Here is a 54,174-nt window from a genome sequence, read left to right on the forward strand (position 1 = left end):
TCACCGGCCACACCGGCGCCGTGAACTCGGTGGCGTTCAGTCCGGATGGGCGCACCCTCGCCACCGGCAGCATCGACGGCACCGCGCGGCTGTGGAACACCACCACCCACAAGACCATCGCGACCCTCACCGGTGCCGTGTTCTCGGTGGCGTTCAGCCCGGACGGTACCCTCGCCACCGGCAGCGACGACGACACCGCGCGACTGTGGAACACCACCACCCACAAGACCATCGCGACCCTCACCGGCCACACCAGAGGCGTGTACTCGGTGGCGTTCAGTCCGGATGGGCGCACCCTCGCCGCCGGCAACAACGACGGCACCGCGCTGCTCACGTCTTACACCGCACCGGACACCGCAATCAGCGAGATCTGCAGGACCGTCGCGAGTGGTTTCTCCCCCAACGAGATCCGAAAATACCACCTACCCAAGTCCATTAACGAGGTCTGCGCCTGGTAAGCACTCGGCCCATCGCCTGACCAACGCCGTCTGCAAGGCCGTTTCACGCGACCTGACCAAGGACGAGAAGGCCCGGATCCCCGACCAGGGAATCGGGCCCGTCTGCCCCACATGGCCCCGGCACCCACCACCCGCCCTACCCCCTTGTGTGACAGCACCGCAGAACCGAGCCCAGCGGGGACAGGAGCCGAAAGGAGCGGGCGGTACCGGGCCGTGCGGTCCTGACGGGAGCACCCTCGCCACCGCCGGGGGTGAGAACACTGTCCGCCTGTGGGACGTGGCCACGGGCAAGCCCCTTGCCACCCCTCACCACTACCATTACCGGAGGTACGTGGTCGCTGGCGTTCAGTCCCGACGGGCACACCCTCGCCATTGCCGGTGACGACAACGCCGTCCGCCTGTGGACCTACGTTCAGCTGGACGCGGCGGCCAACGCCATCTGCAAGGCTGTTTCACGCGACCTCACTGATGCAGAGAGAACGCACTACTTCCCCAACCAGAAGGTTAGGTCTGCCTGCCCCACATGACCCCGGCACCCACCACCCGCATTGTGGGACAGCACCGCAGAACCGAGCGGCCCAACTGTCGCCGACACTGCGAGCCCGCAGGCCACGGGGAAGGGCCTCGCGGGCCGGGTGCGGTCGGCGGGTCAGGTGTCGTCGGTGGGAACGTTGAGGAGGAGCAGCTGGCCCGCGCGAGCGGTGGGGCAGCAGTCGAAGACGTTGGCGAACGGGCCGGTGATGAGCAGCGCCGCCCCGGCGTCCTCGGCGGGCGGGCGGACCGGGTGGAGGCTCTCGCCGGGATCGACCCGGACTGGAACCCGGCGTGGCCGCTGGACTGGCAACGCCACTGGGCCGCCGTCGCCGAGTGCCTCCAGGGCGGGGCGCAGCCGGCGGGTCTGCTGCCCGGGGTGACGCTGCACGGGCTGGACGTGGGGCGGTGGTTGGAACGCCAGCGTCAGCACATCGTCTGGCAGGGTCTGAGCAAGGCGCAGCGGGAATCGAACCCTTGGCTGCCCCGGCGGGGCAGGGGAAGGGCGCGGCGGCGAGGAACGTTGGTCGAGGGAAGCCGAGCGCGTTCGACCGCGGTCTGGCCTCACTCGCCCAGTACCAGGCACGCACCGGCTCGGTGACCATGCCCCGAAGCCATGTCGAGGAGATCCCGGACGGCGACGGCGGCACGGTGGAGGTGAAGCTCGGGGTGTGGATCTCCAACACCAAGACCCGCCGGGCGAAGCTGACCGGCGAGCAGTTGGAGCAGCTCGCCGCGCTCGGCCTCGACTGGCGCTGACCCCGCCCGGCGCTCTTGCCCGCTGGAGGCTCTCCAGGGCGCCTGTGCCCGCTCTGCCCGCCGTGTCCGAGGAACCCGGCGGCCAGAGCCGTCTCCGCCTCGTCAGCGGTCTTCCAGGGCCCGCCCGCGCCCCGCGCCGCCCCACCACGCGCGGCCGGCACCAGCCGGACGCCGAAGAAGAAAGGGCCCGCCGCAGGCGCCGAACCCTACCGACCAACGACAACTGCCACTACAACAACAACTACAAAGACCAAAGAAGAAGGAAGGAAGGGTTGTCGGGGTGGTGAGTTCAACCTTTCCAGCTACTCACCACCTGCCCTGACCTGCCGTTTTCCCTAAATTCTGGGCGCAGCGGGCGGGCGGGGCGGCAGCCGGTTGGCGCACCCGTTCTCACCACCCCTTACCGGGCCGGTTAGTGCACCCGTTGTCGGATCGTGACCGCAGGGGCGTTCGCTGGTGAGAAAACCGGTGAGAACCGCGGGCTTCCATTCGGTGCCCGCTGCCACCAGGGCGGCGGGTACCGACCCGAGGAGTCCGTGATGGCTGTTCCGCCCGAGATCGACCACGACGTGATCGCCGCGCTGTTCCAGTTCCGGATGGCCACCGCCGAGCAGCTGCGCGTCCTGCACACCCCGCACGTTGGCCCGGAGCAGATGCGCAAGCGGCTGCGACGGCTCAAGGACGAGGGCCTGGTCGAGGCCGTCGTGCTGCCGCAGGCCGGGAAACTGCAGGCGTGGTTCCTGACCGAGCACGCGGTGCGGATCGCCGCGACCTTCCCCGAGTTGGAGGGCGTCGCCTCCCCGCCGCTGCCCGAGGACAAGACCGCGGCCCGACTTCGGGTCGGCCACGTCCTGGCCGTCGTACGCACCCACGTCGCCTTCGTGGCCGGCGCCCGGGCGGCGGGGGACGAGTGCGGGCCGCTGGACTTCCTGCCCGAGGTCTACCACCGCTTCGGCGAAGGCCGGGACGGAGCGGTGATCCCCGACGGCCTGCTGCACTACGTGCAAGCCGGGCAGCACCGTCGTCTGCACCGGGCGTTCGTGGAGGTCGACCGCGGCACGATGGCCAGTGAGAAGCTCGCTGCCAAGCTGATCGGCTACGCCCGCTTCCACGAGCACCACCCCGTCCCGGCCCACCTGCGGCGCACCTCCTACTCGCAGAGCGTTCTCCCGGCCTGGCAGCAGCGGTACCCGGCCTTCCCTCGGCTGCTGTTCGTCCTGGCCGACACCGGCGAGCAGGCCGCCCGCCGACATATGCGTGACCTCCAGGCGATCGCCGACGGCCACCCGATGGTCGCCCGGATGCTGACGGGCGTGAAGGCCGGCGTCGCCCGCCTGGCCGACCTCGAGGAGCACGGCCCGGGCGCCGCGGTCTGGGAGACCCTCGCCAACCACACGCGGGGCCGGTGCAGCGCCTGGGAGTTGTAGGGCCGCCTGGCGGCCGGTGCCGTGCCGGGCATCAAGGTGCCCGGCCCCCGGCATCAAGACATCCGTCAAGGTGCCGGGGCCGTCTCCAAGGTTGGAGGCCGGCCATCAAGGAGTTCTCCAAGGTTCGGGGCCCGGCATCAAGGAGTCCACCAAAGTTGGAGAACACCTTGATGGCCGCCTCGGCCTGGGCTGTTACGTGATCGTTGCCGCTGGAGGTTGGATCGCCAAGGGATCCGCCAAGGTGTGCGGGATTCCCTTCGGCGACCGCGCGGGGCACCCGGCCCCGCGCCCGCCGAAGGGCACCGTGATGACGACGGAGACGACGAGCACGACCAGGGCGACGAGGGGCAGGGCGCGGACCGGGGCGGAGCCGGACAGCGAGGCGCGGGAGGTGGAGATCTCCTGGGCCGTGCTCGCCTCGCTGTTCCAGTTCCGGATCGCCACCGCCGAGCAGCTGCGGCAGTTGCACGCTCCGGACGGCAGTATCGAGAAGATGCGCGGCCGGCTGCGGCGGCTGCGGGACGAGGGACTGGTGGTCGAGCTGGTGCTGCCGCGGTCCGGGCGGGCGAAGGGCTGGTTCCTGAGCGAGCACGGGGCCCGGATCGCGGCCGCGTTCCCGGAGCTGGCCGAGGTGCCGGCGCCGCGGCTGCCGGGGGATGCGACGGCGTTCAAGTACACGCTGTGGCACCAGCTGGCCGTGGTGCGCACGCACCTGGCGTTCCTGGCCGACGCCCGGGCGCGCGGGGACGGGTACGGGCCGTTCGACTTCATCCCGGAGGTCACCCACCGCTTCGCCGAGGGCCGGGACGGCTCGGTGCGCCCGGACGGCCTGCTGTACTACGGGGTGCGCGAGCCGGACGGCACGATCGCACGGCTGCGGGCGTTCGTGGAGGTCGACCGCGGCACGATGGGTGCCGAGCGGCTGGCGTCGAAGCTGCACACCTATGCCCGCTACTGGTCGACGAAGACGCTCCCGGCCGGGATGCGCGCGGGCACCATCGAGGCCGAGCAGGGCGGCCGGGTACCGCTGTGGCAGCGCCGGTATGTGCGCTTCCCGCGGCTGCTGTTCGTTCTCACCGGCACCGGCCAGGTCGGTTTCGACAACCGGGTCGACGAGCTCCAGGTGCACGCCGAGGACCGGCACGTCGCCAAGATGCTCACGGCCGTCCCGGCCGCCGCTGCCAGCCTGGAGGCCCTCCAGCAGTACGGACCGACCGGAGCGGCCTGGTACCCGCTGGCGGACCGCCAGGCCGAGCCGCTCGGCTTCCACGAACTCACCGCCGCCGGCCGGCACAACTGACCGGCCCGCTCTCACCTTGATGGCCGCCCCAGCGCGCCCGGTGGTGGCCATCAAGGTGTTCAGCTCAACTCACCAACCATCCGACCTGCCGCGTTACCTTTCCGTGATCTATCTTCCAAGGTTCCGTCGATACCTTGGAAGACCATCAAGGTGAGCGGCCCGGGCCCGGGGGCGGTCACCAAGGTGAGCGCCCCCGAAGCCGAGGAACACGATCGGGTGGGTTGGCCGTAGCGGCCCGCAGCAGTGCTCCGGGCCGCTACGGTGCCGGTGGACCGGCCGGTCCGCAGGCGCACGAGGAGGACTGCGTGGGGCGCGAGAAGTCCGGCAAGCCGCGGCGGCCCCGCTCTGGGGCGGATCACGACCACTGTGGCTGGGGCCTGGAGGCCATCCCGCAACCGGGCGGCCGGCAAGCGGACAGCCGGCTGTTCGCGGAGGTGACCGGCGCGGCCTTCGAGGGCTGCGTCTCCTGCCAGGACATGGCGCTGACGCTGCTGGTCGAGGACGCGGTGACCACCGCCCGGCTGGTGGAACTGGCGTGCGGCGCGATCATCGAGCTCGTGGGCAACATCCCCGCTGCGCTGACCGACCTCGAAGCGCCCGGCGTCGCCAGCCCGGAGTTTCGGCGCCTGACCCGCGCCGGCCTGGGCGCGACGACGGACGGCATGTACCGGGAGTGCGAGCTGATGACGACCGCCGAACGGCGCTCGGCCGCGAACACCGCCCTCGACACCCTCGTCGGCTACGCCGCAGCGCGCTGAGCAAGTCCAAGATCTCGCCGACGGGATCACTCCTCGCGGCGCAACGCGGCTGCGCGCCGGTCTCGGCGACGCCGCCACCGGCGGTGCTGTGCACATGGGGCGGGTGGCCGCCCCGGCACGCCCGGGCGGCCATCAAGGTATCCACACCCGACCCCACCAACGCCTTGACCTGCGAGTTTTACCCGGCCTCCAAGGTTCGCGGGCCCCCGGCGGGACGGCCTCCAAGGTGTCGGGGAAGCCTTCCAAGACGGTCATCAAGGTGACCGGCCGGACGACGGGGCGACCATCAAGGAATCCCGCCGGACCCTGGGACGGGCATCAAGGTACCCGGGACAACCGTCAGGAATCCGCCCGCCCATTCCGGGACGGCCGTCAAGGTGTGCCGACGGGGCGCAGCCGGACACGGATCCGCTCGCACGTACGATTCCCTGCCGTGGGCAAGCAGCAGAAGACCTTCGAGTACCCCGACCGACTGATCGAGGCGCAGCGCGCACTGGTGGCCGTGCAGGCCGAGCGCCGGGCGCACCTGGCCGCGCTGCCGACCTTCAACGGTGACCTGGAGGCGGCCCGGGAGGGTCTCGCTGAGGAGCTGCTGGCGGAGTCGGCGCGCTTGGAGGAGGCCGAGCGCCAAGCCGCCCAGTCGGTGTGGGCCGACGAGTTCTGGGCCGGGCTGTCGGGCGAGGACCGGGTGGCCGCCCGCAGCCGGCTCAAGCACACCGGAGAGCCGGCAGAGGGCGAAGCCGCGTAGCCGCCGCCGAGGTAGGGGCGGCGGAACCGTGCTCAGCGCGCACCCGCCGGCCTGCTCGGCCGAGCCGAGCCCGACGGTCAGCGCCACCGGTAGGAGCCGCCGGTCATCGGCGGGAGCGACAACGGACCACCTGTGGTGGCGGCCAGGGTGGCCTGGTCGAGGACCGGGCCGATGGCCGGGTAGAGGTGGAGGCCGGCCGCGTCGGCCACCGGCAGCCAGACCACCGGCGCCCGATCCGGGTCGTCCTGCTCGGCGACGGCGACTGTGTGGTGGAGCCGGCCGGGCAGGTAGGCGGTGAAGACCAGGTGCCGGCGGCGGAAGACCACGCTCTCGCCGGGCCGCTCGGTCTCCTGCTCCTGAACGAAGCGCAGCGCCGGCGGCTCGGGCAAGCCGGCGAAGTCCAGGCCGAGCTCCTCCAGCAGCTCGCGGCGCAGCGCGGTGGCCGGGTCTTCGCCTTCTTCGACCAGGCCGCCGGGCAGGGTGTGCTGCACGCCGTCGGGGCGCTCGCGCCGGATCAGCGCCAGGCGACCATCGTGGAGGAGCACCGCGCACACCCGTACCCGGGCTGGCGCGGTCACCGGCCAGTGGCCGGGTCGTCGGCGTCGTCGGGCAGGACGGGCAGCGGCCAGGACGGATCCGGTGCCCAGGTCGGCCAGCCGGCGGCGAACGGGCCGCTCTCGTTGTCGAGCATGGTGAGCGCCCGCCCTTGGGCCCGCTCGACCTGGCGGTGGAGGTAGTCGTCGATCACCCCGAGGCCGCGCAGTTGCGCATACTCCTCGCGGTCCTTCCAGTGGTGGCCGGACAGGTCGGGGGTGACGACCAGGTCCAGGCAGAGGTCGAGGGTGTCGATGCCGCCGGGGTGGCGCTGGTAGGGCTTCTCGAAGTTCACGTACCACCGGATCGGTTCCTTCGTCACCGCGTCCTGGAAGCAGTGCACGGAGAACCACTCCCCGGCCAGGAAGTAGGAGAGCAGTTCGGTGCCGGTCCACTGGTAGCGGCCGAGGGTCCAGGTGCCGGCCGCCAGGTCCTCCAGGCCCTGCTTGCGGGTCGCGTCGTCGCCGGTGCGGGTGGCGGTGATCCAGGTCGTCGGGGCCAGGCTCTCGATCCCGGGCCAGTAGGCCAGGGTGAGCACGTGGCCGGTGTCGGCGACCACCCGCTGCGGCATGGCGGTCCACACGCGGTCGGCGTGGACGTCGCGGCGCACCACCGTGGTGCCTGGCTGGAACAAGTTGGTATCGGTCACGGCAGCAAGCCTTCACCGCAGCAAACCTCCCCGACAGCACGGCCGGAAAGTCCACTCGAAAGAGTGACGCACCGGTATTCCGGCGGCCGCCGCCCGGAGCCGGGTACGGCATCGGCCGGGCTCGGCTCGGGTCGGCCCTCAGGACGGGAATCGGGGGTGCAACAACGCGTTGCACCCCGGGGTTTCCCCGTAGTTCGTGCAGGTCAGGGGTGCAACGCGGGGATCTGTCAAGGCCTTCGTGTTGCGCGTGTTGCAGCCCGTGTTGCACCGTCAGTAGGCCAGGTGCGGACCGTCGTGGAGCAGGACCTCACACACCCGCGTCCGGACCGCACCGCTCGGTGTCCGTGTTGGTGGTCACCGTCGGGGCCAGGTCGGGCAGGCGGGTTCGTGCCAGGTCGTCCGGACGACGGCCCCGCCGTGGGTGAGGTGCTCGCTCGACCAGGTCCGGCAGCACCCGCCCGCCGGACGTGAGCGGGCCGGCACCGACGGCCTCGCGGCCCGGACCGGCGTAACAGGGGCGGGCTCGGCGAGCTGGGCCGGACGGCGTCGGCGCCTGGTCGAAGGTGTCGTCATGCCGAAGGCTCTGCCCACCCGGCCTGGCCGTGCAACCCGGCGGCCACCCGGACGGTCCAGCCCCGGGCCGGTGAGAACGGGGACGGTCCCGTTCTCACCGGCCTCTGACCTGGATAGATACCCGAAACTCACCGGCCGGTGGCTGCCCGGGCCGGGCAATCTCACTGGGCCCGGGAGGGAAACTCACCGGCCGGTGAGCGAAACTCCCCACTGCAGGTCAGCGGGGGTGCCCAAACTCACCGCCGCAGGTCAGCAGCCCTGCGGCGGGGAGCAGCGGGTCAGGAGCGCCGCCACCAGGAGCGGGCTCGTTTCTCCTCGGCGGCCGCGGCTTCGAGCGCGGCCTGTTCGTGCTCGGCCTCCTGCCGGGCCCGCTGGTCGACGTCGGCCTGACGGCAGCCGGAGCACAGCCCGTCGTCGTCCCAGGTGTCGGCCTGCTCCTGCTCGGCCCATCGCTCGTCCGAGAACTTGGCCGAGCAGCGGGTGCAGGCCGGACGGCGGCGCTCCCGCTCGGCCCGCCGGCGCTCGGCCTCCTCCTCCTGCCGTATCCGGCGGGCGTCCTCCTGCTGCTGCTCCAGCAGCTGGTCGCCGTCCTCGTTGTTGAGCGCCTCGGTGAGGGTGGCCCAGCGCCGGCCGCCGAAGCGCCACCAGATCGGCCCGTCGGCGCCGAAGCGGCGCAGCAGGGGCATGGTGGTGGCCACCACGGGGAGGGCGCGGTGGTAGTCGCGGGCGGTGGTTTCCTCGCCTCGGTAGGTGGGGGCGTGCCAGGTGTGCTCGGAGGCGGTCTCGACCTCGCGTATGCGGCGCAGCAGGCGCTCGTGGTCGGCTTTCGCCTTGGCCTTCTTCTGCTCCTCGGTGAGGGGTGGGGTGCCGGGTCGGCGGTTGCGTTTGCGGCCGGCTGCGAGGACCAGGGCGACGGGTGGGAGGCCTTCGCGGCCGGTGGGCGGGTAGGTGGCGGTCCACTGGCGCAGGTCGTGGGTGCGGGCACCTGCGCGGTGGAGCGAGGCCTCGAAGGCGCGCTTGGTGGCGCCCTTGGCCGGGAGCCGGCACCAGGCGCGGTAGGTGGCGAGTTTGGCGACGAGGGCGCCGGTGCCCTCGTTGTCGCGGTCGACTTCGACCAGGAGGAGCGGGACGTCCGTGCCGGGGTCGGTGAGGACCAGGTCGGCGAACAGGCTACGGCGGCCGGGCAGCTTGTGCTCGACCTCGGTGGAGAACGCGGCGAGGTGGCCGAAGCCGGCCTTGGCGAGCAAGCCGGCGGTGGCGGCGACGTCCAGGGCGTGCTCGGAGTAGGCGGCGGACGGTTTCTCGCGCAGCGGGCGGGCTGCGGCGAGCTTCGTCCCGGCCGGGAGGAGGGCGGCGGCGTCGCGGCGGCCGGCCGGGGTCAGGCACCAGAGTTTGCGGCCGTCGGGCAGGCGCAGCTCCTCGCGGACCTTCCCGGCGTCGTCCAGGTCGCCGAGCGCGTCGCGCACGGAGCGGTCGACGCGCTGGTTCGGTACCACCAGCGGCCACAGCTCCCGGGCGGTGGCCCGCTGAAACAGCGCGAGTGTCATCAGCACGCGGCCGCGTACCGGGGCGGTCGATCCTCTCCTCCAGGGCGTGCTCTTGCTGTCTTCGACAGCAAGAGCCAAGGGGTTGTCGCCACGGCCCGACCCCCTTGTCCTGGGGACCTGACCTGCGCGAACGCGGCGGGAGGCCGGGTGGGGCGTGGAGGTGGCGGCGGAGGTGCCCATGGGGGTGGCGAAGGTGCCGTCGCCCGGCTCGGACGGGGCCTCGCCCGGAGGCTCCTGGCGGTGGTGGTCGCCGGGCCGGCCGACGTCGTCGGGGTCGGGATCGGGCTCGGGCTCGGGCTGGGCGAGCGCGGTGGCGGTCATCAAGGTGGCCTTCCGTCAAGGCGAGGCCGGGACCGGTGCGGTCGTCGGCCCGGCACCCGGGCGAACGCCCGGACGCGGCCGACCCTGCACACCACCCCCTTGTCCGCGGTCTGACCGCACCCCTTGACCAGAGGGTTGTCCCGCCCGGTTTGCCCTGGTCAAGGGCCTTGTCCTCCGGGTTTGTCCGTGACCGGGATCACCCGTGGAGGGGCGGCTGGCCGGGTTCTCAGACGGCGGGCCAGTAGGCGGCGAGCCGGGCCGCGAGGTCGGCGGTGACGTCGCCGGCCTCCAGCGCGTCGGCAACCGGGCCCGGCAGCGGGCCGCCGGTGGGCGCGGTGTCGTCGGCGGTCGGCTTGGGCCACCCAGTGCCGCCGTTGAACCAGTCCCGGACGATGGCGGCGACCGCGGCCGGGGTCGGCAGCACGGAGCCGTCGGCGAAGACCTTCTGGATGTGCTCGTATCGGCCGCGCCCGTCGTAGTCGCCGACGAGCCAGCCGGTGGTCTGCTTCCAGGCGAGTCCGGTCCGCACCGGCTCCTCCTCGTCCTGGTCGTCCTCGCCGGGGCCGAGGTCGATGAACGCCTCCAGCCACATCAGCTCGCCGTCCGAGCTGTCGTACTCGGTGAAGGAGTCCGGACCGGCCGGGTACCCGGCCTCGCCGATCGCCCGGGTCACGGCGTCGATGTACGGCTCGTGCGGCAGGCGGTCCATCGGCAGCTCTCCCTCGGTCTCACGGCGATGGCCTTCATCACCATCAACCGCCCCGGTGACGGTCAGGTAACTGCCTCGGCCTGCCCGCCCGCCTCATCCTCACCCGCTCGCCGCACCGTCAGAGGTCTTCCAGGTAGGCCTGATGGACGGTGCGGGCGGCGTCCTGCGCGGTGGCGCGCAGGGCGGCCTGCTGGGTGGCGGCGTCACCGAGGAAGAAGCCCGCGTACACCGCGACCCAGCCGTCGCCGCCGTCCAGGCCTCGCTCGACCCAGCCGACCTGGTGGCCCTCGCCGAGGACCAGCAGGACGTCGGGCTTCACCGTCCAGCCGGCCAGCGCCCAGTTGTAGCCGAAGACCTGCGGGTCGAGCGGGATGTGGACGTCCATGCTGCGGGGCAGGCCGCGCAGCAGCGGGTCACGCGGCACCGTCACCGTCCGGTCCGCGGGCCTGTGCCCGGCGGGCCCGGGGGCGGGGATGGTCTGCTGGGCCAGACTCCGGTCGACCAGGTCCCGCAGCCGACCGCCATTCTCGGCCGGCTGCGGGACCTGGCCGCGTGCTCCCGCGCCGCCGACCGGTGCCGCGGTTTCTCCCCGGGGTGCAGTGGGCGCGGATTCGGGGGTGGCGGCGGCGGACGGCCTTTCTCCCCGGGGGGCAACGGCCGCCGGCGGGGCCGCCGGCGGGGCCGCCGGCGGGGCCGCCGGCGGGGCCGCCGGCGCGGTGCGGACAGCACCGTGACCCGTCGTCGTTTCTCCCCGGGGGGATCGGTCTGCGGGCCGTGCCGCCGGATCCGGGACGGCGGCCGCGGCAGGGGAGGCGGGCGCGGCCGCCGGTACGGCGGCGGCTTCCCCCGGGGTGCTCCCGGGGCCGGTGCGGGTTTCGCCCCGGGGCGTTCCAGTGGCGTCCGGAGCCGGTTGTCCCGCCGCCGGGGCCTGGGTGGGGTGCTCGACGAGCAGCCTCTCGGCCAGCTCGCGGTGGCGCTGCATCAGCACGTAGGCGGCATGGAGCACATCGCTGACCGCTTGGCGCGCAAGGGCCGGGTCGTTGTCCCGGGATGCCCGATCCAGCTGAAGCAGCAGCAGCCGGTCGTGCTGGAGCAGCTCCTCGCCGAGGGTGAGGAGCTCGGCCGCGGCCGGGTCGTCGGCCAGGCCGTCGGGCAGCCCTGTTTCGCCCCGGGGCGTTTCGGCGGCCGCGGCAAGGGCCTTGGCCTGCTTCTCCTTCTCCCTGGCCCGGTCGGCTTTCGACGAGCACTTCTTCGAGCAGTACTTCCTCGGGCGGCCCGTGCTGCTCGGCTCCATCTCTTTGCGGCACATCTTGCAGGTCGGCGCGCCGAACAGCATCAGCTCGGACAGCGCATTAACCCCCGGGGAGAAACTCATCCCCGGATGCTAAACCCCACCCCCGGCGCCCTTTCCCCCGGGGTGAAACAGCCGGCAGCAGAGCGCCGTGCAGCGCCCGCTGCGCGGCGACCCCGGCCGTGCGCAGCACCGTTGTCCCCGCTGCGCAGCAGGTTGTCCCGCACCGCGTATGCGCAGCGGGCGGCGCGCAGCACGGACCGGCGCGCTGCGCAGCGCTGCCCCGCCGTGCAGCGGGGGCGTCTTTGCTGCACGGCGGGGCAGCAGCGCGCCTCGGTGCAGCAAGGGTGCCTTTGCTGCACCCGCTGCTGCCCGTGACCGACCGGGGCTCGCGGCGGTTTCACCGGCATGACGACCTCTGCGCTGACCGCGCCGCAGCAGCACTCCGAGACCCGCGATGAGGCCAAGGCTCCCGACGGCGAGGACCAGGCGCAGCGCGCTGCAGCGTCGGCGGCGCTGCACCGGGCCGCCGGTGCGGGCGAGGCGGCGGCCGGGTGGGTGCGCGAGCTGGCCGGCCGTCAGGGCGAGGAAGACCACGCCCGGCTGCTGGAGCGAGCGGCCGACGCCATCGTCCGGGCGAGCAGCCGCGAGATCATCCCCGGCAGCGACGGCCTGCTGACCGAGGAGCTGCGCTACACCCTGGCTGCGGACGTGGTGCTCGGCGCCTCGCACACCACCGGCACGCTGCCCGAGCTCCACGGCGGAGAGCGGCTCGCCCTGGTGGCCGTGTGCGCGCTCGCCGCGGCGCTCCCGTCCTGCGTGCTCGGCGACCTGGAGCGCGAGCTCACCGTGCTCACCGGCGAGCTGGCCGCCGCCACCGAGTCCGGCCGGGGTGCCACCGCCGCCGGTGACGCCCGCGTCCTGCCGGTCCGCAAGCCCCGTACTCTCGGCCACGAGCACGGCGATCCGCTCGACCGCCTCGCCTACCGGCGGGTGTTCGACAGCGCGGCCGAGTCCTTCGAGATCGCCCTGCACTACCAGGGCGGCCGCGGCGAACAGGCGCGTGCGGAGGCTCTGCACAACGCGCTCGCCGCCGCCGGAGGCGGCATCGCGGCCGCCGCCCTGCTGCGCGTGGCCGACGATCCCGCGCTCGGCCTCGACCCCGACCAGTGGGAGCACCTGCACCTCATCGCCGCCGAACTCGACCTGCGCGTCGTCGAGGACCTGGGCGGCGCGAACGGCGACGGCACCACCAACCTCGCGCGGCCACGACCGGCATGACACCGCCCCCCACCCGCCGCGCCCGACGGGCACTCGGCCCCGGCGCCGCCCAGGCGCTGAACGACGCCGTCCGCGCGCCCCGCACCCCGCCACCCTGGTCACCACAGACCGTCGACACCGCGCTGCGCACCGTGCTGGACCGGTTCGAAGCGGCAACCGAGACGGCGGGGTGGCGGGACGCCTTCGACGGCCTGGACGAGGACGTCCTCGGCGAGGCCGCGAGCGAGGCCCGGGCGTTCGGCGCCGATCCGGCGGCGGCCGTCGACCACCTCGTGGGTGAGCTCCGCCGCCAGCTCGCCGCCTGGCACCACGCGATCGGCGAACTCGGCCGGGAGCTCACCGCGGCCGCGCAGGACCGGCCGCCGCCCGACTGGGCCGCCGACGCCGGCCGCACCGAGGACGACCGCCGACGCCAGGCCCGCCAGGCACTGCTGGAGGCCATCGCCCGCCACCACCACGGCCCCCTGCCCGACGAGGAACCCGACGACCGGCCGTGGTGACCACCCGGGCCCCGGGGCACGGAAGAATGAGGCGGGTGACCAGCACCCAGTCTCCCTTGCCCCGGGGCCTCAACTCCCTGATCCCCAACACCCGCGCCCAGGCCACCCCCGGCGAACTCGCCGCCGCCCAGCTCCTCCACCTGCGCGAGGCGACCGTCCCGGTGCCGGTCCTCGCCGCGGCCGCCGAACTCATCGCACCCCAGCTGAAGAGCGAGGACCCGGCCACCCGGGAAGCGGCCACCGCCGTCCACGCCCGGCTGCTCGCCGCGATCGACGGCGCCGCCCCGGGCCGGTAGCCGCCCGCCGGACCGGGCGTCCCAGCTCCTGTCCCAGCCCAAGCGCGGAGCGCCACTACCAGGGAAAACGGCTGGGACTGTCCTAGCGAAACGGGTGGAATCGGACACCTGAGACACGGGGTGGGACAGGGCTTGGACAGCCCCCGTCCCACCCCGGTCGGCCTGCCTTCCGACGCTCCGCCTACAGGTGCGGGCCCACCCGCAGCACGGTGACCGCGCCGCCGTCGCGGCCCCAGGCCCAGTGGATCCGCCAGGCGCCCGGCCCCTGGTCGATGTAGGACGTCCACGCCGCCGTGCCGCGGTGGCCGGGCAGGACCGCGTAGCGGTGGCTGCGCAGGCCCGGGTGATGCGGGTCGGCGGCCAGGTGCTCCAGCGCCCGGCGGACCCGGCGCAGCCGGCGCGGGTCGGCGCGGCGTCCTTTCTCCAGGCGGGCGAGGGTCCGGGCGGCGGCGGGGGTGTAGTGCAGCGTCGGTATCGGTCTCCTTCGTCGGGGGCATGCGGAAGGGCCCGTCGCCCCCTGGTCGGTGGGGGTGACGGGCCCTTGGCGGGTCGTGCGGACGTGCTGGTCGTCGAACCGTCGGGTGGTCGGGTGGTCGGGCGCCGATCGCGGTGGCCGTCGGACCGACGGCCACCGCCCCCGGACTGGATATGTGAGCCGATGCGGAATCAGCGCACCGATGCTCCAGATGTGGGCCAGACCTGCACGCAGGTCCCACAACGCTTTCGGGTGAGCAGATTCGAATACCGCCCACACCAGTGAGGTCTGCGGGCTACGGTCCGCCCATGACCACCACCACAGGGCCCGTCATCGCCACAGCCCGGGTCGGACAGCGCGGCAGACTCGTCCTGCCCACCCAGATCCAGCGCGCCGCACGCATCACCGAGGGCGCCCTGGTCGCCATCCGGACCGCCGACGACGGCACCATCACCATCGAGCCGCTCTGGGCCGTACGGGACCGGCTCCGCGCCACCCTCGAACCGCTCCTCGCCGACCACCTGCCGACCGGCCCCGCCCACCTGCTCACCGGCGGCCACCCCCTCCCCGAGGACGAGAACCCCGGCCCGCTGCCGGCCGCGCTGCGCCCCCTGCCGGACAACGCCCCGATCCTGCCCCTCGGCGATCAGCGGGTGGTGTTCACCGCCCGCGCCGTCCTCGCGTGGATCAGCGCAGGGCCCGGCTCCCGGGCGGCCACCTGGCTCGGCCAGGCCGTGCTGCCCGAGCCCGCCGTCACCGAACTGTTCACCGTCCTCGCCCGCGCCGGTGTACACGAGCAGGCCGACGCCGTGCTGGCGGAGCTCGCCGTCGTCGGGGTCCGCCAGCCGGGCCCCGCCAAGCACCGCGCCACCCTCGCCGCCGACACCGCCCTCGCCCTGGAGCTCACCGCCCAGGCCTCCGCCGCCGGCGTCGACCTGCCGATGCCGGACGCGCTGTGCGCGGCCGCCGCCCACCGGCTCGGCCTCCCCCTCCTCACCGCCGACCTGCTACCCGCCGAAGAAGGCGTCGCGGAGGTGCCCACCGAGCAGGAGCGCCGGGAACCGGAGCCGAACCAGGAACCCGACGGCGACGACCAGGACGTGGCCCAGGCTGCTGCCGCCGACCCGATGCCCGCCGAAGAAGGCACTGCGACAGCAGCCGAAGAGACGGAGCAGGGCCGGGAGCCGGCAGCCGAACAGCCGTAAGCACCGGCGGCCCCGCTCGACGCCGCGCTGGTGGCCGAGGCCCCTCGCGATCGGAGCGCGAGGGGCACCCCGGCCGGAACCGCGCTAGACCGCGCGCCCGCTCTGGGTACCGCCGACCACGCGGCGCGCCTCTACCCGGTCACTCCTCACTCTGCGCGTCGTCGGCGTCCGGCGGCAGTCCCGCGATCCGGGCGAGGCGGCGGGTGGCCTGGGCGGCCATCGCGAACGCCAGCGTCAGAGACTCGTCGACCGATGGAACGCCCGAGCCGTCGTCGAACGACGGGGCGTAGTGATAGGTCACCATCGCCGCCGCGGCGCTGGCCAGATCGCGCGCGGCGGCCAGGGCTTCGATGTCCGGGGCCTGCTCGTCCGGCCCGGCCGCCCGGCTCAGGTCCCCGACGAGCAGACCGATCCGCAGCACCACCAGCAGCCGCTCGGCGTCGGCCGCGGTGGGCATCGCGGCGGCCACGACCTCGCCCCGGACCGGCCCGTACGCGGTGCGCAGCGCGTCGATGTCGGCACCGGCCTGCTCGGCGTCCATCTCGGCGCCGACCAGGTGCGCCTCGGCCGCGCCCAGCAGGGCGGTGGCCAGCATGACGGCGCGGGTGGCGTCGTCGGTGACCTGGTCGGGCTGCCAGTCGGCGCCGAGCACGGCGAGGGCGGCGCTCAGCTGCTCGATGTGTTCCACCTCGCGGTCGGCCACCCGCAGCCCCTTCGTCGCTGAGTCCGTGTGCCCTCCAGGGTGGTCCGCGGGCAGACCGGGGCGGGCGGCGGCCGCGCCGGATTCACCTGATCGGGCGGCAGGCCACAGTGGCGGCGCCCGGCAGCACCGCTGCCCTCGCCGCCGCGGGGACGGGTCAGCTCGCCAGCGATTCCTCCAGGCCTGCGAACCCGGCGTACCAGGCGACGTCCTGGACCGGGACGGGGCTGACCCCGAGTGCCGGGGCTACTTCGGCGAACGTCACCATGTCGCAGCCCTGCGCGGCGAACCGGTACTCCATCAGGATGTTGTACGCCGCTCCCCGCAGGTACGGCCGGGAGCGCGCGAGGAGCTCCAGTTCCTTGAGCACGGTGGTCACGGCTCTGACCACGCTCCGGCCCCGGCCGGTACCCGCGATCAGCACATCGGCCAGCGCGTCCCAGCGGTCCGCGTACGGCCCGTCCGGGGCTGGCCATCCGGCCTCTCCGGGCTGCGGGAACTCGTGCCCGACCTGGGCCCAAAGCAGCAGCTCGTCGGCGAGGAGGTCCACGCGGATGTCGCCGATCTCGCCGGTGCGCATCCGCAGCCGCAACGACTCGGCCACGCCGGCGACAACCAGGGCCCAGTCGTCCTCCCCGAGGACAACCTCCGCGCGGGAGGTCAGCCGCTCCGGCCGCTGGCGGTACCAGGCGACGACCGCCTCCGCCCATGGCCAGGCGTCGGTGAACGGGTGCCGGCCGTGGCTGGCGGCGTACCGCTCGGCGTGCTCCTGGAGCTCGGTGTCGGGATCCATGGTTCCGGCCTCCCCGGTCGATGACGGACAGCCAGTAGTCTGCCCGCTCCCGGCCGCCCGTACGAGACGCTCCAGGCCGAACCGCTGGAGGAGCAGACCGGCCGGCCCCGGGGAAGCAAGGGGGGTGTGTTCCGCAGGACCGGCCGGTGGGAGGCAAGCAGCGCCGGGAGGACGTGGCGCGGCTGCTCTGCCCGGCGGCCCGGTGGTGCTGTGGTGGGGCCGCCGTGATCGGGAATGCTAGACCTCGAAAGCCGACGTTGAAAGGTCCCTGACCTGGGATTTTTCGGCCGCGAACATGCCACAGGCCAGCGGAGGGGTCGGTCGGGCCGGTCAGATCTGCCGGTCCGGGTCGGAGAAGGTCAGTCCGCCAGCCGCGAGTGGACGCCGGGCCGGTGCGGGCGCGGCCGCGGTCTCGCTGGGCGGCTGGCGGAAGTCGGCGCCCTGCTCGGCCGGCAGCAGTCGGCGCCCGCCGGGATGAGCGGACACGGGCGCTTCGGCGGTTTCGGAGGAGAAGGCGGGCATCGCAAGAGGACGGCGGTCAGTCATGATCACCATCCTCGCAGTCCGGCCGCGTCCGGGTAGGCCAAAGCGCTATCACCGGTGGTAGCGGTCTAACTGCAACGGTGCTTAGCGTGACGAGGCTTCGGCTTTCGGGCTGTGGCCTCGTCGTTTGCCCTGGCGGCGGCTACCGGCTGGACGGCGGGAGGGTGTTGGCGAGGTCCACGACCAAGGCCTGGGCGTCCTGGTGAGCCCGCTCCCACCAGGCCCCGGCCGGGTGTCCGGCGGGAGCGACCGCGGACTTCATCACGGCGACCAGCTCGGTGAAGGCCTTCTGCAGCTGGGCGGCGAGCTCGTTGTGGTCGGGAGTGCCGTCGGCGCGCACGGCCTGGTGCAACGCGTGCGCAGCCCGTGCGAGGTCCTCGGCTGCCATCCCTGCGGTCGGCGGGGTGTCGGCGAGCAGGCGGACCAGTTCGGCGCGCTGGTCTGCGGCCAGGGTGGCGCGCAGCTGGCGGGCGAGTTCGGCGAGCTCGGACTGGCCCGGAACGGCCGGGGTGTCGGCGACCCGGGTACGCCCGCCGGCGGGGCCGGTGAGGAGCTTCTCATTTTTCAGCAGGCCGATCGCGCCGGAGACCACAGCAGCGCTGACTCCGTAGGTGGTGGCGAGGTCGCTGCCGGTGGGCAGTGCTTCGCCGCTCTGCCACCGGCCGCTGGTGATTTCGGTGCGCAGCGCGGCCGCCAGGCGCTGGGTGCGGCCCTTGCGCGGGCCGGGGAGGTCGTGGGTGGCGGGGGTGGCCATGGTCAGCGGTGCTCCTTGGCGTAGTGGCGGGCGTCGGCGCGCAGGGGCGCGGCGGGGCCGGCGGCCACGTCCGGTGGGCCGTCGATCGCTCCGAGCCGGCTGTCTCGGCGGGCGCTGGCAGCACCGGGGTGACGGTGAAGCAGGGGTGGGCCCGGTTCCCCGGGCCCACCCCTGCTTCACGCCGCCTGGTCGGTGTGGTCGGCGTCGGGGTCGCGCGTGCAGAGGTGAGCGGTCGGGCAGGCCGGGCAGCCGCGGACGTCGACCAGGTCCGCGACGGCGTCGAACAGCTCCTGGGCGCGCTCCACGGATCCGACGCCCTCGAACGTGGCGTACTCCTCCGCGGTGCCGACGGTGCCCTCCGATAGGTGGGAGCGGAGGTAGCCGAGTGCGGCGAACTCCTCGTCGCCCAGGGTCTGCGGGTCTCCCGGAATGCAGGTCTTGGGCACCAGGTCGCTGGCAATGTCCCCGCCGAACAGCCACGGATCGCCGGGCTTCACGGGCTTGCCGACGACGACGCGCAGCACGGCGTCCTCGCTGTCCGGCTCGACCAGGAGCATGCCGGCCGCGTGGAGGTCGTGCACTGCGTTCCGCACGTCCGCCACCTCGGCCCTGCCGCCGAGCATGCCCGCGAGTTCGCCGGCGGGCAGGTCGCCGATGCTGCCGTCCGGACGGCGCAGCCGCAGGACGCCACGGTCCAGGGCCAGGTCCAGCCACGCGGCCTGCAGCGGGATCTTCGGACCGTAGGCGGGGCGCAGTCGGCCCAGTCGCCTCATGAGGTCGACGGCCTGGGGGCTGAGCCTGGGGTCGGCTCCGGCCCGTGCGGGGTCGAAGCCGGGGGCGGGGGACAGCCACTCGTCGTAGCCGGGCGGCTGGAGCTGCTGCAGGGTGTACTCGACCGGTCCGCGTTCGCGGCGTGGCTTGCCCGGCTTTCTGCGTCCCACGTGCTGGGTGTCCTTCCCGTCTTGGGTGATGGCGGTGCCATTGAACACTGGCTGCAGTCGGTCGATTCCCGGGGGTGCTGTTGAGGGGCCGTGGCGGCTTGCGGGTGGCGGCCGCGGTTTCGGCGACGGAATACACTGGACACCACATCTGTTGTTCTCTGGTGTTCAGAGATAAAAGATTGATCTTGAGGGGGAATCGTGGCGCAGCCCAGCCGCACGATCCAGATCGACGACGAGGTCTTCGCCTACCTTCAGCGGCACAGCGAGCCCCTGGTGGACACGCCGAACGATGTCCTTCGGCGGTTGCTGCTCGACGGCGAGCGGCCGGCATCCGATCCCGCGGGTGCGCGCCCTACCGGTGCGCTGATGCCGCTGATCGAGGCCGGGCTCGTGCGGCCCGGCGACCAGCTGCGGCACACCCAGAGCCGGCTGAAGTTCACCTACACCGCTTCGGTGGCGGGCGACGGGTGGATCGACATCCCCGACGGGCGGACGTTCCGGCTGCCCTCCCCCGCGCTCAAGGCCCAGGTCGGCTACGACGTGTCCGGCTGGGCGCAGTACGTCCACGTTCCCAGCGGCGCCACGCTCGCCGAGCTCCGCGATCGGCTCGCCGGCCAGTCCTGAGCACGGGCGGCAGGGACGAGCGGGCAAGGCCATCAGGGTGGGGAGAGCGATGAAGGGGGAGGACGTGGGGCTTTCGGAGGCGGAGAGCCGCGCGGTGCTGGAGGGGGTGGTCCTTCCGGCGGCCACCGCCGGGGCGGTGGCCCAGGAGCGGCCCGTGGTGGTGCTCGTGGCGGGGCAGCCCGGCAGCGGCAAAACCACCCTCGGGGACCTGCTGCACGCCGTCCTCGACGCGCGGGGCGGAGCGGTACGGATCGGCGCCGACCTCTACAAGGCCGCGCACCGGCACTACCCGGTGCTGCTGGAGGAGGACGTGCGCACCGCCGGGGCCGGCGTGCGGGCGGACACCCGCCGGTGGCAGGCCGCGGTGGAGGAGCGGGTGCGCGAGGGCCGCTTCGACGCGCTGGTGGAGACCGCGCTCGCCGACGCCGGCGAGGTGCGCGCGCAGGCGGCGGCCTACCGGGCGGCCGGGTACCGGATCGAGGTGGTGGCGCTGGCCTGCGCCGAGGCGTGGAGCCAGCTCGGTGTCCTCGCCCGCTACACCGAGCAGGCGCTGGCGACGGGTGCGGGCCGGTACGTGTCCTGGGAGAACCACGACGCGTGCGCGGCCGCGCTGGTGGCGACTTTGCGGGTGGTCGAGGAGGAGATGCTGGCCGACCGCGTCACCGTGGTGCGGCGGGGCCTGGTGCCGTTGTACGGCAACGACCTGGTCGGTGGCGCCTGGGCGAAGGCGCCGGGCGCGGCGCGGGCGGTGGCCTCGGAGCGGGCCCGGTGGTGGGACGCCGTGGAGAGCGCGGGGTTCCAGCGGGAGCTGGCCCGTACCGAGCGGGCGCTGGTGCGGGCCGAGGACCGGGTTGCGGCCGACCGCGTGCTGGCGGTGGCCCGCGACGCGCGTCGGGCCGCCGCGCTGTCCGAGCCGGTGCGCCGGATCGCGCAGGCCCTGCGTCGGCCGCCCGGCGTCGACTTCCACCGGCTCTCCGCGGCCGAGCACCGCGAGATCTTCGACCTCGACATCGCACCGATGCTCCTGGACGGCACCGTTGCCCGGGAGCGGCCGGTGGCGGTGTTCGTGGTGGGCCAGCCCGGCGCGGGCAAGACCACCACCACACTCATGGTCAGGCGCGCGATGCGCCCCGGCACGGTCCACCTCGCCGGCGACGACCTCAAGATGATGCACCCCGACTACTACGACCTGCTGCGCTGCGAGGCGCGCGAGGCGGGGGCCGCGATCCGCGCGGACTACAAGGCCTGGTTCGCCATGGCGCAGGCGTACGTGCGCGAGCGGCGCGGCGACATCGTGATCGAGACCGCCCCCGGCAGCGCCCGCAACGTCCTGGCCGACGCCGAAGCGTTCCACCGCGCCGGCTACCGCGTCCAGATCCTGGCGCTGGCGGTGCGCGCCGCCGACAGCCGCCAGGGCACCGCCGCCCGCTACGCGGACGCGCAGCGCCACGGAACTCCGGCGCGGTTCACCACCGCGGCCGGGCACGACCGGTGCTTCGAGGCGGCGGCCGCCGCCGTCGATCAGGCCGCCTCCTCCGACGCGGTCGACGACCTGGTGGTGATGGGCCGCGACGGGCGCGCACTGTGGCGCCGGGGACACTCCGGCGGCACGCCGGGCTGGGCGCTGCACGTCGAGCGGAACCGCCCCTACATGGAGGCGGAGGCGCGGCGCTTCCTCACGGTGCAGGCGTCGGTGCGCCGGGCGCTGCCCCAGCACCGCCGGGAGGTGGAGGAGATCGCGGCGCTCGCGCGCCCGCTCCTGCCGGAGCGTCTGCGGCCCCTGCCGCTGGATGTGCCGCCCGCCGGGCCGCTGCCCGCCGTGCCAGCCGCCTGAGCACCGGTCAGCTCCCGCCGGTCAGCTCCCCCAGGACCGCCGTGTAGTGGTCGGCCAGGCGGGCGGCCTCCCCGGCGTCCACGCCGTCCTTCAGCCGCTGGAGGTCGGTCATGGCCTGCTGCCGGGCCTCCAGCAGAACGTCCAGGTCCGCCGGGTCGGCGCCTTCCCGCACCGCTCGGCGCAGGTCGCGGATGCCCGAGCTGTACCAGGCCGCCACCGCGGTGATGACCCGCGCCGCCCGGTCCCACTCGTCGGGGGGCCACTGCGGGCCGGAGCCGGCCGGCAGGCCGGGGTTCTCAGCGGGGCCGTCCTCGGGACGGGGGTCGGGCACGGTGGCACCACCTCGGATCGGATCGTCACGGTCGCCGCCAGTCTCACACGCCAGGCCCGCCGCCGATGCCGCGCCCGGTCGTCCCGGCGGCCCGATGGCAGAGCGCTTCGGCGGCCGGACGATCGGTACCGCCGCCGGTGGGCGAGGGCGTAGGTTGATGGCCGGTCAGACACAGGGGGAGAGGGCACACGTGGCGCGAGACCTGCGGGCGCTGTTCGGCTCGAACGAGCGGGTAGGCGCCGACGAGGCGTTCACCAACCGGGAGGGCCAGTGGCGCACGGTGACGGACGCGCTCGCCGAGCACCTGGCCCGGATCGGCGCCCCGGACTTCGACGTCCAGGACCTGGAGGCACCACGGCACAACGTGCTGGTCTTCCACGGGGTGGGCGGCATCGGCAAGACCACCCTGTCACGGAAGCTCGAGGCCGCGCTCGCCGCCTCCGAGGACCGGCCCGCGCAGTGGGGCGAGCCGACCTGGCCCACCTCGCCCCGGCTGCTGCCGGTCCGTGTCGACCTCGCCCGTTCCGCCGGCACCGACTTCGAGCACCTGGTCCTCGCCCTGCGCGCCGCGCTGGCCGGCCTGGACCGCCCGCTGTCCGCGGTCGACCTCGCGCTCGGCCGCTACTGGGAGCACAATCACCCCGGCGAGCCGCTGGAGGACTACCTGCGCCGCGCAGGCCTGGCCGGCCGCGCCGGACGGGCCCTGCCCGGCCAGCTGCAGGCCGCCCTCGGAGAGGCCGCCCAGCAGCTGGGCCTGCCCGGCGCGATCGGCTCCGCCGTCGGCCAGGTCACCACCGCCGCCGTCCGGGCGGTGCGCGAGCGCCGCGCCGCCGCCCGCGCCCTGGCCGGCTGCCCACGGCTCGCTGACCTCCTGGAGGCCGAGCCGGACCTGGAGGCGCTCTCCTACTACCCGCACCTGCTCGCCTACGAGATCGACCGGCTTCCCGCGAAGAAGGCCGTCGTGCCCATCGTGCTGCTCGACACCTTCGAGGACACCGGCGACCGCACCAACCGCGACCTGGAACGCCTGATCCAGCGCGTGGTGTGGCTGATGCCGAACGCGCTGTTCGTCGTCACCGGCCGCTCCCGCCTCCAGTGGGCCGATCCCGCGCTGCAGGGCCAGCTCGACTTCACCGGGCCCGCCGCCTGGCCGCAGCTCGCCGCCCACATCCCCACCGCCCGTGCCGACCGCGCCGGGACGGCCGACCCGGCGGGCACCGGTACAGCCGAATCCGTCGGCCCGGGCAACCAGGCCGGGACGGCCGTCAGCCGGCAGATCCTGATCGGCGACTTCAGTCCCGAGGACTGCGAGGACTACCTCACCCGCCGCCTCACCAGCGACGGCCGGCCCCTCATCGACGACCAGCTGCGCCGGATCATCACCGCCCGCTCCCATGGCCTGCCCCTCTACCTGGACCTCGCCGTGCTGCGCTTCCTGGAGATCCGCCGCACCCGCACCGCCGAGCCCGCCGACTTCGAGCACGACTTCCCCGCCCTGCTCGCTCGCACCCTCCAGGACCTCACCGCCGACGAGCGGCATGTCCTGCGGGCCGCGAGTCTCCTGGACGCCTTCGACGTTCCCCTCGCCACGGCCGCCGCCGGCCTGGAGCGCCAGGCCGCCGCGCTGCGCCTGATCGAGCGGCCCTTTGTCCGCGAGCACGAGGCCGCGTTGTGGCCCTACCACCTGCACGCCGTCGTGCGCTCGACGATCCGCCGTGCCGACGACCACACCGACGACCGCTGGTCCCCGGATGACTGGCAGCACGCCGCCGCCCGGGCCCTCGACGCGCTCGGCGCCCGGTGGACTGCCGGGCGGGACGCCGGCGGCCGGGCGCTGCTGACCGGTTGCCTGCGCCAGGGCCTCGTCCTCGCCCGCGACCACCGCCTCGGCCTCGGCTGGCTCGCCGACGCCGCGTGGGCCTACGTCTCCGACTCGGTGTGGGAACCGATCGCCCCGCCCGCACCCGCCGCCGACCCCGGGCAGAGCGCCGGGCACGGGCCGGCCGGCACCGCGGTCCTGCAGACGCCGGCCGACGCCCTGGTCGAGGCCCTGCGCACGCTCGCCGCCCGCCAGCGCGAACACCGCACCCACACCGCCGACCGCCTCACCCGCGTCATCGACAGCCGGCTGCTGCCCGCGGACCTGACCGACCTCGCCCTCTACTACCGGGCCAAGGCCCACCGCGACCTCGGCCGCACCGACGCCTCCCGCCAGGGCATGCGGCAGGTCGCCGCCGGCACCACCCGCCTCGCCCCCGCCGCCCGCCGGGGCCTCGCCCACCTCGCCCGCCTCGACGGCGACTTCCCCACCGCGCTCGCCGCCGCCCAGAACCTCGGCTGGGCCGGCCGCCGGCACCGCGTCCTCGGCGACCTGTGGTGGGTCCACGCCGAGATGGACCAGGCCGCCGCCGCCTACGAAGCCGCTCGCGCCGACGCCGAACACCACGGTGTCGCAGGCGAGGCCGCCACCTCCCAGGCCCAGCTCGCCTTCGTCCGCGCCTTCACCGACCCCCAGGCCGCCGACGACGACCTCCACCTCGCCGAACAGCTCCTGGCCGGCCTCGACCTGCGCGCCACCACCCTCACCACCCGCATCGCCGCCCTCGTCCGCGACGCCGGCACCCCCGGCGACACCGTCCCCGAACGCGCCGACGTCCTCGGCGCCGAGGTCCGCGCCTCCGGCGTGCGGGCCGCCGAGGCCGCGCTCGCCCTCGCGATCTGCTTCCACCACGCCGTCCTCGACGACCCCGACGACCAGAGCGCCCTCGCGATCGCGATCCGCGACCTCGACCACCTCACCCGCGGCCGCGACTACGCCTACTACACCGACATCGCGACCTTCATGGCCGGCCAGGAGCTCCAGTTCCCCTCCCCCGCCCGCTGGTACGACGGCCCCGACCAGGTCCGCGACCGCTGGCGCGCCCTCGTCACCGCCCGCCGCACACACCTCCGCCTCTGACCCCGGGCAGGGCAGGCGGGACGCGGCCGTCCGGCAGCAGCGGCCCCGCTTCCCGCCGATGTCACAGCCCTTCCCCGCCGCTGACCGGTCGTCTACGGTGAGGCCCCCGAACACCGGAGGCCCCGTGCCGGACAGAGCAGACCCCACGCCGCAGTACCGCACCTACAGCGGGGAAGACGAAGCCACCGGCGCCCGCTTCGTGATCGCCTACGAGGGCGACGAGGAAGCCGACGACGAACGCAAGGCGCAGCTGCGCGCCATGATCCGGCGGGTCATCGCGGACCTGCCGGACGAACAGCCGCAGGAGAACACCCGGCCAGCGCTGCGGCTGGTACGCGGTGACGGCTCCTGAACACGCCGCGGGTCCGCACCCCAGCAGGGTGCGGACCCTACGACGGCGAGACGCCGCTCCGGGGATGGCCATCGCGGGCGCGGCCCAATGGCCGGCCGGCACCGGATACCGTGGTCCCAGAGGCAGAGGCAGGAGGAACCCGATGAGTGTCCAACCCGTGTACCAGCCCCCGCAGCCCCGCGTGCCCCGTACTCCCGACGGCATCGCCGCCGCGCTGCAGGGCGGCCGCCGCATGGAGTTCTACCGCGAACTCGGCCAAGCACCCATCGACCAGGCCGAACAGGTGCTGAACCGCTGGTGGTGCGAAGCGGAGATGGACACCGACCCCGCCCAGGACCGCACCATCGCCGCCGCCCGCAATGGCACCCTGCCCACTACCACCATGGCCGACGTCCTACGGCTGCGGCGCGAACGGGGCGGGGACCTGCCGGGTGAGTAACGGAGAACCGGACGACCTCTGGCCGGTCCTGCCGTCCGAAGCCGTCCAGGACGCCCTGTCCGACCCCAGCCTGCCCGTCGACCTGTTCTCCGTGATCGTCGCCCTCACCGTCGCGATCGCCGAGAACCCGTGGCTTCCGGAGAGCACCGCGCGCGACAGCGCCGGCGACTGGCGCCGCCTCCCGATCCCCCACGGACGCGGCCTGGTCGAATACGTCATCGACCCCCACAACCACGTCGTGCGCCTCACCCGCGTCATCCCCCTCTGACACGCCACCGCCCCACAGCCCGCCCCGGCGCCCAGGCCCGTATTCCGCAACGGCGGGCTCAGGAGGAAGCCGAGCCTTCGCCGTCGGGGAAGCCGATGCCGCCGCTCACCGGGCCCCGAGCCGGCCAAGGACCGCGGACGCGGGAGTGCCGGGGGCGGCGCCGGCCTGGACGGCGGCATGAATCCGGTCGCCCTCCGGGTCGCGGTACAGCTCGGCGCGGAGCCACCACCGCTGCAGCACGCCGCCGATCGTCGTGTCGTCGGCCTCCCCCATCTCCCGGTAGAACTCCATCCGCTGCGCGGGGGGCAGGGCCTCGGCGACGCCGTCCTGCGTGCGCGGGACGGGCCGGCGGCCGTCGTGGGGGCCATGCAGGGACGCTGCGCTCACCGTTCCTCCAGACATCTCGTACGGGCGGGACCGGTCCCAGTGTCCCTGGGCCGGAGCCCCGGGCCGATACACGGCCCCGCGTTCACCGGGGAGCCCCGGGCACCGTCAGATCTGACGGTGCCCGGGGCTCCCCGGAGCCACCACACCGGTAGCGGGGTCTGTGGGCTTTCGCGTACAGCACGGCACCGGCCGTGGAAGGATGACCGCCGGCCATCACTATGCGGGAGGGGTCAGTGACGCTCCGTCGAGAAGAGTGGATCGTACTGGAGGACCTGGCGGACCACGGCGAGGACGGCTGGGCAACGGGTACGCGGCCGCTGGGGAAGCGGTACCGCGCCGCCACGATCGTGCGGGGCCTGGCCGGGCACGGCCTGTGCGAACTCGCCCCCGACGATGTCCTCGCCGCCCTCCTCGCCGCCGACGGCGCGCGCCCGGACTGGGCGGCACGGATCACCGGCCTCGGCCGGACCGTCCTGACCTACCGGGCCCTCCAGCAGAACCCGGTACCTCAACCGGACCCGAACCCGGCGCCGGCCCGGATCGACGTCCGCGGCGCGGACATGGACATCCTGCGCAGCACTCTCGCCTCCGCGGAGGCCGGCGCACTTCCCGGGGTCGACGTCCCGGCCCTGCGGACGGCGCTGGCCGGCGCCAGGCCGGTGTCCGGCTCCTCGCGGCACACCATGAACCCGACCGAGGACGAGCTGGCGGCGGTGCACTCCGTTCTCCACCTGGAGTCCCTGGTCCGGGACGCCACCGGCTACCACCACCTCCTGCGGCAGCTACCCGTCGGCTTCACCGGGCGGACCGTTCAGGTAGGGACGGCGCGCGGACCGGCCCTGGTCCGCTGCACCTGAGGATCGCACCGCCCGACACTGCACGCGACGGAGGGGCCGACATGGGGTGGTTCTGGGACAGCCCGGAGATGGCACCACCTGGTCACCGCGCGCCGAACCCACGGCGCCCGCTGAACCACGGGCAGGCCATGGAACTCGGCCTCGCCGCCGACCTTGGCTTGGCATGATCTGACCACGCACGATTCGGGAAGGCAGCACTGCGATGGCCGTCGGCTACAAGATGCTCGAAGCACGTACCAACCAGGGCGTACCGGTGCGGGCGTCGAAGATCGCCTCGCTGCCCAAGAACGCCAAGCCGCTCCACTGCCGGTACTGCCCGAGCAAAGTGGAGGGCGTGGGCGCCCACTTCCGGGGCAAGGACGGGCCCAACCCCACCAAGGTCGGCGCGCACTTCCGCCTCGCCGGCGGACACCGGCACGAGGCCGGCTGCGCGTACAACCCGGTCGAGGTGCTGACCGCCATCGCCCGCGGCTCCCACGGCCTGGCCCAAGCCGAGGACGGCGGCCGGCTGCGCCTGGTGATGCCCGGCGACCTCGGCGCTTCCAAAGCCCAGCTGCCCCAGCCGGCCGACGGCGAGGCCACCGCGGGCAGCCGCTCGCTCACCTTCACCACCGCCCGGCCCACGATCCCACCCGCGCTGAACTCCGCTGCGAAGATCGTGCACTTCCTCCAGCTGCACGACTTCGACCCGGAGGCGGTCAAGCTGTTCCGCATCGTCTACGGGGACAGCATCAAGCCGATCCCCTGGCACCGCTTCTGCTACCACCCCGACACCGCGGCCGGCCTCCACCAGGTGCTGACCCGCCGCCCGGGCCCGCGCCACCCGGTGGCGTTCTACGGGACCGTCAAGCGCACCTCCGAACCGGGCGGTCACCACGCCTACGCCACCCTGGCTACCGGCCAGCGCTCCCACGACGGCGGGAGTACCTTCAACGTCCGCTTGCGCACCGCACACCCCGAGCTGCTGGAAAAGCTACAGCCCGGCCGCCACGTGCTGGCGATCGGCACCTGGAGCGTCTGGGCCGAGGCCAACGAGGTCCGGCTGTGGGTCGAGGCCCACTGGCAGCTGGCCTTCTGGGACACCGACCCGGTGACCGGAGCACCCCAAGGCATCTCCTGTCCCGCCCCGCTTCCACCCACGTTCCCCCGGCCGACCCAGCGCCCGGCCCGGCGAAAGCCCAGACCCGCACGGCCCCGGACCACTCCACCCGCCCCAGTGCCTGCCGCGGACAAGCGGGCCGGCGCCGCACCCGCCGAAGCCCTCGAACAGTCCGCAGGGCAGTCCCAGGCCGCCGCGGTCGATGCGCCCATCGTGCTGACGGTGCCCATTCCGCCCCGCCCGGACTACGCCCCGACGGTTCACCTCACTGCCATCGAGCCCCCAGTCGAGTGGCCCGACACGCCTCAGCGATGACCAGAGCCCGCCGGGTACCGGTTCCGTACAGCGCCTCAGCTCTGGTTACGCCGGCGCAGCTCTTCGAGGATGGCGGTCTGCCCCGCTACGACGCTCTCCAGAACCCGGCTGTGCTCGCTCTGACCGGCGACGAGGACACCGACCGCCTGGGCGAGGCCCTGGATGGCCTGTCCCTGTTCGAGCTGAGTCTCGCGCAGCGCGTTCAGGACCTGGGTGTGGGCACGAAGAGCGGTGCGCATCTCGGCGGTGTCCCGGTCCGCCATCGCCGCGAGCGCGCGGGTTTGCGCGGACTCCTCGCGCAGCCGGTCCACCTCCGCCTCGAGCGCGGCCAGCCGCTGGCGCACCTCATCCATGCTGTTCTCGCTCATGTTCTCCATTGTCCAGGTCCCTCCCGATCGGCCGCAGCCAGCGGTTGGCTTCGTTCAGCGTAGCTGCGTGTCGTCGCCGAGCGTGACCGCCCGGAGCGCCCCGGGATTGTCCGTTCATGCCGCACTGGCACGGGATACCGCACGCCCGGCGGTGCGCAGCGGGATCGCCCCGGCCCGGGTGGCGCGGGTGAAGGCGAGAGCGACGCGGTGGCGTTCGCGCTGCTGGCGAGCGTGCTGGTCGGTGTCCGGAGCCGGGGTGTTCTCGATCGCGGGCCGGTGGGCGTCCTCGGGCTCGCGCAGCCGGTTGTAGTGCCGGGTCAGGATCGCCTCCCGCTGAGTGGTGGCTTCGTCGAGCGCGGCCTGGCGGGCGACGGCCTGCTCGCGCATCTGGGCGGCGTGTCCTCCACCGCTGGCCGATGGGCTCCCTCGGGCTCGCGCAGGGTGGAGCTGCGACACTGCCTGGCTACTCCGGACGGCGGCCGGTGAGGTGCTCCCAGTGGTCGCATGCCTCGTCCAGCTCGCGGCGGGCCTGCGGAATGCGCGCGTCCGACTTCTGACGGGCCGTGACATCCGCAAGTCGTCGTCGGGCCTGCTCCGGGCCGGTGGTGTCCGCGATCACCTTGCGCAGTTCGGCCTCGGCCTGCGGTACCTTCGCCAGGCGCTCGGCCTTGGACACCTTGGCGTCGGCAGCGGCGTTGAACGCCTCCACGACGAACGCCCGCACCTCGGCCTCGGACGTCGCCTCGTCCAGCTCGACGGACACCATCTGCTGCCGGCCCGTCGGCAGCGCCAGGTAGATGTGGCCGTTCTTGCCCGAGTACTCGCCGCGGATCGAGACCTCGTTCAGCGGGTACCGGTTGATGCGGCCCTCCGCATGAACCTCCAGCACGTGCTCGTACAGCCACAGCCCCCGACCGAGGATCGCAGCGGGCCCGTGCCGGGGTCGCGGAGCGCGGCCAGGCGTGCCCGGGCCAGATCGACCCTGCTCTGGTAGGCCTGCTCGGCCAGCGCGACGCTTCCGCCGGCCACCTCGCGTTCGCGAGCCGCCTGGTCCTGCAGCCCGCGCAGCGCCCTGCGGGCCGTGTCCAAGTCCCTGCGGTCGGCGGCGTACAGCGCACCGAACGCGTACCGCCAGCCACCGGGGTATCGACCCATCCGCCAGACCACCACCCCCGCGGCCACGAGTACGCCGATCACGATCCAGGCCACGAACCCCACCACACCCTCCCTCTCTCTCGTCCGGCACCGGCCAGGCGCCCGGGCCGAGCCGATCGTACGAACGCCGGCCCAACCGCGTGCGGGAATCCGGAAACCCCCGACGTTCACCTCTTCCGGCGCCGCTTGCCCTTGCCGTCGGCGGGACTCTGGGGCGGTGGTGCCGCCTTGGGGCTGGTCGGGTTGCTGCTGTACATGCCGGATGCCGGTGTTTGAGGTGCTGATCGGGGAACCAGTGCATCGGTGCCGCTGACCCACCAGTTGATGTCCGCCCACTGGGCCAGGGTGACCTTGCCGCCGGCGCGCTTCGCCTCTTTGGTGAGCTCGTCTACCAGCTCCCGCAGTTCGCGGCCGGTCAGACGGCTCGACCGGCGCTCCAGGTCGACGATGATGTTCTTCATCCGCTGATGCGCCATCTCTTCTGGGTCGACGCGCGATGACTGGGGCCTTGGCACGCGAACGGTTCGGATCTCCTGTTGGGCGTCGCGAGCTGCCCGGGCTCGGCGCGCGGTGGCGGCGCCAAGGGCTTCGTCGGCGTTCCAGGTCCATCTGTCCCGCGGGTCGTGGGCTTTGAGGAGCGCCTCCGCCTGGGCGGCGATGGCCTGGTGCCCGGGGGTCCGGTCCCGGGCAGCTTCGGCGTCCACCTGTGCCAGAAGGGCGCGAACCTCGCTGGGCTTACGCTTCTGGACGGCCTGGTCGAGCTGGCCGAACATCTCCTCGCGCTCTCGCTGGCGCCTTCAGTGCAACGCCGATCACTACCGCTGTCGTGTGAAAAACGCCCTGGCCTTCTCGTCTGCGGCGATGGGCGGCGCATTCACCCGGCGGCACGCGGCGGACTGAGCCGCACCGTCAAGGGCGACCTTGACGGTCGTCGTGCTGGCAAGGATGTCTGGCGCAACCACCTCGGGGGCAACCCGGATCGCAGACCGGGCTCCACCGTGCTCGCGGATCCAGTCGATCATCGCCCATTCCCCACCCGTTAGGGCCAGCGTGTGTAACGCCGGCCCCGGGTCCCGGAACCGCCCCGCCCGATCCTCGTGCCCCGGCTCGGGCTCGTACGCTTCGACCGCTGCGACGACCTCCGCGACAGGATCCTGGTCGCCAAAGTCGAACCACTCCCCGTGGGTCCGGTACCCGCCGGTCGGTGCTGCGCCCGATCTTCGCCGTCCGGCTGCTCGCGGCGGTGATCAGGTAGACGAATTCCTCTGTCGGCTGTGCCATCCTCCGCCCGTCCTACAGCGCTGGGTTTCTGCCGTGCACCGTAGTTCTGGGGCCCGACACAAACGGTCAGCCGACGGCGCGCAGCCGGGTGCGGCCGGCCTTGGGCGGGGCGGCCTGGTAGTCGGGGATCAGGATGGGCGGCACGCCTTCTCGGGCGGCGCGGGCCATGGCGGCCTGCATCTCGAGTTCGGAGCTGTAGCCGGCGATGGCGGGGTGGAGGCGGTAGCGGTAGCCCTTGCGCAGGACGAGGCCGCGCTCGACGAGGAGGGTCATCCCGCGGCTAACGACGGAGGGCAGGATCTGGAGTTCCTCGGCGATGTCCTGCTGGGTGAGGGGGACGACGCCGCCGGGGTTCTGGTGGCGGACCATGACGGACAGGACGTTCGTCGCGGTGGGGGTCAGTTCGAGGCGCGGCAGCATCCCGAACAGGTCGGTGACCATCAGCATGCTGTCGACTCCTTGTTCCCGGTCTGGAGGGCTGCCAGTCCGATGATGTCAGGGAATCCGTTCTCCAGGGCGAGTGCCCGGAGTTCGGCGAGGAACGTCTGCTGCTCGTCCCCGTTGCCTTTGTACGCGATGAGGGGGTTGAGCTGCCAGACTCCCCGGCCGACGCTGCGGATGTAGTTGCGGGCGGCGAGGTGCTTGAGGGCGGGGCTGACGCTGGAGCGGCTGGTGCCGATCTCCTCGGCGATCTCGCGCTGGATGGCGTGGCAGACGCCGCGCTCGGCCCTGCCGACGATGTTCGACAGCACGGCGCACTGGAGCCTGGTCATCTCGCCGGACATCAGTGCCTGGGGCAGGACGTAACGGGCGAAGTAGCGGCTGAGGAGGGCGTAGCCGTCGGAGCCGAGGACCTCGTGGGGTGCGCGGCGGTAGAACCTGGTGCGGGCTTCGTAGACGCCGTCGGGGAGGTGTCCGGCGTAGCCGCGGACGATCTCGGAGGCGAGGTCGCGCTGGTTCTGGGGGCCGGCTGGCTGCAGCTTCGGTCGCCGAGTGCGCTCGGACGCCTGCCTGCGGGTGTTGCCGCGCCCTGCTTCTGCCTGTGCCAAGGCCCTGATCCTTTGCTCGTGTCGGCAGCAGGCTACATGTTCTTCGCGATGGTGCGAAGGATTCTGCGCGGAGGTGCGAAGTGCGTGTCGCGGGTGGGTAGCCGGGCTCTCACGGGGGAACTCATCCGGGCAGGTCAGGTGATCACGCGGGCCATCTCGTGGCGCATCCGCCCCCAATTCAATGTTTCGCAGCATTGCGAAACATTGGGTGCGAATGTGGGCTTCCAGTGACACCAGAACACCTCTGGTGTCGACTAGGCCATACCTTTGATTTTCCAAGTTCGCAGGTCAGAGGCACATTCACGCGAGCGTCCTCTTACAAAAAAAGGCCCGCCCCAACGCCGCGCAAGCTCAGTGGGCGACCGTAATCGTGACTGCTGGGACCTCACATCCCTGTCCCAGTACACCCGCCGTTCCACCTTGGTGCGCTAATGCCACCACCCGGGTTGGGTTCCACATGGTCTGTTGACAGGGGTAGGGCGAGGTCACTGCACCAACCACAGAAGTCGGTTGGCACCGGAACCAGGTCCTAGCCGCCATTTCCCGTAGGCATTCAGGCCCCTGGCAGCCGTGCTCCGAAGCTGTCGGCACCAAGGCCGAACAGGTGGATACGGGCGCCCAACTGGTCCGGTGAGCGCTCCCAGGTGGACTGCAACTTCTTCGTGAGGTGGGTGGTGGGGCAACCACCTGGCAGGAGGGCCAGGTCGGAGTGCTTGGTCACGGTCGTGCCGGCAGGCAGCCTGGCCAGGCACAGGCACTGGCCACCACCTTTACCGGGGGCAACTGCCCAGTGCCCGGGCCGGCCACGGCCTGGGCCGGTGCGGGGACGGGCCGATGGCGGGGCCGGCCACGGCCCTGACGGCGGATCCGGCGGCGCAGGGCAGGCGGCAGTGGATGGTCCAGCGCATCCGGGCGCTGGCCAGGGTGCGGTAGCGGAGCGCGCCGCGCCCGGCCACCCGGTCTGCTGTCGACCGCAATGGTCTTGTGGTTGCCGCCCCGTCCCGGCCCGGGCGGAAGGGCAGGTCGGTCACCAACGACACGGGGAGATCGAGGGGCCGGTCAGGGCACGATGTGCACGGTGACGTAGAGGTCGCCGTTCTCGCCGCCGTTGGTGCCACGCTCGCCCAGGCCGCGGAGCCGGACACGCTGTCCTTCGCGGAGGCCGGCGGGGAAGCGGACCTGGTGCTCCTGGACGCGCTTGGGCACTCGGCCGGTCCCGCGGCACAGCGAGCACCAGCCGTTGTCCTGGCGGCGGGGGTCGCCGGCGCAGTCGGGGCAGGTGCTCCGGGCGTTCTGCCGCAGCGGCACGGTGGCGCCGTGCCGGGCTTCCTCCCGGCTGAGCGTGACGTCGGTGGTGTAGTCCTTGCCGCGCCGGGGCGCGTGGCGGCCGTAGTAGTGCTCGCCGATCTCGTTGAGGGCGGTGCGGACTTGATGGGCGTCCTGGGGGCGGTCGTCGGGGTTCTTGGCGAGCAGGCGGGCGACCAGGTCCTCGAGTTCGGGGTAGATGTCGGGGCGCAGGGCGCGCAGGTTGGGGGGTGGCTGGGTGGCGTGCTGGTGGGCGAGGTTCCAGAAGGTGGCGCCGGTGAACGGGGGTGTCCCGGCGAGGGCTTCGTGGAGGACGCAGCCGAGCGCGTACAGGTCGGAGCGGTGGTCGAGCTCGGCGGTGAACGCCTCGGGGGCCATGTAGGCCGGGGTGCCGATGAGGACGCCGGTGGTGGTGATGTCGTGCTTGGGCTCGTTGCTCTTGGTGATGCCGAAGTCGACCACCTTCGCGGTGGAGGCGGCGGACTCGTCGTCGAGGACCATGATGTTGGCGGGCTTGATGTCGCGGTGGACCAGGCCGGCGTCGTGGGCGGCGGCCAGGGCGTCGGCGACGCAGTAGCCGATGTCGAGGGTCTCACCCCGGCCGAGCGGTCCGTCGTTCAATGCGGCGGAGAGCGGATCGCCGTCGATCAGCTCCATCACCAGGTAGGCGATCTGGCGGCCGTCGTGGACGGTGGAGCCGAAGTCGTGGACGGTGACGATGCTCGGGTGGGACAGGCCGCCGGCGACTGCGGCCTCGCGGGCGAACCGGGCAACCTGGCGGCTGCTGTCGGGGCTGCCGTCCGCGGTGAGGACCTTGACCGCGACCCAGCGGTCGACCTTCGGGTCGTAGGCCTCCCACACCTGGCCGAAGCCGCCTGCTCCGATCCTCTCGACGAGTTCGTAGCGCCCGTCCAGCACGGTCCCCGCCTGCACGAACTCCCCTTCCGGTATCGGCTGCTGTCTGCGAGCCGTCGGTCACGCTACGCGAAACTCCGCGCATGCCGATGGTCGAATCTTCGTCTGACCCTGCCCTCATGGTGCTGGTGGTGCTGGGCTCGCGGGCAGGAGCGAACGGATGCTTCGGATGAGCCGGGCGGCCTCGGCCAGGCCGTGACGGTGGCACAGGAGAAGGAAGGAGAACACCGGCCAGACGGTCAAGGCGGCCGGGACTAGGATCGCCGCCTCGACGCCGGACTGTCCCAAGGCCGCTGCGAGGGCGAAGACCAGGAAGCCAGCCAGGCGGCTGGCCTTCATCAGCCGTCTGCCGTCGAGACGGTCCGGCTCCAGGGCAGCGGCCGGAGGGAGAGTGTCTTCCGGCAGCAGGTCGGTGAAGCGGTCGTAGGCAAGGTTGTTAGTGATAGTGGCGGCCAAGAGGCCGAGCTTCCGGGCCGCCGCCCGCCTCTCGACGAGCAGGCCGTCGGCAGCCCGGCCCAGGGCAGCCTCCACCCGCTCGATGTGCTGGTTCATTGTGGCCTTGAGTTCCTTGCCGGTGCCGAACATGGCGGTGGTGTGGTTGATGGCGACCCGCAGCGGTTGGCGGAGCTCGACGGCCTTGCGGCTGAGCGCGACCGTGTCGCTGTAGCGGCCGGCGGGATCGGAGCCAGCCAGGTCCACAGCGGCTCGCAGGAGGTCGAATGCCTGGTAGAGCGGCCGGTAGGTCGGGTTGATGTGCTGTCCGTCGCGGATGGAGGCCACCCCCGCAGCCGCGACGATGAGGAATACGAACCCTGCGACACCGAGCATGCCGAACCCCACGGTGGCGCTGGGTGCGCATTCTCCTTGTTCCGGGGTCAGGCGGCCTCCCGGGGTACACCCGGACTTGTTGTACATGGCGAGCGTGGAACAGAGGGCTATGGTCAGCATCGCTGGCAGGGCGAACACGCCCAGCCCTACTGGCTCGTAGGTCAGTGCGGCGCGGATCCTGATGGCGTCAAGCGGAACGCCGAGGGCGTCCGCCGCTTCTATGGCCGGTGCGAGTTTCTTCTCCACGCCCCGGTGGTGAAGTCGCCGGAGCGGGTGCCGCCAGCTCGGCGCGTTCACTGAAAGGCCCTGACGACCGCTTCGACGAGCTGGTGAATGCTCTGGCCCAGCGGGGTGGAGGCGATCAGCACCCCGAGGGTGACGGCGCTCAGCACTGTCACCAGTTCGTCGTTGCGGGAGCGGGCCTCGGTCCGCCGGCGCAGCCGGACGATGATGATGATCGCAAGGAATGCGCTCGCGCTGATCGTGTACTGCACCAATCCCACCCCGTGTCACGTACCGGAAACTCTCGGTGAGGATGCCAGAACATCCCCGGCTCCGGGCCCGGATCGGGAAAGCCGACCGGACCTCGCAGGCGGTTCGGCCTCCCACCGTCCGGATCCGGTCAACTCCTCGCAGTCAGCCCCGTGGTTGACCGGTTCCCCTGCGTCACGACGCCGTCCGCTCCTAGGCTCGCCGGCACACCGTGGACCAGGAGGGGAATGCCGTGGCCCGCAGGCCCGTACGCCGACGCACCACCACCGCCCGCCGCGGTCGCCGCGCCCGGCGGGCACGCGACCAGGCCGTCCTGCTCGGCGTGGGCGCCCTCGTCGCCTTCTCGCTGGCCACCGTCGCCGTCCAGTGGCTGGCCCACCACCTCCTCGCCCTCACCGGCATCATCGTCATCGCCTTGGGCACGGCCGCCGCCGTCGTGTGCACCCGCGCCGCCGCCGACCGCCGCGCCCACCACGCCCGCACCGCACAGCTGCGCCACATCGGCGCGTTCATGGGCATGAGCCCGAAGGCCTTCGAGCACGCACTCGCGGACCTGTGCCGACGCGACGGCTGCACGAAGGTCACCGTCGTCGGCGGAGCCGGCGACCTGGCCGCCGACGTGCTGGCCACCACCCCCACCGGGCAACGCATCCTCATCCAGGCCAAGCGCTACAGCGCCGGGACCCTCGTCGGTTCGCAGGACGTCCAGAAGGTCAACGGCACCTACCGTGACATCCACGGCTGCGACCTCGCCGTCGTCGTCACCACCAGCACGTTCACCAAAGCCGCCGCCGCGTTCTGCACGCAGGTCGGCATCCGCATGACCGACCACCGCGCCCTCGCCCTGTGGGCCGAGGGCACCGGCCGACCTCCCTGGCACTGACACCCCGGCCATCGCGCCTCCCAACAGGACACGCCTGAAGTCGGGGGCACCGCCTCGACGGCCTCCGGTTCCCGAGAGTCCCGGCCAACAGGGGCTGGAGGCTGCGGGCGTACGCTGATGGCCGGGGCCCTCACGTCGACGAGCGTGAGGGCCCCGGCCATCTCCAGGTCAGAGCTGATCCGGGATTCAGGGGCCGGCGATGATCCAGGTCACGAAGATCGCCGACATGCCACTGTGCAGGCGGTACACGACGCTGATGCGGTCGCCGGAGTCGGAGGCCGGGTCGGTGCGGGCGGTGTAGTCGTCGACCTCGGGGTCGGTGCCGCCGGGCACCGGGATACCGAGCCGCGGGAACACTGCCAAGCGCTCGAGGAGCTTCTCGACCGCGTCCAGCTCGCCGGGGCGCAGCGCGGTGAGTGCCTGCTCGGCGGCGTTGGAGAGGAAGACGTGCAGCGGCGCCGGCTGCTGGTGGGGCTGTTCGGTCACCGGTCGCCGCCGGCGGCGCGGACCCGGGCGAAGGCGTCGGCGGCTGGGGTCCACTGCTGTCCGCCGATGGGTGCGGCGAGGGAGGCCATCGCGCGTTCGTCGGTGCGCAGGGTGAGGCGGTGGCGGTAGGTGGCGATGACCTCGGTGACGGCGGCGAGGTCGCCGATCGGGGAGGCGTCGAGGGCGGCGGCCAGGGCCTGTTCGAACAGGTCGCGGTCGCCAGGCAGGCCGTACCTGCTGAGGGCGGTGCGCAGCTCGTGCAGGGTGGCCGGCCTCGGCGCGGCCGGGGCCTGGTGGTCGGGCTGGGTGGTCACCTGGTCCTCCTCCTGGGTGACGGCCGCCGTGGCGACGGTCCGCAGGGTCGACGGTAGCGGTCGGCGGGCGGGTGGTGGAGCGGTCCGGGTCACGCGGCACCGCTGAGGGTCATCGGCGGGCGGGCCGGGCGCAGCGGGACGGCGCCGGCCTGCTCGGTGCGGATGGTCGGGTCGAACGTGAAGTCCGGGTCAGCCGCGAGGCCGGCCCGGATTGCGTCCCACGCGGCCAATCGCACGGGGGTGTCTACGTCGCCCCTGCCGGTCCGGGCGGGGAAGGCGGCTGCAGGTGTTCGGCCCGGGCGAGCCACCGGTCGACCGCCTGGCGCTGGTCTGGTGTCACGAGGGAGCCGGCTGTCTTCGCTGTTTTGGCCAGGAGGAGCGCTTGGCGGCACAGCTCGTGGTTCGGCATCCGGGGGCTGTCGCGTTTGAGTTTGCTCAGGATGCGGCTCATCCGGGCGTGGGCGGCGCGGTTTTCGGCCTCCGGACGGTTCCGGGAGGCCGAATCCTCGGTGGTCTCCCTCGGCGTCGACATGGTGTTCGCGGCTCGCAGCCGTCGGCCGCGGGCGATCCACCGTTCGGCTTCCGCCTGCTGTGCCGGGGTGACCAGGTCGCCCGCGATCTTCATCATGGTGGCCAGCGAGTCCAGCACCTCCAGCATGGTGCGCGGGCCCATCCGGCTACCTAGGCGCCGCAGGTCGCTGAGGATGTCCCGCACTCGTCGGTGCGCCGACTCGGGGGGCGGGGGCAGGGGGTCGGGCTTGGACCGACGCGGATTCCGAGCGTCGGGCCGATGCGGGTCCTTGGCGGCAGAGGCAGGAGCCTTCTGGTTTCGGCGGGCCCGGGCGGCATGTTCCTGGTTCCTGAGGAAGTTCACCGCGTGGATGGCGATGTTGTGGTGTTCCGGGGTCCGGTGCCGGGCCTTGGCATTCGCGTGGGTGAGCAGGGTGCGTACGGCCTCGGTGTCGCCGTGTTGCACGGCTTGGCGCAGCGCCTCGAACAGTTCCTCGTGCTCGCGATGGTTTTCGTCGAGCCAGGCCCAGGCTTTCTCCAGTTGTACAGCGACTTCCCGGGGCGCGGGACCCCAGTGGGGGCCTGCGGCCTCGAGGTCGCGGCATGCGGCCTCGACGGCGATCCGGGAGCCGGACTCCATGGCGGCCTCCAGGCGGCGGCACGCGGGATGCGGCTCTGTTCGCGGGCCTTCCGGTGCCGGTGGCCTCCCGGTGCTCTGGGGGGCACCGGCGCGGACGATGCGTTCGACGGCCGGCGTGCGCAGCCCGTCCGGTGTCATCGAGCACTCGCCGAGGTCGAACCACTCGGTTTCCTGTGCGAAGGCCTGGGTGCCGATCCGCACGTGTCGGGTGGTGCCGACGCTGTCGAACGCCACCCGGTGCACGAACCGGCGGCGTGCCAGTGTTTCGTCGTCGACCGGCACGGACACGCCCAGGATCGGCTCCACGGACTCGTCGTCCCAGATCGGGGCCACCGCGGTGTCCAGGTGCAGGCGCAGGCTGCGGGTGCCGTGTTCCCAGGCGATGTCGACGACGGAGCCGAGTGGTTCGCGCAGGTGGACGGCACCGGGGTGGTCCTGGTGGTGGAGCCAGGTGATGGCGGCGGACTTCACGTAGAGGTGGTCGGCGCTGGCGACGTCCCGGGCCCGGCGGCCGCACGTGTGCCGGCCTGTTGGGTCGGGCAGGTGGGAGAAGTGGCAGACCCGGTCGGTGTAGAGCTTGGTGGTGAGCCGTTCGCCGCAGCCGCCGAGCAGCAGCCCGCACCAGAAGGTGTCCTCGGCGTGATGCCGGCGGAAGGCGTCCAGCTCGATGGCCTCGAGCGGCAGGATCAGCGGCTCCTCCGATTCTGCGCTGCCCAGCACCGCCGTCTGGATCCGCCGCTTGTCACCCGGCAACGACAACCTCCCCGGGACTCGGGCTCGACCATCGCGGCTCATCGTGCCACCGTGCCCGGGCCGGCAGCGGTGAAACAGCCGAAGTTCACCCTCCAACCAGGCCCGGGCGGTCTTGGGGTCAGGTCGTGGGCGGGGGCGTGACCTGGCAGACGACGACGAGTTGCAGGCGGGGGACGACGTAGTAGGCGAGCAGGCCGCCGGCGACGTCGAGGTAGCGCATCGGCTCGCCGCTGCCCTGGTAGGAGGTTCCGTCCAGGTAGAGCGCTTCGGCGGCGCGGACGAGTTCATCGGCCCGCTGCTCGACGGCGGCGAGGAAGCCGGCCGGGGCGCCGGCGGTGACGTGCTGCTCGCTGGGGAGGTACTCCCAGCTCCAGGTCACGCGTTCACCGCCGCGTAGGCGGCGCGGTAGAGCTCGGCGACGGTGGCGGCGTGCTCGCGGCACTCCTGGACGGTGCCGGCGTGGTTGGCGAGGTAGTTCGCCCGGTGCCAGGCCTGGGCGGTGGTGGGGTGCCGCTCGATCTCCACGACGGCGGCCCAGTGCGCCACGAACGAGCGGATCGGCTGGACGCTCCCGGCCGTGATGGCCTCGGCCATGGCCTTCGTCTGCCCGTCGATCATCTCGGGAAGACGATCCGCGGCGACGACGGCCAGCGCGGCCTTCAGCGCGGCCGGACTCTGCTCGGGCCGGGGGATCAGCTCGACTTCATCGTGCAAAGGCTGACTCATGGCGGCACTCCATCTCTCGTCTGCTGCGAGGCTACTCGCTCCGGGACGGACGGTCGGCGGCCTCACACGGCACCGCGAGCGGGAGCCAGCCGCGGCTGGCGAGCGATGCGCAGCGCGGCCGCTTGTGGCCCGGGTGGCGCGCCGGTGGCGTTCCGCCTGTACCTCCCCTGGCCAGCCGCCTGCCCGGTCAGCCCAGGCCCGTGCTGATCTTGTACGGTGTTTGCCGGGCGAGGGCCAGCACCGGTTTGAGCAGGCCGGTCCACGGCTCGTCGTGCTCGCCGTCGTCCATCGCGGCTGGTGTCCCGCTTGGCGCGGGCTTTGTCGAGCGCGGGCTGGCGGCGGCCTGGTGGCGCGTGTGCTGGCAGGGCTGCTGGCGTTTGGCACCGGCAGCGGCGGCTCGGCGGGTATCAGATATCGACTCGGTGTCGCTGAATCTCTTCCGCGTTCCATCCCGTGACGGCCGCAACGTCCTTGTCCGGTGTCGAAAGCGACAAGAGCCATTCGCGCAGCGCTTCGGCCAAGGAATCGGGCAGGCCGAAGGAGTTCACCGGGAGCTCGTCAATGTCCTCGCCAACGTGGTCGATGTGGAACCACATGCCCGTGGGGTCTAGGCGGGCCGTCGCCGCATCGTAACCATCGACGCCATTTGTACCGGCCTCAATCAGCGCACCTGAGCGCCAGTCTGTGATCTCCCACGAGTCCATTCCGGTCTGACCACCGTTCACGATCCGGTGCCCGGCCTCTTCGAGGCGCCGGATCTCTCCCTCGCGAGCCTCCGCGGCTCCCAGGTTCTCGCGCAGAAGCTCGCAGATGTACTCCCTGATCGGCCCGTCGAAAGCCGTCTGCTGGGTGTTGCCAGTCGTGCCGCTGGTGGTCATGGCCATCTCCTTCACACGCCGTGCCTGTGGTGGTGTGGCAGTCTCGCACGCAGCTGGGCTGCGCGCGGCGTAGGTGGGCCTGCCAGGGTGTGCGGTCAGCGGGCGGACCAGATTGGGCAGTCGGCCGTGTGGCGGGTCAGCATGAGCACGGTTCCGCCGTCCGTGACCTGCCGCTCGTGCGAGACCGCGCAGCACCTTGCCGGTGCCGTAGGCATCGCCTGGACGATGACGGGAGTCTCGTCCCGGTCCGGCACCGCGGTACGCGGCCACCCCGGTTCCGCGCCTGGCCGCCCGGGACGGCGAGGGGAAGGCCGGCGGCTGGCCCGCTCGATGGGGACCCCGAGAGCTCGGGCGCGTGCGTGAAGACGGCGACGGTCACGGCGTTCGGACATGGTGACACCCTGCCCCCTCTCGCCCCCCCCTCAACGCCACCCCCCAGCAGAGCACCGTCGGCCGGCCGACCACACCGGGCAATTCGCGACCGGCTTCGAGGCGCCTCGGCCCCGGTCAGATCTGTGGAACCCGTACGGGTCAGGGCCGTGTGGAACGGACGGGGGCTTCGGGGAACACCTCGATCCGCGGTCCCTTCGGCGGGGCGAGAACGTCGCGGTAGTGGTGGTCGAAGGACAGGATCGCCGGGCACTGGAGCCGCCAGGCGAGGACCGCGTTGACGGCGTCGGCCAGGCCAAGCCCGTGCCCCTGGTACTGGCGGAGCAACTGCTCGGCGTCGGCATACAGGCGCCGGTCGGCCGGCGGCAGGACAACGAAGCCCTGCCCGGCGAGCGCGCCCAGGCGCGTGATGGCGTTGACGGCCTCCGTCTCACCCGCCCGGCGGGCCAGGAGGTGATCGAGCTCGGTCATCACCATCGGGGAGACGATGAGGACCCGGGCGAGGGAGAGCGCTTCGGCGCCCTGGGCGTGGAGGTCGTCCTTGCGGTTGAACGCCGCCAGCAGCACGGAGGTATCGGCGACCGCGACACCGAGCGGGGCGGCGCTCACCGGCCGGTTCCCTCGTGCAGCCAGTCACCGGCGCCGGCGGCCAGGTCCGGCGGGCCGTCGAACAGCCCCCAGTCCGCCAGCGGCGCGGCGGGAATCGGCAGGACGCCGGCCGCGTGCTCGATCGCCAGCTCCTCCGGGGTACGGCCGAGCACGGCGGCCAGGTCCCGCAGGATCTGCGCCTCCACCCCGGACACGGTGACGCTTGCGGTGATCGACGGCTGCGCGGGCGGCTCCGGGGCCGGTTCCGACTGAGGGCTCATCTTCACTCCGTCCAGGAGGTGGGGTTGCAGGTCGACGGTAGCGGCCAGCGGGCCGGTGGTGGGACGGTCCGGGGCACGCGGCACCGGCGGACCGGGCGCAGCGTCGGGCTTCCCGGGGAGGAACAGCCGCACGTGCTGATCCGGCAGTTGATGGGTCGCTCCTCACACGTGCAGGCCGGACCCGTCATGGGGCGGCGGCATGCCTGGAAGTGATCAGGTCGCTCCCTGCGCGCACGAGCCGGACACCGCCAAGTACCTCGGCGACATGATGGACCAGGGTCGCTCCCTGCGCGCACGGGCCGGACCGGACCGACCTCCGCGGCTTCCTCGCCGGCTGGGGTCGCTCCCTGCGCGTACGGGCCGGATCCGTGTCCCAGTCGTCGGCGGTGGTGTCCCCGGGGTCGCTCCCCGCGCGCACGGGCCGAACACTTTCTGACCTGCGGGGTTAGAAGAGTGTCGGCTGATCGTGAGTGGGTGGGAGCGCCAGCGGGTCGCCCCGCTGGGGTGACAGCTGGCCGGGTGGCCGGCTGTCTTCCCGCTTCATCGCGCTCTGCCGGCGGTCCCGGGGGACCGCTGGTCTTATGTGCGCTCCACGGGCGTCCTCCACAGGGGAGGCCACCCCTCTACCAGGGGCGGTGGTTAGTGCGGTGCGGGCGTGGACGGCGATGTTGCGGGCCGCGTTCAGGTCGCGGTCCAGGCGCAGGCCGCAATGCCCGCAGTGGTACTCCCGGTCGGCGAGCGTGAGGCGTGGGTCTTGCCTTCCACAGGCCGAGCAGGTCTTGCTGGACGGGAACCAGCGGTCGCAGACCGCCAGCTGAGACCCGTACCAGGAAGTCTTGTAGGTGAGCTGACGCCGGATCTCAGCCGGCGCGGCATCGAGAACGGACCGGTTGAGACCGGCCTTCTGCCGAACCTTGCGGCCGGGCCGCTCGACGGAGCCGCGCGCCGAGGCCGTCATCCCCGCCACGTTCAGGTCCTCCACCGCCACGACCGCGAACCCGGTAGCGAGCTGCTTGGTCAACCGGTGGATGCCGCCCGCGCGCCGGACCGCCACCTCGTGGTGAAACCGGGCCACCCGCCGCCTCGCCTTCTCCCGCCGACCCGACCCCTTCACCGTCCGCGCGAGCGCACGCTGCGCCTTGGCGAGGCGTTTGGCAGCGGTGCGCAGGTGGCGGGGGTTCGTGACCAGCACGGTGGCCGGGTCGGCAAGGTCGAGGGGCTGGGAGAGGGCGGCGAGAACCTTGACGCCGAGGTCGACGCCGACGGTGCCGCGCTCGGCCTGCCGCCGGGTCGGCCCATCGGGCAGGTCCTGCTGGACCTTGACCAGGACGGAGGCGTACCAGCGGTGCCCACCGCGGGAGACGGTGACGGACTGGATGACGCCCTGGCCGCGGTCGACGAGCCGGGCCAGGCGCTTGCCGGAGTCGTGGATGCGGACCTCGCCGAACTTCGGCAGCCGCAGCCGCCGGTACCCGACCAGCCGGATCCCCGGTTTCTTGACGTCGTGGTGTAGGCGGAAGCTGTCCCGGCAGCGGCCCTTTTTCTTGAACTGCGGGTAGCCGACCCTCCGGCCGGCCCGCGCCCCCTTCAGGGAGTCGAGCCAGTTCTTCCACGCCGCGTCGGCGTCCCGGAACGCCGACTGGAAGCAGTACGAGTTGACCTCGTGCCACCACGGACAGATCCCGTCGGCCCCGGACCGGGAATCGCCCCTGGACCGGGTCCACGCCTTCTGCACGACCGCGCTGCTGGGCAGCCGGACCGTCGTGCGCTTTCGCGCCTCCAGTTCATCGACGCCGGTCTCCACCAGCGCGTCGACCTGCGCCCGCCACTCGTGATGTGCCGCAACCTTCGCCGCGAGCGCTTGGTTGAACGCCCACCGCGCCGCTCCCGCGTACCGGGCGAGCTCACCGAGCTGGCGCTCCGTCGGGTCCAGGGTGAACCGGAACGCACGCAGAACCTCCTGCCGCAAGACGCAGGTCACCCCCTCTCCGTAGCCGACCGGTAACGCTCGGCGAAACCGTAGCCGACCCCACCGACAACCGACGCCCGAACGACCAACACCGCTGGTCATCGGCCATCACGCCGCTGCGGCCCGCGCCGGTGCCGGCCGGAGCGGGCGCAGCGGCATCGCCCCGACCCGGGTGGTGCGAGCAACGGCGGCGGCGCGATGACGCTCACGCTGCTGGCGGCCGGGGGCGCCTTCGATCGCGGCGCGATGGCAGGCGCGGTTGGTCGAAGCATCGCCTGGTCACATCCAGATCGGGCCTTCGTCGTCGCCGGGTCCGCCTCCATGGAGGCAGTGCCAGCAGTCGCAGCGGTGGTGGGCGAACTCGGCGGCGAGCTGGTCGTGCTCGGCGCCCGGGTGGGCCCGGAGGACGGGCCACTGGCCGCCGGCCCGCTCGGCGTCGACAGCGGCCCGGACCGCGGCAAGCATCTCCACCACCAGACCGAGCCGGTGGTCGACGGTGTCCGGGTGCTCGGCGAGGCGGCCGCGGGTGGCGAGGTCGGAGTAGTCGGTGATCAGGCCGGTCGCGGCGACCTGCAGCGAGTCGAGCCGGGCGTTGATGTCGGTGCTGGTCACAACTGGATCCTCTCGATCAGGGGTGATGGCTTGGGCAACCGGGGGTCACGCGGCGCCGCTGAGGGGCATCGGCGGCCGGGTCGGGCGCAGCGGAACCGCCGCGGTACGCGCAGCCCGGTCGGCGCGGGCGCGGCGTTCGGCGAGGGCCTGGCTGCTGGTGGCGGCCGCGGTGCGGGCGGCGGCCTCCTCCCGGTCGGTCTTCTCGGCGAGGCCCTGGGCGAACTGGTCCCAGGGTTCGCGGTGGTCGATGAGGTACTGGGTCTGGTGGGCGATAGCGGCGGCGATGGCCGGATCGATGACGCTGGTGGTGCGGCGGATCTCGGCAAGCGCGCGGTGGAAACCGGCGCTCGCGACGTCGTCGCGGGTACGGGCTGGAGCCTCGGGCTGCGCTGCGCCCTGGTGCTGCTCGGTCTGCTGGTCAGCGCCGGGGCCGGGGCCGGTGTCGGCGATGGCGCGGGGCGTCAGGATCCGCAGGTCCCGTACGAGGGTCCGGCCGAGCTTGCCGTTGATCCGGGCGACGAGCTGGCGGCCGAGCAGGCGCAGCTGGGTGGCGTAGGCCGGGGAGGTGGGCTGGAGGTCGAGTCGGCCGGTGCGCGGGTTGAAGTGGATGGGCTGGACTTTGCCGACGAGTTCGGGGGCGATGGTGGCCCACTGGTCGAGGAGGCTGCCGCCGGCGGTGGGTGTGTCCCAGGCCCGTTCGGCGACGAGGCCGGCCAGGGCGGCGCCGAGTCCGATCGGGTCGCGGCCGCCGGTGCGGATCGTGGTGCGGCGGGTCGGGCGGGTGGTGGAGCTGCGGCCGCCGGGGGCGTCGGCGCTGCGGGTGCGGGCGGCTTCGCGGGCGGCTTTGAGGGCGACGCGGGCGAGGTCGACGCCGCTGGTGGACGTCTCGGTCACGCGGACCTCCAGGTCTGGTGGATGACCATGCGGTCGGTGTGCCGCAGGCGCAGGACCTGGTCGACCAGGTCGTGGGTGTAGAGCTGGCGGGCGTAGTCCTCGCCGCAGTCCCGGATGGCCATCAGGACCATCTCCGGGTCGCGCTGGCCGAGGGTGCGCAGCTCGAGGACGTCTTCGCGGGTGAGCTGGTGCAGGTCGGTCAGACCGTCTTCGTCCTGGGCGAACAGCTGCAGTTCCTGGGCGCCCTGGCCGCTGGCCTGCCGCAGCTGGGCGAAGGCCTGGTCGACCAGGCGGGCGGCGGCGGGTGTGGTCGGGGCCTGCGAGTCGGTCAAGGACCAGTCATCGGTGGTGGTGCGGTCGTGGCGGGCGCGGGCGGCGGAGCGGGAGTCGCGCCACCGCTCGACCGCGCGGGTCCGGTCGGCGGGCGTGGTCCAGCCCGGCACGGCGGTGGCGCCGCGCAGGCGGTGGCCGAGCAGGCCGGTGGGCCGGTAGACGCCGCGCTCGGGGGCCTCGGTGCTGGTCAGCCAGGCGGCGACCTCCTCCCAGGTCCACCCGGCGTCGGCGACCTCCTGGACCATCCAGGCGACCCGGGGCACCAGGGCGCGGCGCAGCCACGGCACCTGCTGCACCAGCTCGAACGCGAGCCGGTAGCGGCGGCCCACCCTGTTCAGCTTCCGGGCGGCCCGGCCCGCCGGCTTGGACTTCTTCGCGGTGGTGGACTTCGGCTTCCCGCCCGCGAGCTTGCTCTCAGAGGGATGGGGAGTAGGACCGTCAGCAGAACAGGTACAGAAACCACCCCCCATTGGGGTGCAACGGCAGAGCGCCGTTGAAGTGCCGTCAGCGGCCTGTGACCCCTGGGACGAGGCACCGGCCGGAGCGGGGTGAGCGGTTGTCGCCGCGGTCTTCGCGGACACCTTCGACCGGGCCGCCCGGACCTTGCGCGAGGCCCGCTTGCCGAGCAACGCCATCGCCGCCCGCCCGGCCTCCGCGATCCCGACCACCCGCCGACCGGTGCTCTCCCCCACGGTCCGCACGCTGAGCGCGGCGTCGAACTCGGCCGGGATCACCCGGACGAACTCGCTGGCCTTTGCCTTCTCGCCGCGGACCCGGGTGCCCTTGGCCACGTAGGCGAGCAGGCCGGCCTCGCGCAGCATGTCCAGCTGGTACTGCGCGGTCCGCTCGGTCACACCCAGGCGCCGGGCCAGGTACTCCACGCCCGGGCGGCACGGCGACAGCTCCATGAGCAGCTGCGCGGTGCGGATCGCGGTACGGCCCATCTCCCGGGGCCCGTGCGAGCGCGACGGCCGGTAGCAGCCCGACGCCACGACCCAGTGCACCGCCTGCATCCACGAGTACGGGTCCAGCGCGACCCGGCCCCGGGTGGTCGTCACCCACTGCTCGGCCGCCGGCACCAGCAGCCGCGGCAGCACCGACACGCACGGCACGAACCGTCCGGCTTCCTTTGGCACCTCCACGGCGGCCACTGCGACGTCGGCCGGCTCCTGGCGCTGGCCGGGAAACAGCTGCGCGGCCGGAATTACACCCGACGGGCCGTCCACGGCGACACCAACACCCTCACCCGAACGGGTGATATGTGTCACAGTCCTGGGACTGTGCGCTGCGGCTCCGACAACCGGTCCGACAACCGGTCCCTCAACGAATCCCCTGGAAACGAAGGGTGAGGCGCCCGGATCCCGCCCTGCGGGATCGGTGTCAAGGCCCGCACCGGAAACCCCAAGATCAACAAACCTAGGCGGTGAAGACTGGAAAGGGGTCCTGACCTGCTGCAAAATGGCAGAGCCTCCTGCTCTTACATGCGGGAACGCAGAAGCGCCCCCTCGGGGGTGTTGGTTCAGCCCGAACCGAAATGCCGCCCATCGCGGGCCTCGGCCGCCAAGCCGAGACCCGTTCCGGGCCCTCGTCCGATCGCCAAATCGGACGGATCACGCAAGACCGCAGTCCAGTGGTTGGCCCCACCGGAAGTGGTCGGGGTTGCTGGCCTCGCCAAAGGCCGGCGCCCCCAAGACGACTAAGTCACACTGACCCCCTTCGGGGGAGAGGTGTACCTGGATACGACGACGGCACCCCGCCGGAGCGACCTCGAACCGGTCGCCTCTACGGCGGGGTGCCGCACGTGTGCCTGCTGGTGGGTACGGGTACCCTTCACTGCGTCACCACCTTCCGCGTGGTCGACCGGGACGGGCCCCCGGCCAGGGGCGCCGATCCACTCTGGTGCCGTCCGGACTTGTCCAAGGTCCGGACGGCAAAGATCGTTATGGATCACTGTCGGGGCAAGCCTACCCCTGTGGACAACTCGCAGAGTAACGGCGAGCACACCGTGTCGATCTGACGCCCCGACCATGCGACGGCCCGACAAGCCCTTCATCGGCTGGATCCCCTCAGCATCTCCAGGGCGTCCTCCACCGAGATCCCCTGGTCGTCCTTCGCATCCGTCCAATGCCGGAGCGTGTCGGCGACCGCGCGCATCACCTCGTCCGGAAGGCCCGCGGCACGCAGCGTGTCGGCGGCCTCCTCCAGCTCCGGTGCCCAGCGCCACGCCCGAGCCGCAGTTTTAGCGATGTAGCCGGTCTCGGCCAGGTAGCTGCCCTGCCGCCCGCCAGCCACCTCCAACAGCACCCGGTCGACGCCGTGATGCTGAGCCACTCCGTAGGCGAGCGCGGCCAGCACCCGGGAAGCCTTCTGATAGGCCGTGTAGGAGACCTTCAACGCGGAGGCCTGCCCGATCTCTTCGCCCAGGACCGGCGTCGACACGGCAGTGCCAGCAAACAGTGCCGCGACCCGGCCGGTGGCGGCGGACGGCCCGGAGAGGAACAACTTGGTGCGCTTGCCGCCGGTCGGCGGCGAGCCGACCACCGCGCCGTCGACGACAGCCCGAGCGCTTCGACCCACCAGGTCCGCGATCCTCCGCGCCCTGGCCGGGCTGATCGCGTTGCCCTCGACGAACACCCCGGCGAACCCGCGCTCGGCGACATCGCGGGCAACGTCCTCTGCAGCGGCCGGCGGGCACAGACTCAGCACGACCTCGGCCCGCTCAAGCAGTTCGTCCAACTTGGTCACCGGCCCCAGCCCGGCCTGCTCGGCACGCCGTACGGTCGCGGCGCTGCGCCCGGACGGGCACCACACAACCTCGACCCCAGTCGACACCGCGCAGGCAGCGACAGCCGCGCCCATGCTCCCCGGATGCAGCACCGCGAGGACGGGCTGAGCCGCGGTCACCGTACACCTCCCGCCACGTATGCGAAGGCCTCGACAGTAGTCCGGGCGATGAAGTCAGGCCCGGCTCCGCCCGGCCAGTCCCGGCCGTGCGAGATCCAGACCGTGCGCAGCCCGGCGTCCCGACCGCCGGCGACGTCGAGGTCAGCGTTGTCGCCGATCATCCACCCACCCTGCGCGAGTTCCCGGCCGACGCTGGCGGCCGCGGCCTCGAAGATCCGGCGCCCCGGCTTTCGGGTGCCGACCTCTCCAGAGATGCACACAGCGTCGACCACGTTGGAGATGCCGGACGCCGCGAGCTTGGCGTGCTGGATCCCGGCGCCGCCGTTGGTGACGACGACAACCTGGTGACCGGCCTCCCGTACGGTGGTCAGGGCTTCGATCACGCCGGGGAACGGCGTCACCAGGGCGGAGAGCTCCGGCTCGTACCGCGACCAGAGCTCGCTCGGAGAGTCCGGGAGACCGAGCTCGGCGCACAGGCCATCGATCACGTCCAGGTCCGCTCGGACCCGCATGGCCTCGAGCATCCGCTGCCCGACCGCCGGCCCCAGATTGTGTTCCGTGCAGTACCTGGCCACCCAAGCCGTCACTGCGGCGAGGCGATCGATCAGCGTGTCGTCGAAGTCGACCAGCAGCAGGTCGCCGCGCGGTGCGGTGAGCGCCAGGCGGATCTGGTTGGCGGCAGCCTCGGGCTCGAACTCGTCGGTGCGGATGGTCAGGTCGAAGCGGAAGGTGGGGTTGGCGTCGAGGTCGGCCAGGGTCGCGTCCCACGCGGCCAGCCGCGCCGGAGTGTCCGCGTCGCCCCGACCGGTTGATCGCGCCTCGGTCACCTCTCGAGAAGACCACAGCAGGACGGTCAGCCACTGGGCCGGGTAGCCGTCGAGCACCGCCCGCACCCCGTCGACCTGCCCCAGGTGCATCACCGGCACGCCGCGCGCGAACGCCTCGTCCAGGCCGGGACGGTCCGTCACGTACACGCTGTCGTAGCGGGAGTTCTCGTACACAACCGCACCCGACGCCCGCAGCTCCTCGAGTAGCTCGGGAGTGCCCATCCGGTACCCGGCCGACCGGCCCGGCCCGTACTTCACCCGCGAGAACAGGGAAAATGCCGGGTCAACGTCGCTCAACGCCCTGGTGACCGTGTCCTTCCCGGACGCCGGCGGCCCGTACAGAATCACGCCGCGCGTGGGTTCGGTGCTCATGCGTACACCTCCCGAATCGCCTGCCGGGCCTGGTCGGCGAGGGAGATCGCAGCACCGAGCCGGTTGTCGACGACCAGGTGCGGTACGGCCGGCCGCAGGTCGACATCGATCGTCTGCAAGTACTCGTCCCACCGCCCCAGCTTCCAGGCGTCCCGGGCCGCGGAGCGGAAGCCGACGTACTCGCGCATCGACTCCGGGTCGCACTGGACCCAGATCGGCGCGACATCGACGCCGAGCGACGCGCACCGGTTCGTGAGCCGCTGCATCCAGCCCTCGTCCGTCATTTCGGCGATGAACGGCGCGGTGAGCACGGTGGAAATCCGGCAGCCGATATTGGCCCAGGCGGCCTGCATCAAGCAGTCGTACTCGAGACCGCGCACCTGCTCGCGGTACAAATCGGTGTGCCGATCATGTGGATCGCCACCCAGCGAGACCAGCAGCCGTTCCACCAGCGGTCGGGTCAGCGGGTCCTTGTCCAGCAGTGGCCAGCCCGTCAGCTGGGTAAGGAACCGGGCGAACTCGGTTTTCCCGGAACCGGCGTATCCACCCACTAGGATCACGACCGGCCGGTGCGGGTCACCGCCGGTGTGCCGGCGCTTCCAGGCGTCCAGGATCCGCTGCTGCACACCCATGTGGTCGGCTTCGTCGCTGCCGGCCGCGATCCGGTGAATCGCCCGCTCGACGGCGAGGACATGCTCACCGTTGTGCTCGGCGCTCGCTGGCGTCAGCCGGAACGTGGCTTCTTCGCCCGGGAGCGCGGCACGGAAACCCAGTTGCGGGTCGGTCGCCCGGTAGAGCAGGCAGTAGGCCCGCCGGTAGTGCGGACCGGGGTAGACCTCACCCTGCTCGTGCTGCCACAACGTCTGCGGATTTGCAGCCGGGACGCCCTTGAGTCTCGCCTCCTCGGCGACCTGACGCAGCCGCTCCCCCGCCTTCTCCAACGTCAACCCGTGAGCCTCCCGCTGCGCACGCAGCAGGTCGGGCCGCCACCCCGCACGTCCCTTGGCCATGCCCCCGCCCTCCAATGTCACCATGCCCGGCAGCCTAGGGCTGACCAGCGAAAACCCGTGTGTACGCAGATGTGAATTCGTGTGTATGGACGTGTTGATGGAGCTGATGACGCCCATGTGATTCATCGTCAGCTACTTAGCCGCTGTGATGTATCCCATGAGAGACAGAGATCCTGAAGCAGTCGGGGCGCCTTCAGTTAGCCATCGAAGTCGCCGGCCAATAGCCTTCACCCAGGCCGTGCGCATGATCCGCATGGCCAGCGCACGCTTACGGCGTGACTTCCGATGGTCAGCCGGCCATGCTCAGTGTCAGCAAGTGATGCAGAGGCGTGGTGCTGACCGTCACAAAGACCGTGGACTCCTGTGGATCGCGAGCAATGCTCAGGATCCGAAACCCCGGGGTGCCCTCTGCCGCGCCGAGCGCTGCTGCTGCTGCCTGATCCATGGGTTCGGCAGAGATCACGGTGTCGGTGCGCAGGACGTTCCAACCGAGCCAGTCAGCGAAGCGAACCCCAGCCGGGGGGGACATGCGAGTAGCTCCGACCGGAGCCAGCAGGGGCGGGACCCCTTCGTGGCCCTCAGGCTGACGAGAGGCAAGCTCGTAGGGAACGATGGTCAACTTGTGCTGGACCGGAACGCCGTCTACCGAGCGGACTCGAGTGCGCTCCACGACATCGGTGCCGGTGATCCCCCACGCAGCCATATGCGGCGGAGCTGGCAGTTGACGGACAAGGGTGGTGGCCTCGCTGGCCTCACCACCGGATGTCGGCTTCCAGATAGGCACGCTCAGGTCTGGGGGCCCGAACGTTCCGAGGTGGGCTTCGGCGGTCCGGCCGGCGGTGACGACGGTGCCACTGCCAGGTTCGGTACGGACCATACCTAGAGCCGCCAGTTGGGCGTAGGCCGCGGCGACGGTCTGCTGACTCACGCCGCGCTCCTCAGCCAACTTGCGCACGGCGGGGAGGCGCGTCCCGTGGCGGTAACGCCCAGCCGAGATCCCTTCCCGAATCTCGGCCGCGATCGTGCTGGCGTTCACGTTCAGTCTCCTCTCGAGCGGCAGCTTCGTCACAGGCTATCGCGTCAAGCAGCAAACGTCAGCATCTTGACGGGTGTCACGACACTATCAAACCGTCTTGACACGTTCGGGATGGGTCCCTATCTTCGATTGCACCGGACTGGTTACGGTCCGCGACGGACGGGCTGGGCGTAAATCCAACCCGTCTTCGGGCGGTGACGCTGTTTCTTGAGAACTCCATAGTTCAACCTGCACCGAGCCGCTCACGGCACATACGGGTGACGATCCACGAGGTCCCCGCCGCCGGGCTACGGACAGCTCTCACGCAGCGGTTGCGCTGCCCACCCACCACGGCTTTCGGCCGTGACGGGCGGAGAACGCAACGGCAACCAGATCCCCGAGACCGAGGGAGACACCCCATGCGTCACAACGGCCGGCCTGCCCTGAAGGCCTCGCAGATCCGCTCCACCCACATCACGCTCCACCCCAGCGAGCCCGTCACCGTCGTCTGCACCGACTGCGGAACCTGGCGCAAGCTGACCCGCTCGATGATCCCCGCGCACCGCTCCACCGACCTCGGCCGCGACCTGCGCGACGCCGACGGCCACCAGATCCGGCGGGACACGCGGTGCCCCGGCAGCGGCCAGCGCATCGAGATGGACCTCACCGTCGCCCGCTGGGTCACGCAGGTCGAGGACGGCCTCGCCGAGGTCGCCGCCCGCCGGCCGACCACCGTGCTCCGCAAGATTCCGACGCCGAAGCCGCCAGCGCTCCACCAGCTGGCCCCGGCCGCACCCACCGCCGACACGGCCCGCGCAGCATTCGACTCGCACAGCACCCGGTGCGCCGGCCGCAAGGACAAGACCACCCGCGAGGACAGCACCACCGGCTGCTCCGGCACCCGGCTGTGCACCGACGGCGCCCGCCTGTACGCCACCTACCTGCAACTGCTGCGCCAGGAGCCGGAGCGCCTCGCCGCCCAGGCCCGCGCCGAGCAGGAGCAGCGGGAGCAGTCGGAGGAGGACGCCATCCAGGCCGATGAGCAGCTCCGGCGCCGTCAGGCCCTGTGGGCCGAGCTGTCCCCTCAGTCGGACCACGACAACTGGGTGCGCCGGGTCGAGCCGCTGTACGGGCACGCCGATTCCCGTCGGCGGCTGTTCGGCCCGCAGCTCCCGACCCAGGGCTACATCACGCAGGAGGCGTCGCTGGCGCTCGCCGCCCGGCGCACCGAGGCGGCGGTTCGCAAGTCCAGCCCGGTGCGCAGGAACTCCTCCGCCGCCTGACCCCGCCCCAGCACGAACCGCCACGGCCGCCGCCCACCCCCTGAGCACGACGGGGTGGGCGGTGGCCGTTGCTCTGCCCGCACAGCATCCCCGCCCTGCGTGACCGATTCCGAGGAGACCGCGATGCCCGACCCCCTCACCGCCCCCGCCGCCGTGCTGCTGGCCGAGGCCTACACCTGGTACTCGGCCAGCCTGCGCGACCTCGTGCGCGAGCTGCTGGACGACGCCAGCCTGGACACCGCCAGCGACACCGCCGACGACCTGTGCGCCGAGCTGTGGCTGCACGCCGCCGGACTCCTGGCGGTCCGCAGCTATTCGTACACCGAGCTCCTCGACGTCCTGGACCTCAGCGCCGAGATCCTGGTGAACCGCCTCCAGCACCAGCTGCCGGTGCGCCTGGCGGGTCGACTGGCCACCGCTGCCGACGCGGTCGACGTCGCCGAGCTCGCCGCCGCCGCCGCGACGGACCACGGCCCCCTGCCCCGTCCCCGGAGC

Annotated in this window: 64 protein-coding genes (1 of these 64 running past the window's edge); 22 read left to right on the forward strand and 42 right to left on the reverse strand. The window is 72.5% G+C overall.

From position 1 onward, the window contains the following. Together ACFU9E_RS30295 and ACFU9E_RS30300 are read left to right on the forward strand one after the other, a co-directional pair. A partial coding sequence (locus ACFU9E_RS30295; RefSeq protein ID WP_380683216.1) for a WD40 repeat domain-containing protein occupies positions 1–458 on the forward strand: 458 nt, incomplete at its 5' end. Between the two features lie 251 nt (positions 459–709). Beyond that, positions 710–985 (forward strand): hypothetical protein, encoded by a 276-nt coding sequence (locus ACFU9E_RS30300; RefSeq protein ID WP_380683215.1) that lies wholly within the window; start codon positions 710–712, stop codon positions 983–985. Between the two features lie 122 nt (positions 986–1,107). Here ACFU9E_RS30300 and ACFU9E_RS30305 read toward each other — a convergent pair whose 3' ends face one another. Next, positions 1,108–1,380, reverse strand: a complete 273-nt coding sequence (locus ACFU9E_RS30305; protein ID WP_380683218.1) for a hypothetical protein — start codon at positions 1,378–1,380, stop codon at positions 1,108–1,110. A 17-nt stretch (positions 1,381–1,397) separates the two neighbouring features. Between ACFU9E_RS30305 and ACFU9E_RS30310 the strand changes: the two genes are divergently transcribed. From ACFU9E_RS30310 to ACFU9E_RS30330, 5 genes are all read left to right on the forward strand, one after another. Then, on the forward strand, positions 1,398–1,748 hold the full coding sequence (locus tag ACFU9E_RS30310) for a helicase associated domain-containing protein (RefSeq protein ID WP_380715508.1): 351 nt from the start codon (positions 1,398–1,400) through the stop codon (positions 1,746–1,748). Between the two features lie 539 nt (positions 1,749–2,287). Next, complete coding sequence (locus ACFU9E_RS30315) at positions 2,288–3,175, forward strand: replication-relaxation family protein (protein ID WP_380683213.1); 888 nt, start codon at positions 2,288–2,290, stop codon at positions 3,173–3,175. A 307-nt stretch (positions 3,176–3,482) separates the two neighbouring features. Further along, positions 3,483–4,475 carry a replication-relaxation family protein gene (locus tag ACFU9E_RS30320; RefSeq protein WP_380683212.1) on the forward strand — a complete coding sequence of 331 codons (993 nt, stop codon included), beginning with the start codon at positions 3,483–3,485 and terminating at the stop codon, positions 4,473–4,475. Positions 4,476–4,780: 305 nt separating this feature from the next. Beyond that, a complete protein-coding gene (locus tag ACFU9E_RS30325) occupies positions 4,781–5,233 on the forward strand; it encodes a hypothetical protein (RefSeq protein ID WP_380683211.1) in 453 nt (150 codons plus the stop codon). Positions 5,234–5,666: 433 nt separating this feature from the next. Continuing rightward, positions 5,667–5,981, forward strand: coding sequence for a hypothetical protein (locus ACFU9E_RS30330; RefSeq protein WP_380683210.1), 315 nt, complete (start codon positions 5,667–5,669; stop codon positions 5,979–5,981). A gap of 77 nt (positions 5,982–6,058) precedes the next feature. Here ACFU9E_RS30330 and ACFU9E_RS30335 read toward each other — a convergent pair whose 3' ends face one another. From ACFU9E_RS30335 to ACFU9E_RS30355, 5 genes are all read right to left on the reverse strand, one after another. Beyond that, on the reverse strand, positions 6,059–6,559 hold the full coding sequence (locus ACFU9E_RS30335; RefSeq protein ID WP_380715510.1) for an NUDIX domain-containing protein: 501 nt from the start codon (positions 6,557–6,559) through the stop codon (positions 6,059–6,061). After that, positions 6,556–7,224 carry a DUF402 domain-containing protein gene (locus tag ACFU9E_RS30340; RefSeq protein ID WP_380683209.1) on the reverse strand — a complete coding sequence of 223 codons (669 nt, stop codon included), beginning with the start codon at positions 7,222–7,224 and terminating at the stop codon, positions 6,556–6,558. The genes ACFU9E_RS30335 and ACFU9E_RS30340 overlap by 4 nt, the downstream gene beginning before the upstream one ends. A gap of 851 nt (positions 7,225–8,075) precedes the next feature. Beyond that, positions 8,076–9,665 (reverse strand): replication-relaxation family protein, encoded by a 1,590-nt coding sequence (locus ACFU9E_RS30345; protein ID WP_380683208.1) that lies wholly within the window; start codon positions 9,663–9,665, stop codon positions 8,076–8,078. Between the two features lie 226 nt (positions 9,666–9,891). Continuing rightward, complete coding sequence (locus ACFU9E_RS30350) at positions 9,892–10,374, reverse strand: hypothetical protein (RefSeq protein ID WP_380683207.1); 483 nt, start codon at positions 10,372–10,374, stop codon at positions 9,892–9,894. Between the two features lie 118 nt (positions 10,375–10,492). Further along, positions 10,493–11,749 carry a hypothetical protein gene (locus ACFU9E_RS30355; protein ID WP_380715512.1) on the reverse strand — a complete coding sequence of 419 codons (1,257 nt, stop codon included), beginning with the start codon at positions 11,747–11,749 and terminating at the stop codon, positions 10,493–10,495. Between the two features lie 324 nt (positions 11,750–12,073). On the opposite strand from ACFU9E_RS30355, the gene ACFU9E_RS30360 reads away from it, so the two are divergent. The 3 genes from ACFU9E_RS30360 to ACFU9E_RS30370 are packed head-to-tail and all read left to right on the forward strand — an operon-like array spanning position 12,074 to position 13,742. After that, positions 12,074–12,946, forward strand: a complete 873-nt coding sequence (locus ACFU9E_RS30360) for a hypothetical protein (RefSeq protein WP_380683205.1) — start codon at positions 12,074–12,076, stop codon at positions 12,944–12,946. Then, the gene (locus tag ACFU9E_RS30365; protein WP_380683204.1) at positions 12,943–13,446 is read left to right on the forward strand and encodes a hypothetical protein; all 504 of its coding nucleotides are present in this window, start codon (positions 12,943–12,945) and stop codon (positions 13,444–13,446) included. Before ACFU9E_RS30360 ends, ACFU9E_RS30365 begins: the two co-directional genes overlap by 4 nt. 35 nt (positions 13,447–13,481) lie before the next feature. Continuing rightward, a complete protein-coding gene (locus ACFU9E_RS30370) occupies positions 13,482–13,742 on the forward strand; it encodes a hypothetical protein (protein ID WP_380683203.1) in 261 nt (86 codons plus the stop codon). A 181-nt stretch (positions 13,743–13,923) separates the two neighbouring features. Here the strand turns inward: ACFU9E_RS30370 and ACFU9E_RS30375 are convergent, their stop codons facing one another. After that, positions 13,924–14,460, reverse strand: coding sequence for a hypothetical protein (locus ACFU9E_RS30375; RefSeq protein WP_380683202.1), 537 nt, complete (start codon positions 14,458–14,460; stop codon positions 13,924–13,926). Between the two features lie 65 nt (positions 14,461–14,525). On the opposite strand from ACFU9E_RS30375, the gene ACFU9E_RS30380 reads away from it, so the two are divergent. Then, the gene (locus ACFU9E_RS30380; protein ID WP_380683201.1) at positions 14,526–15,422 is read left to right on the forward strand and encodes a hypothetical protein; all 897 of its coding nucleotides are present in this window, start codon (positions 14,526–14,528) and stop codon (positions 15,420–15,422) included. 139 nt (positions 15,423–15,561) lie between these two features. Here ACFU9E_RS30380 and ACFU9E_RS30385 read toward each other — a convergent pair whose 3' ends face one another. The 5 genes from ACFU9E_RS30385 to ACFU9E_RS30405 all read right to left on the reverse strand — a co-directional run bounded on the left by ACFU9E_RS30385 (position 15,562) and on the right by ACFU9E_RS30405 (position 19,153). Continuing rightward, the gene (locus ACFU9E_RS30385) at positions 15,562–16,125 is read right to left on the reverse strand and encodes a hypothetical protein (RefSeq protein ID WP_380683200.1); all 564 of its coding nucleotides are present in this window, start codon (positions 16,123–16,125) and stop codon (positions 15,562–15,564) included. A gap of 154 nt (positions 16,126–16,279) precedes the next feature. Beyond that, positions 16,280–16,915: a hypothetical protein gene (locus tag ACFU9E_RS30390; RefSeq protein ID WP_380683199.1), complete on the reverse strand. Its 636-nt coding sequence runs from the start codon at positions 16,913–16,915 to the stop codon at positions 16,280–16,282. Between the two features lie 330 nt (positions 16,916–17,245). Then, positions 17,246–17,461 (reverse strand): hypothetical protein, encoded by a 216-nt coding sequence (locus tag ACFU9E_RS30395; RefSeq protein WP_380683198.1) that lies wholly within the window; start codon positions 17,459–17,461, stop codon positions 17,246–17,248. 139 nt (positions 17,462–17,600) lie between these two features. Further along, positions 17,601–18,212: a FadR/GntR family transcriptional regulator gene (locus tag ACFU9E_RS30400; protein WP_380683197.1), complete on the reverse strand. Its 612-nt coding sequence runs from the start codon at positions 18,210–18,212 to the stop codon at positions 17,601–17,603. Positions 18,213–18,388: 176 nt separating this feature from the next. Next, entirely contained in the window at positions 18,389–19,153 is a 765-nt protein-coding gene (locus tag ACFU9E_RS30405) for a hypothetical protein (protein ID WP_380686580.1), read from the reverse strand. A 198-nt stretch (positions 19,154–19,351) separates the two neighbouring features. Here ACFU9E_RS30405 and ACFU9E_RS30410 point away from each other — a divergent pair, with 198 nt between their 5' ends. Together ACFU9E_RS30410 and ACFU9E_RS30415 are read left to right on the forward strand one after the other, a co-directional pair. After that, positions 19,352–19,777: a hypothetical protein gene (locus tag ACFU9E_RS30410; RefSeq protein WP_380686578.1), complete on the forward strand. Its 426-nt coding sequence runs from the start codon at positions 19,352–19,354 to the stop codon at positions 19,775–19,777. Between the two features lie 64 nt (positions 19,778–19,841). Beyond that, positions 19,842–21,611 (forward strand): zeta toxin family protein, encoded by a 1,770-nt coding sequence (locus tag ACFU9E_RS30415; protein WP_380686576.1) that lies wholly within the window; start codon positions 19,842–19,844, stop codon positions 21,609–21,611. A gap of 7 nt (positions 21,612–21,618) precedes the next feature. Here the strand turns inward: ACFU9E_RS30415 and ACFU9E_RS30420 are convergent, their stop codons facing one another. After that, positions 21,619–21,942, reverse strand: a complete 324-nt coding sequence (locus ACFU9E_RS30420; RefSeq protein ID WP_380686574.1) for a hypothetical protein — start codon at positions 21,940–21,942, stop codon at positions 21,619–21,621. A gap of 190 nt (positions 21,943–22,132) precedes the next feature. On the opposite strand from ACFU9E_RS30420, the gene ACFU9E_RS30425 reads away from it, so the two are divergent. From ACFU9E_RS30425 to ACFU9E_RS30440, 4 genes are all read left to right on the forward strand, one after another. Further along, entirely contained in the window at positions 22,133–24,901 is a 2,769-nt protein-coding gene (locus ACFU9E_RS30425) for an ATP/GTP-binding protein (protein WP_380686572.1), read from the forward strand. A gap of 124 nt (positions 24,902–25,025) precedes the next feature. Beyond that, positions 25,026–25,253: a hypothetical protein gene (locus ACFU9E_RS30430; protein WP_380686570.1), complete on the forward strand. Its 228-nt coding sequence runs from the start codon at positions 25,026–25,028 to the stop codon at positions 25,251–25,253. 142 nt (positions 25,254–25,395) lie between these two features. Further along, positions 25,396–25,692 (forward strand): hypothetical protein, encoded by a 297-nt coding sequence (locus ACFU9E_RS30435; protein WP_350567720.1) that lies wholly within the window; start codon positions 25,396–25,398, stop codon positions 25,690–25,692. Then, entirely contained in the window at positions 25,685–25,960 is a 276-nt protein-coding gene (locus ACFU9E_RS30440) for a hypothetical protein (RefSeq protein WP_350803926.1), read from the forward strand. Before ACFU9E_RS30435 ends, ACFU9E_RS30440 begins: the two co-directional genes overlap by 8 nt. A 105-nt stretch (positions 25,961–26,065) precedes the next feature. On the opposite strand, the gene ACFU9E_RS30445 is transcribed toward ACFU9E_RS30440, so the two are convergent. Further along, entirely contained in the window at positions 26,066–26,347 is a 282-nt protein-coding gene (locus ACFU9E_RS30445; RefSeq protein ID WP_380686568.1) for a hypothetical protein, read from the reverse strand. 233 nt (positions 26,348–26,580) lie between these two features. On the opposite strand from ACFU9E_RS30445, the gene ACFU9E_RS30450 reads away from it, so the two are divergent. Both ACFU9E_RS30450 and ACFU9E_RS30455 read left to right on the forward strand, forming a co-directional pair. Further along, complete coding sequence (locus ACFU9E_RS30450; RefSeq protein WP_380685167.1) at positions 26,581–27,204, forward strand: hypothetical protein; 624 nt, start codon at positions 26,581–26,583, stop codon at positions 27,202–27,204. A 202-nt stretch (positions 27,205–27,406) separates the two neighbouring features. Then, complete coding sequence (locus tag ACFU9E_RS30455; protein WP_380685169.1) at positions 27,407–28,618, forward strand: hypothetical protein; 1,212 nt, start codon at positions 27,407–27,409, stop codon at positions 28,616–28,618. Between the two features lie 35 nt (positions 28,619–28,653). Here ACFU9E_RS30455 and ACFU9E_RS30460 read toward each other — a convergent pair whose 3' ends face one another. The 11 genes from ACFU9E_RS30460 to ACFU9E_RS30510 form a co-directional block, all read right to left on the reverse strand. After that, on the reverse strand, positions 28,654–28,986 hold the full coding sequence (locus ACFU9E_RS30460; RefSeq protein WP_380685171.1) for a hypothetical protein: 333 nt from the start codon (positions 28,984–28,986) through the stop codon (positions 28,654–28,656). A gap of 114 nt (positions 28,987–29,100) precedes the next feature. After that, positions 29,101–29,373, reverse strand: coding sequence for a hypothetical protein (locus ACFU9E_RS30465; protein ID WP_380685173.1), 273 nt, complete (start codon positions 29,371–29,373; stop codon positions 29,101–29,103). A gap of 76 nt (positions 29,374–29,449) precedes the next feature. Then, positions 29,450–29,875 (reverse strand): hypothetical protein, encoded by a 426-nt coding sequence (locus tag ACFU9E_RS30470; RefSeq protein ID WP_380685175.1) that lies wholly within the window; start codon positions 29,873–29,875, stop codon positions 29,450–29,452. Next, entirely contained in the window at positions 29,830–30,204 is a 375-nt protein-coding gene (locus ACFU9E_RS30475) for a hypothetical protein (RefSeq protein ID WP_380685177.1), read from the reverse strand. The genes ACFU9E_RS30470 and ACFU9E_RS30475 overlap by 46 nt, the downstream gene beginning before the upstream one ends. 104 nt (positions 30,205–30,308) lie before the next feature. After that, positions 30,309–30,914: a hypothetical protein gene (locus ACFU9E_RS30480; RefSeq protein WP_380685179.1), complete on the reverse strand. Its 606-nt coding sequence runs from the start codon at positions 30,912–30,914 to the stop codon at positions 30,309–30,311. 42 nt (positions 30,915–30,956) lie between these two features. Further along, entirely contained in the window at positions 30,957–31,163 is a 207-nt protein-coding gene (locus tag ACFU9E_RS30485; protein WP_380685181.1) for a hypothetical protein, read from the reverse strand. A gap of 325 nt (positions 31,164–31,488) precedes the next feature. Next, on the reverse strand, positions 31,489–31,869 hold the full coding sequence (locus tag ACFU9E_RS30490; RefSeq protein ID WP_380685183.1) for a MarR family transcriptional regulator: 381 nt from the start codon (positions 31,867–31,869) through the stop codon (positions 31,489–31,491). Further along, entirely contained in the window at positions 31,863–32,471 is a 609-nt protein-coding gene (locus ACFU9E_RS30495) for a replication/maintenance protein RepL (RefSeq protein ID WP_350803869.1), read from the reverse strand. The genes ACFU9E_RS30490 and ACFU9E_RS30495 overlap by 7 nt, the downstream gene beginning before the upstream one ends. Positions 32,472–33,530: 1,059 nt before the next feature. Continuing rightward, complete coding sequence (locus tag ACFU9E_RS30500; RefSeq protein WP_380685185.1) at positions 33,531–34,709, reverse strand: protein kinase; 1,179 nt, start codon at positions 34,707–34,709, stop codon at positions 33,531–33,533. A 99-nt stretch (positions 34,710–34,808) separates the two neighbouring features. Next, positions 34,809–35,765, reverse strand: a complete 957-nt coding sequence (locus tag ACFU9E_RS30505) for a hypothetical protein (RefSeq protein ID WP_380685187.1) — start codon at positions 35,763–35,765, stop codon at positions 34,809–34,811. 47 nt (positions 35,766–35,812) lie between these two features. After that, a complete protein-coding gene (locus tag ACFU9E_RS30510) occupies positions 35,813–36,013 on the reverse strand; it encodes a hypothetical protein (RefSeq protein ID WP_380685189.1) in 201 nt (66 codons plus the stop codon). Positions 36,014–36,243: 230 nt separating this feature from the next. Here ACFU9E_RS30510 and ACFU9E_RS30515 point away from each other — a divergent pair, with 230 nt between their 5' ends. Continuing rightward, positions 36,244–36,894 (forward strand): restriction endonuclease, encoded by a 651-nt coding sequence (locus ACFU9E_RS30515; RefSeq protein ID WP_380685191.1) that lies wholly within the window; start codon positions 36,244–36,246, stop codon positions 36,892–36,894. Positions 36,895–37,080: 186 nt separating this feature from the next. On the opposite strand, the gene ACFU9E_RS30520 is transcribed toward ACFU9E_RS30515, so the two are convergent. The 17 genes from ACFU9E_RS30520 to ACFU9E_RS30600 all read right to left on the reverse strand — a co-directional run bounded on the left by ACFU9E_RS30520 (position 37,081) and on the right by ACFU9E_RS30600 (position 52,417). Beyond that, a complete protein-coding gene (locus ACFU9E_RS30520) occupies positions 37,081–37,380 on the reverse strand; it encodes a hypothetical protein (protein ID WP_380683416.1) in 300 nt (99 codons plus the stop codon). Further along, a complete protein-coding gene (locus ACFU9E_RS30525; RefSeq protein ID WP_380683415.1) occupies positions 37,377–37,694 on the reverse strand; it encodes a hypothetical protein in 318 nt (105 codons plus the stop codon). Before ACFU9E_RS30525 ends, ACFU9E_RS30520 begins: the two co-directional genes overlap by 4 nt. Positions 37,695–37,783: 89 nt before the next feature. After that, the gene (locus tag ACFU9E_RS30530; RefSeq protein WP_380683413.1) at positions 37,784–37,930 is read right to left on the reverse strand and encodes a hypothetical protein; all 147 of its coding nucleotides are present in this window, start codon (positions 37,928–37,930) and stop codon (positions 37,784–37,786) included. Positions 37,931–37,938: 8 nt separating this feature from the next. Next, the gene (locus ACFU9E_RS30535) at positions 37,939–39,597 is read right to left on the reverse strand and encodes a hypothetical protein (protein WP_380683412.1); all 1,659 of its coding nucleotides are present in this window, start codon (positions 39,595–39,597) and stop codon (positions 37,939–37,941) included. Positions 39,598–39,715: 118 nt separating this feature from the next. After that, positions 39,716–39,976, reverse strand: a complete 261-nt coding sequence (locus tag ACFU9E_RS30540; protein WP_380683411.1) for a hypothetical protein — start codon at positions 39,974–39,976, stop codon at positions 39,716–39,718. Continuing rightward, complete coding sequence (locus ACFU9E_RS30545) at positions 39,973–40,323, reverse strand: hypothetical protein (protein ID WP_380683410.1); 351 nt, start codon at positions 40,321–40,323, stop codon at positions 39,973–39,975. Before ACFU9E_RS30545 ends, ACFU9E_RS30540 begins: the two co-directional genes overlap by 4 nt. A 407-nt stretch (positions 40,324–40,730) precedes the next feature. After that, positions 40,731–41,201: a hypothetical protein gene (locus ACFU9E_RS30550; protein ID WP_380683409.1), complete on the reverse strand. Its 471-nt coding sequence runs from the start codon at positions 41,199–41,201 to the stop codon at positions 40,731–40,733. A 531-nt stretch (positions 41,202–41,732) separates the two neighbouring features. Beyond that, a complete protein-coding gene (locus tag ACFU9E_RS30555; protein WP_380683408.1) occupies positions 41,733–42,200 on the reverse strand; it encodes a type II toxin-antitoxin system VapC family toxin in 468 nt (155 codons plus the stop codon). Beyond that, positions 42,197–42,460, reverse strand: coding sequence for a hypothetical protein (locus tag ACFU9E_RS30560; RefSeq protein WP_380683407.1), 264 nt, complete (start codon positions 42,458–42,460; stop codon positions 42,197–42,199). The genes ACFU9E_RS30555 and ACFU9E_RS30560 overlap by 4 nt, the downstream gene beginning before the upstream one ends. A 445-nt stretch (positions 42,461–42,905) precedes the next feature. Next, entirely contained in the window at positions 42,906–44,441 is a 1,536-nt protein-coding gene (locus ACFU9E_RS30565) for an RNA-guided endonuclease InsQ/TnpB family protein (protein WP_380715516.1), read from the reverse strand. A gap of 267 nt (positions 44,442–44,708) precedes the next feature. After that, positions 44,709–45,041, reverse strand: a complete 333-nt coding sequence (locus tag ACFU9E_RS30570) for a hypothetical protein (protein WP_380683405.1) — start codon at positions 45,039–45,041, stop codon at positions 44,709–44,711. 45 nt (positions 45,042–45,086) lie between these two features. Further along, positions 45,087–45,935, reverse strand: coding sequence for a DciA family protein (locus ACFU9E_RS30575; protein WP_380683404.1), 849 nt, complete (start codon positions 45,933–45,935; stop codon positions 45,087–45,089). After that, the gene (locus tag ACFU9E_RS30580; RefSeq protein WP_380683403.1) at positions 45,932–47,404 is read right to left on the reverse strand and encodes a transcriptional regulator; all 1,473 of its coding nucleotides are present in this window, start codon (positions 47,402–47,404) and stop codon (positions 45,932–45,934) included. The genes ACFU9E_RS30575 and ACFU9E_RS30580 overlap by 4 nt, the downstream gene beginning before the upstream one ends. Before the next feature lie 913 nt (positions 47,405–48,317). Continuing rightward, complete coding sequence (locus ACFU9E_RS30585; RefSeq protein WP_380683402.1) at positions 48,318–49,172, reverse strand: DUF1932 domain-containing protein; 855 nt, start codon at positions 49,170–49,172, stop codon at positions 48,318–48,320. Further along, positions 49,169–50,371 carry an HAD hydrolase-like protein gene (locus tag ACFU9E_RS30590; protein ID WP_380683401.1) on the reverse strand — a complete coding sequence of 401 codons (1,203 nt, stop codon included), beginning with the start codon at positions 50,369–50,371 and terminating at the stop codon, positions 49,169–49,171. Before ACFU9E_RS30590 ends, ACFU9E_RS30585 begins: the two co-directional genes overlap by 4 nt. Next, positions 50,368–51,381, reverse strand: a complete 1,014-nt coding sequence (locus ACFU9E_RS30595; protein ID WP_380683417.1) for an AAA family ATPase — start codon at positions 51,379–51,381, stop codon at positions 50,368–50,370. Before ACFU9E_RS30595 ends, ACFU9E_RS30590 begins: the two co-directional genes overlap by 4 nt. Before the next feature lie 289 nt (positions 51,382–51,670). Beyond that, entirely contained in the window at positions 51,671–52,417 is a 747-nt protein-coding gene (locus tag ACFU9E_RS30600) for a GntR family transcriptional regulator (protein WP_350567788.1), read from the reverse strand. 398 nt (positions 52,418–52,815) lie between these two features. Between ACFU9E_RS30600 and ACFU9E_RS30605 the strand changes: the two genes are divergently transcribed. Together ACFU9E_RS30605 and ACFU9E_RS30610 are read left to right on the forward strand one after the other, a co-directional pair. Beyond that, on the forward strand, positions 52,816–53,679 hold the full coding sequence (locus tag ACFU9E_RS30605; protein ID WP_380683400.1) for a hypothetical protein: 864 nt from the start codon (positions 52,816–52,818) through the stop codon (positions 53,677–53,679). A gap of 123 nt (positions 53,680–53,802) precedes the next feature. Further along, positions 53,803–54,174: the 5' portion of a hypothetical protein gene (locus ACFU9E_RS30610; protein WP_380683399.1), read on the forward strand. It continues 45 nt past the right edge of the window; the window shows 372 of its 417 coding nt (coding positions 1–372); its start codon is at positions 53,803–53,805; its stop codon lies beyond the right edge, outside the window.

It is taken from the genome of Kitasatospora sp. NPDC057595, assembly GCF_042800875.1.
In the GTDB taxonomy this organism is placed as follows: domain Bacteria; phylum Actinomycetota; class Actinomycetes; order Streptomycetales; family Streptomycetaceae; genus Kitasatospora.

What these genes read in the sequence shown, in the direction of transcription:
- ACFU9E_RS30315 (WP_380683213.1), top strand. Translation starts at nt 2,288, where the DNA reads ATGGCTGTTCCGCCCGAGATCGACCACGACGTGATCGCCGCGCTGTTC.
- ACFU9E_RS30320 (WP_380683212.1), top strand. Translation starts at nt 3,483, where the DNA reads ATGACGACGGAGACGACGAGCACGACCAGGGCGACGAGGGGCAGGGCG.
- ACFU9E_RS30345 (WP_380683208.1), bottom strand. Translation starts at nt 9,665, where the DNA reads ATGACCGCCACCGCGCTCGCCCAGCCCGAGCCCGAGCCCGATCCCGAC.
- ACFU9E_RS30350 (WP_380683207.1), bottom strand. Translation starts at nt 10,374, where the DNA reads ATGGACCGCCTGCCGCACGAGCCGTACATCGACGCCGTGACCCGGGCG.
- ACFU9E_RS30355 (WP_380715512.1), bottom strand. Translation starts at nt 11,749, where the DNA reads ATGAGTTTCTCCCCGGGGGTTAATGCGCTGTCCGAGCTGATGCTGTTC.
- ACFU9E_RS30360 (WP_380683205.1), top strand. Translation starts at nt 12,074, where the DNA reads ATGACGACCTCTGCGCTGACCGCGCCGCAGCAGCACTCCGAGACCCGC.
- ACFU9E_RS30365 (WP_380683204.1), top strand. Translation starts at nt 12,943, where the DNA reads ATGACACCGCCCCCCACCCGCCGCGCCCGACGGGCACTCGGCCCCGGC.
- ACFU9E_RS30380 (WP_380683201.1), top strand. Translation starts at nt 14,526, where the DNA reads ATGACCACCACCACAGGGCCCGTCATCGCCACAGCCCGGGTCGGACAG.
- ACFU9E_RS30390 (WP_380683199.1), bottom strand. Translation starts at nt 16,915, where the DNA reads ATGGATCCCGACACCGAGCTCCAGGAGCACGCCGAGCGGTACGCCGCC.
- ACFU9E_RS30395 (WP_380683198.1), bottom strand. Translation starts at nt 17,461, where the DNA reads ATGACTGACCGCCGTCCTCTTGCGATGCCCGCCTTCTCCTCCGAAACC.
- ACFU9E_RS30400 (WP_380683197.1), bottom strand. Translation starts at nt 18,212, where the DNA reads ATGGCCACCCCCGCCACCCACGACCTCCCCGGCCCGCGCAAGGGCCGC.
- ACFU9E_RS30435 (WP_350567720.1), top strand. Translation starts at nt 25,396, where the DNA reads ATGAGTGTCCAACCCGTGTACCAGCCCCCGCAGCCCCGCGTGCCCCGT.
- ACFU9E_RS30455 (WP_380685169.1), top strand. Translation starts at nt 27,407, where the DNA reads ATGGCCGTCGGCTACAAGATGCTCGAAGCACGTACCAACCAGGGCGTA.
- ACFU9E_RS30460 (WP_380685171.1), bottom strand. Translation starts at nt 28,986, where the DNA reads ATGAGCGAGAACAGCATGGATGAGGTGCGCCAGCGGCTGGCCGCGCTC.
- ACFU9E_RS30465 (WP_380685173.1), bottom strand. Translation starts at nt 29,373, where the DNA reads ATGCGCGAGCAGGCCGTCGCCCGCCAGGCCGCGCTCGACGAAGCCACC.
- ACFU9E_RS30480 (WP_380685179.1), bottom strand. Translation starts at nt 30,914, where the DNA reads ATGTTCGGCCAGCTCGACCAGGCCGTCCAGAAGCGTAAGCCCAGCGAG.
- ACFU9E_RS30485 (WP_380685181.1), bottom strand. Translation starts at nt 31,163, where the DNA reads ATGATCGACTGGATCCGCGAGCACGGTGGAGCCCGGTCTGCGATCCGG.
- ACFU9E_RS30490 (WP_380685183.1), bottom strand. Translation starts at nt 31,869, where the DNA reads ATGCTGATGGTCACCGACCTGTTCGGGATGCTGCCGCGCCTCGAACTG.
- ACFU9E_RS30545 (WP_380683410.1), bottom strand. Translation starts at nt 40,323, where the DNA reads ATGAGTCAGCCTTTGCACGATGAAGTCGAGCTGATCCCCCGGCCCGAG.
- ACFU9E_RS30550 (WP_380683409.1), bottom strand. Translation starts at nt 41,201, where the DNA reads ATGACCACCAGCGGCACGACTGGCAACACCCAGCAGACGGCTTTCGAC.
- ACFU9E_RS30560 (WP_380683407.1), bottom strand. Translation starts at nt 42,460, where the DNA reads ATGAGCCCTCAGTCGGAACCGGCCCCGGAGCCGCCCGCGCAGCCGTCG.
- ACFU9E_RS30590 (WP_380683401.1), bottom strand. Translation starts at nt 50,371, where the DNA reads ATGAGCACCGAACCCACGCGCGGCGTGATTCTGTACGGGCCGCCGGCG.
- ACFU9E_RS30595 (WP_380683417.1), bottom strand. Translation starts at nt 51,381, where the DNA reads ATGGCCAAGGGACGTGCGGGGTGGCGGCCCGACCTGCTGCGTGCGCAG.
- ACFU9E_RS30605 (WP_380683400.1), top strand. Translation starts at nt 52,816, where the DNA reads ATGCGTCACAACGGCCGGCCTGCCCTGAAGGCCTCGCAGATCCGCTCC.